The 57,056-nt window shown below is 42.9% G+C and carries 58 protein-coding genes and 1 pseudogene (1 of these 59 running past the window's edge); 16 read left to right on the top strand and 43 right to left on the bottom strand.

Going from position 1 to position 57,056, the window contains the following annotated elements:
* From hslU to ubiA, 4 genes are all read right to left on the bottom strand, one after another.
* A protein-coding gene (hslU, locus tag ACNAV8_RS06795) for an HslU--HslV peptidase ATPase subunit (RefSeq protein ID WP_103855084.1) crosses the window boundary here: on the bottom strand, window positions 1-1,324 show its 5' portion. 8 nt of this gene lie to the left of the window's left edge; 1,324 of the gene's 1,332 nt are visible here — the first part of the coding sequence; the start codon lies at window positions 1,322-1,324; its stop codon lies beyond the left edge, outside the window.
* A gap of 44 nt (window positions 1,325-1,368) precedes the next feature.
* Complete coding sequence (locus tag ACNAV8_RS06790) at window positions 1,369-1,680, bottom strand: DMT family transporter (protein ID WP_281258770.1); 312 nt, start codon at window positions 1,678-1,680, stop codon at window positions 1,369-1,371.
* A 23-nt stretch (window positions 1,681-1,703) separates the two neighbouring features.
* Window positions 1,704-2,228 (bottom strand): ATP-dependent protease subunit HslV, encoded by a 525-nt coding sequence (gene hslV, locus ACNAV8_RS06785; RefSeq protein WP_017805350.1) that lies wholly within the window; start codon window positions 2,226-2,228, stop codon window positions 1,704-1,706.
* A 165-nt stretch (window positions 2,229-2,393) separates the two neighbouring features.
* The gene (ubiA, locus tag ACNAV8_RS06780; protein WP_415777432.1) at window positions 2,394-3,260 is read right to left on the bottom strand and encodes a 4-hydroxybenzoate octaprenyltransferase; all 867 of its coding nucleotides are present in this window, start codon (window positions 3,258-3,260) and stop codon (window positions 2,394-2,396) included.
* Window positions 3,261-3,387: 127 nt separating this feature from the next.
* On the opposite strand from ubiA, the gene glpE reads away from it, so the two are divergent.
* Window positions 3,388-3,723: a thiosulfate sulfurtransferase GlpE gene (gene glpE, locus ACNAV8_RS06775; protein WP_415777431.1), complete on the top strand. Its 336-nt coding sequence runs from the start codon at window positions 3,388-3,390 to the stop codon at window positions 3,721-3,723.
* A 120-nt stretch (window positions 3,724-3,843) separates the two neighbouring features.
* Here glpE and brnQ read toward each other — a convergent pair whose 3' ends face one another.
* Both brnQ and ACNAV8_RS06765 read right to left on the bottom strand, forming a co-directional pair.
* Window positions 3,844-5,175 carry a branched-chain amino acid transport system II carrier protein gene (gene brnQ / locus ACNAV8_RS06770; RefSeq protein ID WP_415777430.1) on the bottom strand — a complete coding sequence of 444 codons (1,332 nt, stop codon included), beginning with the start codon at window positions 5,173-5,175 and terminating at the stop codon, window positions 3,844-3,846.
* A gap of 12 nt (window positions 5,176-5,187) precedes the next feature.
* On the bottom strand, window positions 5,188-7,506 hold the full coding sequence (locus ACNAV8_RS06765; RefSeq protein ID WP_415777428.1) for a Tex family protein: 2,319 nt from the start codon (window positions 7,504-7,506) through the stop codon (window positions 5,188-5,190).
* Between the two features lie 167 nt (window positions 7,507-7,673).
* Here ACNAV8_RS06765 and ACNAV8_RS06760 point away from each other — a divergent pair, with 167 nt between their 5' ends.
* From ACNAV8_RS06760 to greB, 3 genes are read left to right on the top strand one after another with little or no spacing between them, the layout of a single operon-like run.
* Window positions 7,674-7,934 carry a type II toxin-antitoxin system Phd/YefM family antitoxin gene (locus ACNAV8_RS06760; RefSeq protein ID WP_103854784.1) on the top strand — a complete coding sequence of 87 codons (261 nt, stop codon included), beginning with the start codon at window positions 7,674-7,676 and terminating at the stop codon, window positions 7,932-7,934.
* A gap of 8 nt (window positions 7,935-7,942) precedes the next feature.
* Window positions 7,943-8,362, top strand: a complete 420-nt coding sequence (locus tag ACNAV8_RS06755; RefSeq protein WP_415777427.1) for a type II toxin-antitoxin system VapC family toxin — start codon at window positions 7,943-7,945, stop codon at window positions 8,360-8,362.
* A 33-nt stretch (window positions 8,363-8,395) separates the two neighbouring features.
* On the top strand, window positions 8,396-8,872 hold the full coding sequence (gene greB, locus ACNAV8_RS06750) for a transcription elongation factor GreB (protein ID WP_103854785.1): 477 nt from the start codon (window positions 8,396-8,398) through the stop codon (window positions 8,870-8,872).
* Window positions 8,873-8,874: 2 nt separating this feature from the next.
* On the opposite strand, the gene agaF is transcribed toward greB, so the two are convergent.
* The 18 genes from agaF to rpmH form a co-directional block, all read right to left on the bottom strand.
* Window positions 8,875-9,309, bottom strand: a complete 435-nt coding sequence (agaF, locus tag ACNAV8_RS06745; protein WP_415777426.1) for a PTS galactosamine/N-acetylgalactosamine transporter subunit IIA — start codon at window positions 9,307-9,309, stop codon at window positions 8,875-8,877.
* Between the two features lie 70 nt (window positions 9,310-9,379).
* Window positions 9,380-10,222: a PTS N-acetylgalactosamine transporter subunit IID gene (agaE, locus tag ACNAV8_RS06740; RefSeq protein ID WP_103854787.1), complete on the bottom strand. Its 843-nt coding sequence runs from the start codon at window positions 10,220-10,222 to the stop codon at window positions 9,380-9,382.
* A complete protein-coding gene (gene agaW, locus ACNAV8_RS06735; protein WP_103853840.1) occupies window positions 10,212-10,988 on the bottom strand; it encodes a PTS N-acetylgalactosamine transporter subunit IIC in 777 nt (258 codons plus the stop codon). Before agaW ends, agaE begins: the two co-directional genes overlap by 11 nt.
* An 18-nt stretch (window positions 10,989-11,006) precedes the next feature.
* The gene (gene agaV / locus ACNAV8_RS06730) at window positions 11,007-11,480 is read right to left on the bottom strand and encodes a PTS N-acetylgalactosamine transporter subunit IIB (protein WP_103854788.1); all 474 of its coding nucleotides are present in this window, start codon (window positions 11,478-11,480) and stop codon (window positions 11,007-11,009) included.
* 251 nt (window positions 11,481-11,731) lie between these two features.
* A complete protein-coding gene (locus ACNAV8_RS06725; protein WP_103854789.1) occupies window positions 11,732-11,935 on the bottom strand; it encodes a hypothetical protein in 204 nt (67 codons plus the stop codon).
* A 216-nt stretch (window positions 11,936-12,151) separates the two neighbouring features.
* The gene (locus ACNAV8_RS06720; protein WP_415777424.1) at window positions 12,152-13,483 is read right to left on the bottom strand and encodes an ATP-binding protein; all 1,332 of its coding nucleotides are present in this window, start codon (window positions 13,481-13,483) and stop codon (window positions 12,152-12,154) included.
* Window positions 13,483-14,151 carry a response regulator gene (locus ACNAV8_RS06715; protein ID WP_103854790.1) on the bottom strand — a complete coding sequence of 223 codons (669 nt, stop codon included), beginning with the start codon at window positions 14,149-14,151 and terminating at the stop codon, window positions 13,483-13,485. Before ACNAV8_RS06715 ends, ACNAV8_RS06720 begins: the two co-directional genes overlap by 1 nt.
* Before the next feature lie 74 nt (window positions 14,152-14,225).
* Window positions 14,226-14,744 carry a PepSY domain-containing protein gene (locus tag ACNAV8_RS06710; RefSeq protein ID WP_103854791.1) on the bottom strand — a complete coding sequence of 173 codons (519 nt, stop codon included), beginning with the start codon at window positions 14,742-14,744 and terminating at the stop codon, window positions 14,226-14,228.
* A 143-nt stretch (window positions 14,745-14,887) separates the two neighbouring features.
* Entirely contained in the window at window positions 14,888-15,832 is a 945-nt protein-coding gene (gene ispH / locus ACNAV8_RS06705) for a 4-hydroxy-3-methylbut-2-enyl diphosphate reductase (protein WP_103854792.1), read from the bottom strand.
* Window positions 15,829-16,323 (bottom strand): signal peptidase II, encoded by a 495-nt coding sequence (lspA, locus tag ACNAV8_RS06700; protein ID WP_103854793.1) that lies wholly within the window; start codon window positions 16,321-16,323, stop codon window positions 15,829-15,831. The genes ispH and lspA overlap by 4 nt, the downstream gene beginning before the upstream one ends.
* Window positions 16,324-16,518: 195 nt before the next feature.
* On the bottom strand, window positions 16,519-19,338 hold the full coding sequence (gene ileS, locus ACNAV8_RS06695; RefSeq protein WP_415777422.1) for an isoleucine--tRNA ligase: 2,820 nt from the start codon (window positions 19,336-19,338) through the stop codon (window positions 16,519-16,521).
* A gap of 162 nt (window positions 19,339-19,500) precedes the next feature.
* The gene (ribF, locus tag ACNAV8_RS06690) at window positions 19,501-20,457 is read right to left on the bottom strand and encodes a bifunctional riboflavin kinase/FAD synthetase (protein ID WP_103854794.1); all 957 of its coding nucleotides are present in this window, start codon (window positions 20,455-20,457) and stop codon (window positions 19,501-19,503) included.
* Window positions 20,458-20,642: 185 nt separating this feature from the next.
* Window positions 20,643-22,001, bottom strand: coding sequence for a tRNA uridine-5-carboxymethylaminomethyl(34) synthesis GTPase MnmE (mnmE, locus tag ACNAV8_RS06685; RefSeq protein ID WP_415777421.1), 1,359 nt, complete (start codon window positions 21,999-22,001; stop codon window positions 20,643-20,645).
* Between the two features lie 78 nt (window positions 22,002-22,079).
* Entirely contained in the window at window positions 22,080-22,421 is a 342-nt protein-coding gene (locus ACNAV8_RS06680; protein ID WP_103854795.1) for a n-acetylglutamate synthase, read from the bottom strand.
* A gap of 105 nt (window positions 22,422-22,526) precedes the next feature.
* Window positions 22,527-24,140, bottom strand: a complete 1,614-nt coding sequence (yidC, locus tag ACNAV8_RS06675) for a membrane protein insertase YidC (protein WP_103854796.1) — start codon at window positions 24,138-24,140, stop codon at window positions 22,527-22,529.
* On the bottom strand, window positions 24,140-24,400 hold the full coding sequence (gene yidD, locus ACNAV8_RS06670) for a membrane protein insertion efficiency factor YidD (protein WP_103853847.1): 261 nt from the start codon (window positions 24,398-24,400) through the stop codon (window positions 24,140-24,142). The genes yidC and yidD overlap by 1 nt, the downstream gene beginning before the upstream one ends.
* Window positions 24,364-24,723 carry a ribonuclease P protein component gene (rnpA, locus tag ACNAV8_RS06665; RefSeq protein ID WP_103854797.1) on the bottom strand — a complete coding sequence of 120 codons (360 nt, stop codon included), beginning with the start codon at window positions 24,721-24,723 and terminating at the stop codon, window positions 24,364-24,366. The genes yidD and rnpA overlap by 37 nt, the downstream gene beginning before the upstream one ends.
* Before the next feature lie 14 nt (window positions 24,724-24,737).
* A complete protein-coding gene (gene rpmH, locus ACNAV8_RS06660) occupies window positions 24,738-24,872 on the bottom strand; it encodes a 50S ribosomal protein L34 (RefSeq protein WP_005539760.1) in 135 nt (44 codons plus the stop codon).
* 354 nt (window positions 24,873-25,226) lie between these two features.
* On the opposite strand from rpmH, the gene dnaA reads away from it, so the two are divergent.
* The 5 genes from dnaA (at window position 25,227) to ACNAV8_RS06635 (ending at window position 31,065) form a co-directional block, all read left to right on the top strand.
* Window positions 25,227-26,588 (top strand): chromosomal replication initiator protein DnaA, encoded by a 1,362-nt coding sequence (gene dnaA / locus ACNAV8_RS06655; RefSeq protein ID WP_415777420.1) that lies wholly within the window; start codon window positions 25,227-25,229, stop codon window positions 26,586-26,588.
* A gap of 10 nt (window positions 26,589-26,598) precedes the next feature.
* Window positions 26,599-27,699 carry a DNA polymerase III subunit beta gene (gene dnaN, locus ACNAV8_RS06650; RefSeq protein ID WP_103854798.1) on the top strand — a complete coding sequence of 367 codons (1,101 nt, stop codon included), beginning with the start codon at window positions 26,599-26,601 and terminating at the stop codon, window positions 27,697-27,699.
* A 3-nt stretch (window positions 27,700-27,702) separates the two neighbouring features.
* A complete protein-coding gene (gene recF, locus ACNAV8_RS06645; RefSeq protein WP_415777419.1) occupies window positions 27,703-28,779 on the top strand; it encodes a DNA replication/repair protein RecF in 1,077 nt (358 codons plus the stop codon).
* A 252-nt stretch (window positions 28,780-29,031) separates the two neighbouring features.
* Window positions 29,032-29,724, top strand: coding sequence for a 7-cyano-7-deazaguanine/7-aminomethyl-7-deazaguanine transporter (locus ACNAV8_RS06640; RefSeq protein WP_103854799.1), 693 nt, complete (start codon window positions 29,032-29,034; stop codon window positions 29,722-29,724).
* A 36-nt stretch (window positions 29,725-29,760) separates the two neighbouring features.
* Window positions 29,761-31,065 (top strand): MFS transporter, encoded by a 1,305-nt coding sequence (locus ACNAV8_RS06635; RefSeq protein ID WP_103854800.1) that lies wholly within the window; start codon window positions 29,761-29,763, stop codon window positions 31,063-31,065.
* Between the two features lie 62 nt (window positions 31,066-31,127).
* Here ACNAV8_RS06635 and ACNAV8_RS06630 read toward each other — a convergent pair whose 3' ends face one another.
* From ACNAV8_RS06630 to ACNAV8_RS06575, 12 genes are all read right to left on the bottom strand, one after another.
* Window positions 31,128-31,598, bottom strand: coding sequence for a low molecular weight protein-tyrosine-phosphatase (locus ACNAV8_RS06630; RefSeq protein WP_415777418.1), 471 nt, complete (start codon window positions 31,596-31,598; stop codon window positions 31,128-31,130).
* Window positions 31,598-32,929: a 30S ribosomal protein S12 methylthiotransferase RimO gene (gene rimO / locus ACNAV8_RS06625; protein ID WP_103854801.1), complete on the bottom strand. Its 1,332-nt coding sequence runs from the start codon at window positions 32,927-32,929 to the stop codon at window positions 31,598-31,600. The genes ACNAV8_RS06630 and rimO overlap by 1 nt, the downstream gene beginning before the upstream one ends.
* Before the next feature lie 207 nt (window positions 32,930-33,136).
* Complete coding sequence (dcuC, locus tag ACNAV8_RS06620) at window positions 33,137-34,429, bottom strand: C4-dicarboxylate transporter DcuC (RefSeq protein ID WP_103854802.1); 1,293 nt, start codon at window positions 34,427-34,429, stop codon at window positions 33,137-33,139.
* A gap of 11 nt (window positions 34,430-34,440) precedes the next feature.
* Window positions 34,441-35,160 carry a dipeptidase PepE gene (gene pepE, locus ACNAV8_RS06615; protein WP_103854803.1) on the bottom strand — a complete coding sequence of 240 codons (720 nt, stop codon included), beginning with the start codon at window positions 35,158-35,160 and terminating at the stop codon, window positions 34,441-34,443.
* A 205-nt stretch (window positions 35,161-35,365) separates the two neighbouring features.
* Window positions 35,366-35,974: a peptidylprolyl isomerase gene (gene slyD, locus ACNAV8_RS06610; protein WP_103853858.1), complete on the bottom strand. Its 609-nt coding sequence runs from the start codon at window positions 35,972-35,974 to the stop codon at window positions 35,366-35,368.
* A 60-nt stretch (window positions 35,975-36,034) separates the two neighbouring features.
* Window positions 36,035-36,733, bottom strand: a complete 699-nt coding sequence (locus tag ACNAV8_RS06605) for an SIMPL domain-containing protein (protein WP_415777417.1) — start codon at window positions 36,731-36,733, stop codon at window positions 36,035-36,037.
* A gap of 148 nt (window positions 36,734-36,881) precedes the next feature.
* A complete protein-coding gene (rraB, locus tag ACNAV8_RS06600) occupies window positions 36,882-37,292 on the bottom strand; it encodes a ribonuclease E inhibitor RraB (protein WP_103853860.1) in 411 nt (136 codons plus the stop codon).
* Window positions 37,293-37,406: 114 nt separating this feature from the next.
* Complete coding sequence (mscL, locus tag ACNAV8_RS06595; protein WP_103853861.1) at window positions 37,407-37,805, bottom strand: large-conductance mechanosensitive channel protein MscL; 399 nt, start codon at window positions 37,803-37,805, stop codon at window positions 37,407-37,409.
* A gap of 89 nt (window positions 37,806-37,894) precedes the next feature.
* Window positions 37,895-39,271, bottom strand: coding sequence for a Trk system potassium transporter TrkA (gene trkA, locus ACNAV8_RS06590; protein WP_103854805.1), 1,377 nt, complete (start codon window positions 39,269-39,271; stop codon window positions 37,895-37,897).
* Between the two features lie 838 nt (window positions 39,272-40,109).
* Complete coding sequence (rsmB, locus tag ACNAV8_RS06585; protein WP_103855382.1) at window positions 40,110-41,456, bottom strand: 16S rRNA (cytosine(967)-C(5))-methyltransferase RsmB; 1,347 nt, start codon at window positions 41,454-41,456, stop codon at window positions 40,110-40,112.
* A complete protein-coding gene (fmt, locus tag ACNAV8_RS06580; RefSeq protein WP_103855381.1) occupies window positions 41,456-42,415 on the bottom strand; it encodes a methionyl-tRNA formyltransferase in 960 nt (319 codons plus the stop codon). The genes rsmB and fmt overlap by 1 nt, the downstream gene beginning before the upstream one ends.
* Window positions 42,416-42,624: 209 nt before the next feature.
* Window positions 42,625-44,538, bottom strand: a complete 1,914-nt coding sequence (locus ACNAV8_RS06575; RefSeq protein ID WP_415777416.1) for a bifunctional 5-dehydro-2-deoxygluconokinase/5-dehydro-2-deoxyphosphogluconate aldolase — start codon at window positions 44,536-44,538, stop codon at window positions 42,625-42,627.
* Between the two features lie 250 nt (window positions 44,539-44,788).
* Here ACNAV8_RS06575 and ACNAV8_RS06570 point away from each other — a divergent pair, with 250 nt between their 5' ends.
* Window positions 44,789-45,634 (top strand): MurR/RpiR family transcriptional regulator, encoded by an 846-nt coding sequence (locus tag ACNAV8_RS06570; RefSeq protein ID WP_103853868.1) that lies wholly within the window; start codon window positions 44,789-44,791, stop codon window positions 45,632-45,634.
* A gap of 58 nt (window positions 45,635-45,692) precedes the next feature.
* On the opposite strand, the gene rplS is transcribed toward ACNAV8_RS06570, so the two are convergent.
* From rplS to rpsP, 4 genes are all read right to left on the bottom strand, one after another.
* A complete protein-coding gene (gene rplS / locus ACNAV8_RS06565; protein ID WP_103855379.1) occupies window positions 45,693-46,043 on the bottom strand; it encodes a 50S ribosomal protein L19 in 351 nt (116 codons plus the stop codon).
* Between the two features lie 65 nt (window positions 46,044-46,108).
* Complete coding sequence (gene trmD, locus ACNAV8_RS06560) at window positions 46,109-46,861, bottom strand: tRNA (guanosine(37)-N1)-methyltransferase TrmD (RefSeq protein ID WP_415777415.1); 753 nt, start codon at window positions 46,859-46,861, stop codon at window positions 46,109-46,111.
* A gap of 62 nt (window positions 46,862-46,923) precedes the next feature.
* Window positions 46,924-47,451: a ribosome maturation factor RimM gene (gene rimM / locus ACNAV8_RS06555; protein WP_103853871.1), complete on the bottom strand. Its 528-nt coding sequence runs from the start codon at window positions 47,449-47,451 to the stop codon at window positions 46,924-46,926.
* A 31-nt stretch (window positions 47,452-47,482) separates the two neighbouring features.
* Window positions 47,483-47,734: a 30S ribosomal protein S16 gene (rpsP, locus tag ACNAV8_RS06550; RefSeq protein ID WP_194751023.1), complete on the bottom strand. Its 252-nt coding sequence runs from the start codon at window positions 47,732-47,734 to the stop codon at window positions 47,483-47,485.
* A 224-nt stretch (window positions 47,735-47,958) separates the two neighbouring features.
* Here rpsP and ACNAV8_RS06545 point away from each other — a divergent pair, with 224 nt between their 5' ends.
* The gene (locus tag ACNAV8_RS06545; RefSeq protein ID WP_415777442.1) at window positions 47,959-48,978 is read left to right on the top strand and encodes a glycosyltransferase family 9 protein; all 1,020 of its coding nucleotides are present in this window, start codon (window positions 47,959-47,961) and stop codon (window positions 48,976-48,978) included.
* Window positions 48,979-49,061: 83 nt separating this feature from the next.
* On the opposite strand, the gene ACNAV8_RS06540 is transcribed toward ACNAV8_RS06545, so the two are convergent.
* Both ACNAV8_RS06540 and yczE read right to left on the bottom strand, forming a co-directional pair.
* Entirely contained in the window at window positions 49,062-49,823 is a 762-nt protein-coding gene (locus ACNAV8_RS06540) for a glycosyltransferase family 2 protein (RefSeq protein WP_103855378.1), read from the bottom strand.
* An 85-nt stretch (window positions 49,824-49,908) separates the two neighbouring features.
* Complete coding sequence (gene yczE / locus ACNAV8_RS06535; RefSeq protein ID WP_103855377.1) at window positions 49,909-50,559, bottom strand: membrane protein YczE; 651 nt, start codon at window positions 50,557-50,559, stop codon at window positions 49,909-49,911.
* 241 nt (window positions 50,560-50,800) lie between these two features.
* On the opposite strand from yczE, the gene ACNAV8_RS06530 reads away from it, so the two are divergent.
* The 5 genes from ACNAV8_RS06530 to dusA all read left to right on the top strand — a co-directional run bounded on the left by ACNAV8_RS06530 (window position 50,801) and on the right by dusA (window position 56,783).
* Window positions 50,801-52,045, top strand: a complete 1,245-nt coding sequence (locus ACNAV8_RS06530; RefSeq protein ID WP_103855376.1) for a NupC/NupG family nucleoside CNT transporter — start codon at window positions 50,801-50,803, stop codon at window positions 52,043-52,045.
* Window positions 52,046-52,251: 206 nt separating this feature from the next.
* Window positions 52,252-53,490: a phosphopentomutase gene (gene deoB / locus ACNAV8_RS06525; protein ID WP_103855375.1), complete on the top strand. Its 1,239-nt coding sequence runs from the start codon at window positions 52,252-52,254 to the stop codon at window positions 53,488-53,490.
* A 17-nt stretch (window positions 53,491-53,507) separates the two neighbouring features.
* A complete protein-coding gene (gene deoD, locus ACNAV8_RS06520) occupies window positions 53,508-54,224 on the top strand; it encodes a purine-nucleoside phosphorylase (protein ID WP_103855374.1) in 717 nt (238 codons plus the stop codon).
* Window positions 54,225-54,378: 154 nt separating this feature from the next.
* Complete coding sequence (locus tag ACNAV8_RS06515; protein ID WP_415777413.1) at window positions 54,379-55,785, top strand: chloride channel protein; 1,407 nt, start codon at window positions 54,379-54,381, stop codon at window positions 55,783-55,785.
* Window positions 55,785-56,783 (top strand): tRNA dihydrouridine(20/20a) synthase DusA, encoded by a 999-nt coding sequence (gene dusA, locus ACNAV8_RS06510; RefSeq protein ID WP_103855372.1) that lies wholly within the window; start codon window positions 55,785-55,787, stop codon window positions 56,781-56,783. Before ACNAV8_RS06515 ends, dusA begins: the two co-directional genes overlap by 1 nt.
* A gap of 52 nt (window positions 56,784-56,835) precedes the next feature.
* Here dusA and ACNAV8_RS06505 read toward each other — a convergent pair.
* A pseudogene (locus ACNAV8_RS06505) lies at window positions 56,836-57,056 on the bottom strand (transposase); the annotation flags it as partial.

Here is a 57,056-nt window from a genome sequence, read left to right as displayed (position 1 = left end):
TAAAACGACTTAAATCTTCGTTTTCTACCACTTCGCCGAGGGCATCTGCAACGTAAGCGCCATCAATGGTAACTTGTTCGCCGTTCATATCGCTGGCGTTGAAGGAAATTTTATCCATTAAACGCTCCATTACCGTATGCAAACGGCGCGCGCCGATGTTTTCAGTTTTCTCATTGACACGGAAAGCGGCTTCAGCAATTTTCTTAATTGCATCTTGGGTGAAAGTAATATTCACGCCTTCTGTTGCCATTAAGGCTTTGTACTGCTCGGTTAAAGAGGCGTTTGGCTCAGTAAGGATTCTCTCAAAATCTTCCGCGGTGAGAGCGGAAAGTTCAACGCGAATTGGCAAACGCCCTTGTAATTCAGGAATTAAATCAGAAGGACGCGCCACTTGGAATGCACCTGAGGCAATAAACAAGATATGATCGGTTTTCACCATTCCGTGTTTAGTACTAACGGTTGAACCTTCCACTAATGGCAATAAATCACGTTGCACGCCCTCGCGTGAAACATCAGCACCACTGTATTCGCCTTTTTTACAGATTTTGTCAATCTCATCAATAAAGACAATGCCGTTTTGCTCTACTGCATCAATAGCTTTTTGTTTAAGTTCTTCAGGATTAATTAATTTCGCTGCTTCATCATCAACTAAGGCTTTGAGCGCATCTTTAATTTTCATTTTGCGGGTTTTGGTTTTGCCACTAGAAAGATTTTGGAACATTGACTGCAACTGGCTCGTCATTTCTTCCATTCCCGGTGGTGCCATAATTTCCACGCCCATTGATGGGGCGGCTACATCAATATCAATTTCGCGATCATCAAGTTGTCCTTCACGCAATTTTTTGCGAAACACTTGACGAGTGCTGCTATTGGTATCGTGATTTTCCACTTCACCCCATTGATTTTTAGCTGGTGGCAATAAGGCATCTAAAATGCGATCTTCTGCGGCTTCTTCCGCACGGAAACGATTCTTTTCAATTTCCGTTTGGCGCACTAATTTCATCGCACTATCGGTTAAATCACGAATAATGGAATCCACCTCTTTACCCACATAACCCACTTCGGTAAATTTGGTGGCTTCCACTTTGATGAAAGGTGCATTGGCTAATTTCGCTAAACGGCGCGCAATTTCTGTTTTACCCACCCCAGTCGGCCCGATCATTAAGATATTTTTAGGGGTAACTTCATGGCGTAATGGCTCTTGTAATTGCATTCTACGCCAGCGGTTACGCAGGGCGATAGCCACCGCTCTTTTTGCATCGGCCTGACCGATAATATGTTGATCTAATTCAGAAACAATTTCACGAGGTGTCATTTCAGACATAATGTAATCCTTTTTTCTAAACCATTTATACAAAATAAATGGGATTAATGTGATGTTAATTTTAACACGATAACACCACCTACAATCATCATTGCCCCTAATGCTCGCCAAAATGTGAGTGCATCATCATAAAACAGCACGCCAACAATAAAAGCACCAGCAGCACCAATTCCTGTCCATACGGCATAGGCGGTTCCCATTGGTATGGTTCGCTGTGCAAGGTAAAGCAATGTGCCACTGCCGATCATAAAAATAATCGCAAGCAGTGATCCCAACAGTGCCTTGTTAGGCTGGGTGGCAATTTTCAAGCCAATTGGCCAGCCAATTTCACGCAAGCCTGCACAAACTAAATAAATCCAAGCTATTTTAAATCTACGCGTTATGGCAATTCTTCAATGGTGAAATTTGTGTTGGTATAAACGCAAATATCCCCTGCAATTTTGAGTGATTTTTCTACGATTTCACGGGCTGAAAGATCAGTATTTTGCACTAACGCGCGTGCCGCAGACATTGCATAGTTGCCGCCCGAACCAATGGCCAAAATTTGATCTTCTTCAGGCTGTACCACATCACCAATTCCGGTAATGATCAGGCTTTCTTTCTCATCTGCCACAATCAACATTGCTTCAAGTTTACGCAACGCACGATCGGTACGCCAATCTTTAGCTAATTCCACCGCACTTTTAAGCAAATGCCCTTGGTGCATTTCCAGCTTACGTTCAAATAATTCAAACAGAGTGAACGCATCTGCGGTGCCGCCAGCAAAACCAGCCAACACTTTATTGTTATATAAACGGCGCACCTTGCGCGCATTACCTTTCATTACTGTGTTGCCAAGGGAAACCTGACCGTCTCCGCCCACAACCACCTTGCCATTACGGCGTACACTTACGATCGTTGTCATAGAAGTTCCTTTTATTTTGGATAAAAATTTATCAGAGATATGGGGATAAAAAAGACAATTTCAAGTAGAAATAAGCAGATTATTTTTTGATAACCAAATTGTGCCGTTCATTTAGAGTAAAAACAGCGGAAAAAATCGCCTTTAATGGCTTAATTTTGCTCCAAATTAGGCAAGAAAAATGCCTGCAAGAAAAGCGATAAACACGCCCATTCCCACATAATTATTATTTAAAAAGGCTTTGAAACAGTCTTCACGGCGGCGATGGCGAGTGAGTTTACATTGATAAACGAAAAGCAATGCGGTAAGTGCAAGTAAAATAAAATAACTATAATGCAAATGGGATTGGTAACCGATGAGAACGAGCAATCCTAGGGCAATAAATTGCAATAAGGCGATGATTTTATTGTCATATTGCGCAAACAAAATGGCGGTGGATTTCACCCCGATGCGCAAATCATCATCACGATCCACCATCGCATACTGCGTGTCATAAGCCACTGTCCAGGCTAAATTCGCCACAAATAGCAGCCAACATTCTAAGGGCAGTTGTGCGATTAACGCTCCATAAGCCATAGGAATAGACCAACCAAAGGCCGCGCCTAAGAAAAATTGCGGAAGGTGGGTATAGCGTTTCATAAAGGGATAAATAAAGGCTAACAGCACCGCAATAAAAGACAAGCCAATGGCGTAATAATTCAGAAATAGCACCAGAATAAAGGCGCAGAATATCAGCCCTGCAAAAAGTAATTTGGCTTCTTTTTCGCTGACTTTTCCCGTTGCTAAAGGACGCTGTGAAGTGCGTTTTACTTTGCCGTCAATGTGGCGATCCGCATAATCATTAATCACGCAACCTGCTGCACGCATAATGATTACGCCGAGTACAAATACTATTAGCACCGAAATAGGCGGAAAATTTTTCTCTGCCAAAAACAATGCCCAAAGCGTTGGCCACAATAACAATAATGTGCCAATGGGTTTGTCAAAACGCATTAATTGCGCGTAAGCAGTGAGTTTTTCCGAAAGTTGAGGCATAGTCCTAAATCAGCTAAATCAAAAGTGCGGTTATTTTACTTGAAAAAATCGCAAAGGTCTTGAACAAATTGATCTATGTCAATAAGATAGCGCATTATTTCACGCATAAATAAAAATAAGGAAAAAAATGACCGCACTTAAAGAAATCACGCCACAGCAGGCTTGGCAAATGATGAACGAAGAAAATGCCACGCTGGTGGACATTCGCGATTTCCCCCGTTTTACTCATAGCCACCCAAAGGGCGCGTTTCACTTAACCAACCAAAGCTATGGCGAATTTCAGCAAAAAGTGGATTATGATGATCCCATTATCGTGAGCTGTTATCACGGTATCAGCAGCCGCAACGTAGGCGCATTTCTTATCGAGCAAGGCTACGATAATGTGTATAGTATGCAAGGCGGTTTTATGGGCTGGGAACAAGCAGACTTACCGCTCGAAGGCGAAGAGGTGAAAGAGAGCTAGACAAAAAGTGCGGGTGAAAATTCACCCGCTTTTTTATGGTTAAAAATACGGAAAAAAGCACCGCACTTTAAAAACAAAAAAGGATTGAACATCAGGTTCAATCCTTTTCTTTGGGATAAATTATTTTACTTTGCTTTCTTGAATAATCGATAAAATCCCTTGTCGCCTACGCCAGTGCAGTAAATAGCCTGCCACCAAGCCCACCAAGGCGAAAGGCAACCATTCGATAGAATAAGGCTTAAGCGGAAGCTGTTCGAGAAAATCCATTTTGCCTGAACCCAACACGGATAAAATCGACACAAAAGTTACCAAACCAATGGCTAAACGGTGAGCCAAGATCGGCATTGGCAAAAATAAATTAATTAACAGCAGCAAAATGACCGTAATGGTAATGGGATATAAAATCATCAACACTGGCAAAGAAAGCCCGATCACTTCTTTTAGCCCTAAATTGGCGATTACAAAGCTAATCAAACAAAATAGGATCGCATAAGTGCGGTAAGAAAATCGCGGAAATTGCTGATGAAAATAACTGCTAATCGAGGCACACAGCCCCACCGCCGTAGTTAAACAAGCCAGCGACACAATGATATTCAGCACCAATCGCCCTAGCTCACCAAAGGCCATTGCGGTAACGTGGTTTAAAATATAAGTGCCAAGATCCTGTTTATTTTGATGTAACTGCGCTAACACATCAGGGGAAATCATTAAATGATTGCCCACCCAACCGAGTGAAATGTAAATAAAGGCAAGGGCAATGCCAGCGATCATTGCGGCAAAAATGGTTTGCTTTTGTAGCGAAACCGCTTTTACTGCGCTGGATTTGATCGCCCCTAGCACCATTGTGGAAAAGGCGATGGAGGCCAATGCGTCCATTGTTAAATAGCCGTTAATCGCACCATTAAAAAAATACTGATGGCTATCTGCTGGCATTGGCAAAGGCGTTTTTCCCACCAACATTAGCCCTGCTTTGACCACCAACGCAATAATCGCCAGCAATAGCACAGGGGTAAGAATAGAGCCTATGCGCTCCACCATTTTGGAGGGATTTAGGCTTAGCCATAAAGTGAGTGCGAAATAAGCCAGCGTGAACAACAATTGGGAAAGGCTATCTGCTTCTTTAAGAAAAGGGATCATCACCATTTCATAAGACATCGCCCCCGTTCTTGGCCCAGCGAAAAAAGGCCCGACCGCAAGGGAAATCGACACCAAAAACAGCACGGAAAACCCAGGGTGGATTTGCTTCAACGCGGCGATATAACCGCCACGATAAAAGGCACTCACAATAATGCCAAGCAGTGGCAGCCCCACGCCAGTTAGCACAAAGCCTGAGATAGACGGCAAAAATTCTGTGCCTGTTTCAAAGCCTAATTTAGGCGGAAAAATCAAATTCCCCGCCCCAAAAAAAATAGCAAACAGCATAAAGCCAATAATAAAGGTATTTTTTGTCATTCAATTTTTCCTTTATTTTTTCCAATTTTTCAACGCATCGGCAAAGGCATTGCCCATTGCGCTGTTATTTTGTGGCTTACGCTGCGCTTGTGCGTTACGCTGATTTTTCGCCGCCAAAGTGCGGTGATTTTTTTCGCCATTTTGCGATTTATCCACAGGCTGTTCGTCTAAACGCATCGTCAATGCGATCCGCTTGCGCGCTACGTCCACTTCCAACACTTTGACTTTCACAATATCCCCTGTTTTCACCACCTCGTGCGGATCTTCCACAAATTTATTGGAAAGGGAAGAAATATGCACTAGCCCGTCTTGATGCACGCCAATATCCACAAACGCGCCAAAATTGGTTACGTTGGTAACTGTGCCTTCAAGGATCATTCCCGCTTTCAAATCGCTAATTTCTTCCACGCCGTCCATAAAGGTGGCAGTTTTAAATTCACCACGCGGATCGCGCCCCGGTTTTTCTAGCTCTTTGAAAATATCCTGCACCGTTGGCAAACCAAACTGTTCATCAATAAATTGTTTTGCATCGAGCTGACGAATGGCACTGGCGTTGCCCATTAAATCTTGGATAGATTGCTGCGTGGCTTGCAAGATTTTTTCCACCACAGGGTAGGTTTCAGGGTGAACGCCTGACGCATCAAGAGGATTTTTACCTTGCGGGATACGCATAAAGCCCGCACATTGCTCAAAAGCTTTCGGCCCTAAGCGAGCCACTTTTTTCAACTGTTCGCGGTTTTCAAAACGCCCGTTTTCATCACGGAACTGCACGATATTTTGTGCCAACGTCTTTGTCATTCCTGCCACACGAGCCAATAATGGCACGGAGGCGGTGTTTAAATCCACGCCCACGGCGTTTACACAATCTTCCACCACCGCGTCCAATTTGCGTGCTAATTGGCTTTGATTAACATCGTGCTGATACTGCCCTACACCAATAGCTTTCGGCTCAATTTTCACTAATTCCGCGAGCGGGTCTTGTAAACGCCGTGCGATCGACACCGCACCACGCAAAGACACATCAAGCTGTGGAAATTCTTGTGCGGCTAATTCGGAAGCAGAATAAACAGAAGCCCCCGCTTCGCTCACCACCACGGTTTGTGGTTTTTGTCCTGAGATTTGCTTTAATACATCTTTGGCAAAGCGTTCTGTTTCTCTTGATGCTGTGCCATTTCCAATAGCGATCAGTTCCACATTATGGCGTTCGATTAATTGATAAAGGCTCGCCATCGCCGCTGCTGCTTGTCCTGTATGTGGATAAATCGTATCCGTAGCCAATAATTTTCCTGTATTATCCACAACGGCAACTTTCACGCCTGTTCGCAAACCGGGGTCTAACCCCATTGTGTTTTTTGCGCCAGCTGGGGCAGCCATTAAAAGTGCGGTAAGATTTCGCGCAAAAACATTGATGGCTTCTTCTTCCGCTTTTTCACGCAACTGACTCATTAATTCAGTTTCCAAATGAAGCGAAACCTTAATCCGCCACGTCCAGCTGATCACCTGCTCACGCCATTTGTCCGCGGGCTGTTGGTTGAAATGCACACCCAAATGTTGGCGAATAATTTCTTCACAATAACTCTGACGCGCCCCTTCTTCCTGTTCTGGGTCGGCATTTAAGCTCAACTGCAAAATGCCCTCATTACGTCCACGGAACATTGCTAAAGCACGGTGCGAAGGCACATTATGCCAAAGCTCTTGGTGATCAAAATAATCTTGGAATTTTTCCCCTTCCTGCTCTTTACCGTCTAAAACTTTAGAAATTAACACCGCACTTTGTTGTAGATACTGACGCACTTTCGCCAATAATTGTGCATCTTCCGCGAAGCGTTCCATTAAAATATAACGCGCGCCGTCTAACACTGCTTTGCTATCGGCAAAGCCTTTTTCTGCGTCAATATAAGCGTTTGCTGCGCTTTCAGGATCTTGGTTTGGATCATTCCAAAGGCTTTCCGCCAACGGCTCAAGCCCTGCTTCAATGGCGATTTGCCCTTTGGTACGGCGTTTCGGTTTGTACGGCAAATACAAATCTTCCAGCTCAGTTTTGCTTTGGGTTTGTTGGATTTGGTTGCGTAATTCCTCCGTCAATTTGCCCTGTTCTTCAATGGATTTCAAAATGGTTTGACGGCGATCTTCTAACTCACGCAAATAGATCAGGCGGGTTTCAAAATGGCGTAATTGGGTGTCATCTAAACCGCCCGTGACTTCTTTACGATAACGTGCAATAAAAGGAATGGTGTTGCCTTCGTCTAATAATTGAATGGCAGCTAAAATCTGCTGCGGGCGTACCGCAAGCTCTGCGGCAATAATCTGTGAAATTTGTTGATTTAGCATTGGCTTTTATTTTGATTAGTAAAACAATTAGTAAAAATTGCCATAGGATACTGGTTTTGTGGGCATTGCTCAAATGTTTCTTTGCCACAAATTTAACCTACAATTTTTTCTTGTTATTTTTTTCTTTTTACACTACATTGTAGAAACATCACTACAAGGAGTTCAAAATGACGATTATGACCAGCCGAGAATTTAATCAACATCTCAATCAGGCACAAAAAGCGGCACAAATCGCACCTGTTATTGTAACTAATCGAGGTGAACCAACTTATGTGTTAATGAGCTATACCGATTATCAGAAAACGTTACGATCGCTTTCACCTCGTAATGCGTTAGAGGCATTAATGCCACAAGATGAAGCTGATATTGAATTAGAAATTCCACCTCGTTCAACAAAGCAACGTGCTCCCATTGAACTTGATGATTAGAGGACAAAATGTATTTTATTGATACTAATGTATTAAGTGAAATTCGTAAAATTAAAAGTGGGAAAGCAAACCAAGGAGTCATTCGTTGGTTATCTGAAATTAATGAACAGCAAATTTATACGAATATTGTCGTAATGATGGAATTAGAACGTGGCATTTTAGCTAAAGAACGTAAAGATCCTTGGCAAGGAAAAATACTCCGTCAATGGTTTGAAAACACCATAAAAATAGGCTTTGCAAATCGTATTCTTCATCTTGATGCTAAAACAGCACAGATCTGTGCAACATTACATATTCCCAATCACTGCCCCAAAAATGATGCTTGGATTGCTGCTAGTGCTATTCAATATGGTCTTACTCTTGTTACAAGAAACACCGCAGATTTCTCACGTATGGGGATAAAATTATTCAATCCGTTTGATGAATAGTTTTTATAAATTTAAAAGTAAAGGTATAGCACAATGTCAAAATCAAATTACATTACGCGTAGCGGTTGGAATGCGTTGGATCAAGAATTGAAATTTTTGTGGAAGGAAGAACGTCCTAAGGTTACGCAAGCGGTATCTGATGCGGCGGCATTAGGGGATCGCAGTGAAAATGCGGAATATATTTATGGTAAACGCCGTTTGCGTGAAATTGATCGCCGTGTCCGCTTTTTGACAAAACGTTTAGAAGTGTTGCAGATTGTGGATTATCACCCTAGACAGGAAGGGAAGATCTTTTTTGGTGCTTGGGTAAGCCTTGAAAATGAAAATGGCGAGGAAAATCAATACCGCATCGTGGGCTGTGATGAGTTTGATCCCGCTAAAAATTGGATCTCCATTGACAGCCCTGTGGCGCGCGCCTTAATAGGGAAAGAAGTAGATGATGAAGTGAAAGTCCATACACCATCTGGCTTAGTGACGTTATTTGTGAATAAAATTTGGTACGAGAAATAGCCTCAAATACCATCATCTTCTGAGCGCGCTGTTCTTTTTGTTTTTTGTTGTGCTGAAAGTGTGGTGATACCTTGATTGGCGCTGGCTAGAGCTTGTGCGACTAACTCAAAAAACTCAAGCTCATCTTTCGCCATAATGGTTTCAATCAGCATTTGTAAATTCGTGCCAGCAACCACCTCTGCACGCTCAAACTGTTGTGCAATCATCGCACATTGGCGAAATGGCGTGCCACCTAAAATATCGCAACAAAAAAGCACCGCACTTTCCTGTTCCGCCTTGAGATATTGTTCGATATTTTGGCGTAATTGTTCTGGTGTGATTTGTTTGTCATCAAAATCAAAAAAAGCCACCTTTGGATATTGCCCAATAATTTGCTCCAGCGCACTTTGTAGCCCTGTGGCGAAATGTCCGTGTCCGCTCACGATCAAGGTTGTCATCTTTTTCTCCTTATTGATCCAAAATAGATAAAAATGCCGAGCAAACACTCGGCATTCATCCCAATAATATTTATAGGATACCCGCAAAACGTCCGCCGATACCAATCACTACGGTGAGAATGATTAAGCGTAACGGCGACCAGTTGCGTTTCACTAAATAGTACATCAATAAGGTGTACACCAATGGTAAAAAGGCTGGCATTAGCTTGTCTAACACATCAGCTTGCACTTTCACCACGGCATCACCGGCAGTGATTTCTGCGGTGGTTTGGAAACGAATGTAAGTGGCAACTAATGCACCAATCACGGTCATACCGATCATTGATGCGGCGTGTGATACTTTTTTCGTGTTAGCCTTAATGGTTGGGATAGCTGCTACCCCCATTTTGTAAGCATAGTGTGCTAAACCAAAACGTAAACCAAAATGTACAATATTAAATACCACAAAGAAGAAAATCGCCCCCAAGATTGAGCCTTGTAAGGCTAAACTTGCCCCAATACCACCACAAATTGGCAATAAGGTGAACCAGAATAAGGCATCACCAATGCCGCCTAATGGCGCACCCACGGCGATTTTTGTGCTTTGAATGGCGTTCACTTCCTGTTTGGAACGTTCCATTGCCAGCACAATGCCCATTACGAATGTAACAAGGAATGGGTGGGTATTGAAGAAGCCCAAATGCCCTTTCATTGCCTTGCTTAAATCCGCTTTGTTGGTGTGAATTTTTCTCAATGCGGGGCTAATTCCATATAGCCAACCTGCCGCTTGCATACGCTCATAGTTAAAAGAAGCTTGTAGTAATAAAGAACGCCACGCCATCGTATTAATATCAGATTTAGTGAGTTCTGTCCCCATTGTTTGATCTTCGTACACATTGTCATTTTGTACGCTTTGACGTGCTTTAGATTCCATCTTGAAACTCCTCTTTTTGCGTTGCTTTTGTTTCAGTATTGCCTTTACGCATATAATCAATCAATGCCATTGCCACTGCTGCGGCAGCAATTGCTAACACTGGCAGATTAAGCCAAGCAGCACCCACAAAACCTAGGATAAAATAAGGGATATAGGCATTTTTCATCATAATTTTCATTAATACCGCAAACCCGATAGCAGGCATAATGCCCCCTGCCACGCCTAAGCCATCAATTACTTCTTTTGGCAACATTGCAATGATTTTACCGGCATATTCCGCACCAAAGTAAGTTGGCAAGAACGCACAGAAGAAATAGAACGTACCCAGCACTAACAAACCAAGATAGTTCACATAATCAATGCCTTTGAGATTGGCTTCTTCCGCCATTTGATCACAACGGGACATAACCGCTGACATTACGGAGAATAAGAAGGTGATCCCCATTTGCACTGCAATGGCAAATGGCACAGCAACCCCAACGGCCACTTTTGGATCGGTTTTGGTGGTGATAGCAAATGCTGTTCCCACGATTGTGCCGATAATCACATTTGGTGGTTGCGCCCCTGCTAATGGCGCAAGCCCCATCCAGACTAATTCAAGGGTACCGCCAACTAAAATCCCTGTTTGTAAATCCCCTAAAATCGCTCCCACAATAGGCCCTAATACAACTGGTCTATGAAAATGCGTTAAACCATTATAGAGGTCAAGACCTGCAAAGAATGCAAGTACACCCAATAAGAGTGCCTGTAAAAGTCCAATTTCCATAGTTTCCTCGCTTCTTTCTTACAATAATTTAAACAAATCTATTGCATCTTCGGTTGGCACACCTTGAATAAAGCACTGCACACCAAGCTGGCGTAGCTGTTCAAATGCCGCTCTGTCTTTATCATTTACGGATACGGTTTTATGGATCTGTGTTTTACCCTCCTCATAATGCATATTGCCTACGTTAATTTTGTCAATTGGCACGCCTCCTTGCACCAAGGTTAAAAAATCACTCGGTGTTTTGCACACAAGCAAGATTTTTTGTCGATCCGCCGCACGATGGATATTGTCAATCACCTTTTGCAAAGGCCAAAAACGCACATCAATGCCCTCAGCAAGCACCATTTCCATCAAATTTTGTTGCATTGGATCTTCTGCCACTTCATCATTGGCAACTAGCACTAAATTTGCCCCAGCAAAACCAACCCACTGCACACCAACTTGACCGTGGATCAAGCGTTCATCAATGCGATTTAATACAATATTTGGCATACCTATCTCCCTTTAGTCAATTATTTGATTCTTTTTTACGCCTAAATCAGAGAGAAAGCAAAATACAAAGTCAGGAAGTGTGATGTAGATCTAAAAATATCTTTAGTATGCTACAAAAAGGAGATTTGTTAGAACGATATCTAGCAACCGCACTAACAGAATTAAGACGGTAGATTTTTGATTTAAAACTCAGCAGTAAAGGACTATTTTTGAAAAAAACCTCACGATATTAGTGAGGTTTTTATACGTATTTATTTCTCTTCAAACCAAACTCGCTCGGCGGTTACATCAATAATATTGTCGTCTTTTCCGCGTGCAAGTAGGGTGGCGAATACGAAGCCTAAGGAGCTGATACAAAAGGCGAATAGGGTGAATAAGACGAGGCTGCCCATTACGGCAAAGTCAATAGCGGCTAATAAAAAGTTTTGTAAAAAGGTGATGAAATTGTGCAACATAAATTTGTCCTCTTTAAAATGTTAGGGGTTAAAAGCTCGCGGGCTGGTTTTCATTTCATACGCAGTTCGCCTTGCCGTACTTTTTGTACGTTTTCGGCTTAATGCGGTTGAACGTGAAATGCCTTTCGCGATACGTTTTTCATTGCCCTCATCATACAAAAGAAAAATTAGCACAGAATTAGTATATCGCTAAACTTCTTTCACTTTTTTACAGTGTTACTTCGCTAAGCTCACTCGCACCCATAGCCCCGTTGGGAAGTGGCGGCTGTCGCGTAGCTCAATTTTTCCGCCGTAGTTTTGGACGATTTGCTGGGCGATGGCAAGCCCTAATCCTGATCCCATTTGGTCTGAGCCAAGTATGCGATAGAACGGGTCGAACACGCGTTGGCGTTCCGCTGTAGGAATGCCGTTGCCGTTATCTTCCACATTCAAAATTAAATGCTCTGCCGTATCTTCCGCCCAAAGGTCAATGCGGCTGCCCGTTGGCGTGTAGCGAATGGCGTTATCTACAAGGGTTTTGATTAAAAGATAAAGTTCCGTTTCGTTGCCTTGAAAGAAAATTGGTTGAGGCGATTCCACGCCTAAATCTTGTTGTTTTTGTTCGGCGAGGGGGTATAAATCGGCGATCACTTGGCTAAATACTGATTGAATGGCACATAAAGTGCGGCTCGTTTTTTCGCCGTTTTGCATTCGTGCTAAGGAAAGTAATTGCTCCAAAAGATGGCGGCTGCGTTGAATGCTTTGATTGAGCTGTGCCACTTGCTGAGCGGTTTCCGTCGGTAACGGGTGCTGGGCGAGGCGTTCCGCCTGTAAGGAAATCACGGTCATTGGGCTACGCAATTCGTGCGAGGCATCGGCGATAAAGCGTTTTTGCTGTTGAATGAAACGATCCGTGCGTGCTAAAAATTGGTTGATCGCCAACACGAAGCCCGTAATTTCATTGGGCAAATGGTTTGTCGGCAAGGGGGTGAGATCTTGCTGAGAACGTTGTAGCACTTTTTGCGAAAGCCGTTCGATGGGTTGCATTGTTTGGCGGGTGATCACATAAATCAGCACGGCGATAAGGGGCAAAATCAGCATAAAGGGGAGAAAATTCGCCAGTGCGGCGTGAATGGCTAAATCTTCGCGGTATTCATTTTCTTGTAGCACCACGATAACGCCTTGAGGCACGGTGCGAAGATAGCCGCGATACAATTCGCCCGCGTTTTTTAGGTCATAATGAAAGGAATTTTTTTTGTTATTCAATACCGCATAATGCCCTTTTTTTCGTGCGAAGGTGTAAAAATCATTTTGTGGATTTTCAGGCAATTTGAGCTGATCCGTAGGTTTATCCTTTGCAATAAAGTAAACCGCGATGCCGTTTTCATTGTATTTTTCTTCGTGTGCAAAGTGCGGTGAAATATAGCTCGAAATTTGTTTGAGCATTTCATCTTGCAGTTTGTGGGTTTGGTAATAGGTGTCGTAAAATGCCCAGCCACTGCCTAAAATCGCAACAATGACAACGGTCAAAATCAAGCTGAAACTGAGCCTTGCTTTTATGGAACGCATTATACCGCCTCCGTTTTCGCCATTAGCCAGCCCACGCCTCGTACATTTTTTATTCGCTCTTTACCGAGTTTTTTCCGCAAGCTGTGAATAAGAAAATCAATGGCATTGCTCTCCACTTCTTCGCCCCACGCATAAATTTTGTCTTCTAGCTCCGCTCTGGAATGGATAATCCCCGCCCGCGTCATTAGCACTTGGAGCAAGGCAAATTCTTTGTTGGTCAGCGGAATGGCTTCGCCGTTCACTTCCACTTGGTGGGTGGTGGGGTCAAGGCTCATATCACCATTGATTACTTTCGGCGAGCTTTGTCCGTAATGGCGGCGTAAAATGGCACGAATGCGGGCTTGTAACTCGTTCATATCAAAGGGTTTGATTAAATAATCATCTGCCCCACCGTCCAGCCCCGCTAAACGGCTGTCTATGTCATCGCGGGCGGTAACGATTAACACGGGCGTGGTGTTTTTCTGTTGGCGTAAGCGTTGCAATAACTGCAAGCCATCTTGCCCCGGTAACCCGAGATCTAACAAGACGAGATCATAGGTTTGCGTGATTAATGCCTGCTCGGCAGTGTTTCCGTTGTTCACCCAATCCACCGCATAATGGCTTTCTTTGAGGCTGTCCGCCATTGCCTGTGCGATCATTTTGTCATCTTCCACTAATAAAATTCGCATTTTGCCTCCAAAAAACTAATAAAAAACAACCGCACTTTATCAATGCGGTTGCTGAAGTCAAATCTCATTCGGTGTTAGAAACGCTCGCCCGTGTTGGCATCGAGGCGAAGTTTTTCGATTTTGCCATTCACGATCATTTTAACTTGATACTGCGGGCGATCTTTTTTCACCTTAAATTCAATCTCTTTGATTTTTCCGCCCGTTTGCTGTTGGGCGATGTCCATTGCTTGGGTGAGTGAAATTTTCACCTCTTGCTGCAAACGCTGGCGTTTTTCAGCGTGTTCCGCTTTTTGCTCAGATTTTGATCCCAACACGTCCCCCGTTTTGGCATCAATTTTAAATTCCTGCGTTTCGCTGTCTTTCAGCAATTTCACTTCATAGTAGAGATTGTCTTTCTTGTGCTTGAGTTCCACCTCGATCACTTTGCCGTCGAATTTGGATTTTGCCTGATCCATCGCTTGTTGTGCGGTGATGCTGGCTTGCTCAAAAATCGCGGTGTCTTTCAAGCTGTCCGCATAAGCCGTTCCCAATGCCCCGAAGGTTACTGCACCGATTAAGGCGGTGGCTAAAAGTGTTTTGCGTAAGTTTTTCATTGTTATACTCCTTTGTTAATCATTAAAATTCATCGTAGGTTGCTGTTCGCTTCCTTAGCGACGGGAGCATTATAAAAAGCTAAAATTAGCACAAAATTAGCAAACACATTTTTTTGAAAAAATTGCACCGCTCGCAGAAGCCTTTAATTCACTTCCTTAATACGTAGCTCTCGCGGCACTTCAAACACGGTGTTTTCTTCACAGCCTTGTAGCTCTTCCACTTGGGTTACGCCTAGTTCTTTGAGGCGGTTCACCACCGATTGCACCAGCACTTCAGGGGCAGAAGCGCCTGCAGTAATGCCAATCGTAGAAACATTGTTCAGCCAAGCTTCTTCAATGTCATTAGCATCATCGATCAATTTCGCGGTAACGCCCATTCGGGTGGCAAGCTCTGCCAAGCGGTTTGAGTTTGAGGAATTTTTCGATCCCACAACGATCACCAAATCCGCTTGCTCTGCCAGCTCCCGCACCGCTTGCTGGCGGTTGGTGGTGGCATAGCAAATATCATTTTTACGCGGCCCCTGAATGGCTGGATATTTCGCTTTTAACGCTGCGATCACCTCGCTAGTGTCATCAATAGACAGGGTGGTTTGCGTCATAAAGGTGATGTCGTCCTCTTTGCTCAAAGCCAGTTTGGCGATGTCTTCCACATCTTCCACCAAATAGATCCCGCCCTCCGCGTTATCATATTGCCCCATTGTGCCTTCCACTTCGGGGTGTCCTTCGTGTCCGATTAACACGGCTTTTGTGCCTTTGCGACTGGCTCGAGCCACTTGCATATGCACTTTGGTAACCAGCGGGCAGGTGGCATCAAACACTTTTAACTCGCGTTTTTTCGCTTCTTGACGCACCGCTTGGGAAACGCCGTGAGCGGAAAAGATCACAATCGCCCCATCTGGCACTTCGTCTAATTCTTCTACGAACACCGCACCACGCTCACGCAAACCATTGACCACAAAGCGATTATGCACCACTTCGTGGCGAACATAGATCGGTGAACCGTGAATTTCTAAGGCTAATTCCACAATGCTAATGGCACGATCTACGCCCGCACAGAAACCACGGGGGTTGGCTAAAATAATTTTCACTTGGCTTTCTCCGTTTTCTTCTCGCCATTTTTTATTGCGTCAATGGCAAGCAATGCCGCCCCAATACAAATGGCAATATCTGCCACGTTAAACACGGGATAATGCCATTGTTGCCAATAAAAATCGAAAAAATCCACTACAAAGCCGTGGTAAGCCCGATCTGCCATATTGGCTAACGCACCACCAATAATTAGAGCATAGGCACTATTTTGTAAGCGTTGGCTTGCTTTATTTTGGGCTAAAAATACGCAAAGCATTGCGGAAATGCCGATAGCAAGCAAAATAAAAAACATTTTTTGCCAGCCTGAATGATCCGCTAAAAAGCTAAAGGCTGCCCCATAGTTGCGGACATAGGTGAGGTTAAAAATAGGCAAAATTTGCACGCTGTCATACAGGGCAAAATGGCTCACAACGGCATATTTACTCAATAAATCGATGCCAAAAACCACCGCACTTAGCCAAAGGAACGCAAGTCCTGATTTTTTTAACATTGGGTATCCTGTTTTTATCAAGCGAATGTTTTTATCGCTACAATTCGCTATTTATTAATACGGGCGAACACATAGGTTCGCCCCTACACAACACATAGGTTCGTCCCGACAAATAGCTATAACAAAAAGCGTGCGAAAAAAGCACCGCACTTTGTTATTTTGCAGACAAAGTGCGGTCGGATTTTTTGACGTTTTTTACGCGAAATGTCTGACTTCGCCCTCGCCGTCCACGTTTTCCACACAACGAGAACAAAGCGTTGGGTGGGCGGCGTTTTGTCCGATGGTGTCGGAATAATGCCAGCAACGCGGACATTTTTCGTTGGCAGAACGCACCACTTTCACTTTAAAGCCGTCCACTTCACCATCCTCAACATCAGCTTCGGCAAGTGGTTTCACTTCGGCTTTTGAGGTAATCAGCACAAAGCGTAATTCATCGCCTAATTGAGATAAAATCTTCGCGTATTCTTCGTTTGCGTAAAGGGTAACTTCCGCTTCCAATGCCGCACCAATGACTTTATCCGCACGGGCTTGCTCTAATACGCGATTAACTTCATCTCGCAGTTTTAACACTTGTTGCCAGTAAGCGTCACTCATTGTTTCATCAGCGTTCAATGGGAATAATCCCTTGTAGAACTCTTCGGTAAACACAAATTCCGCACGCTCACCAGGGATATATTGCCAAATTTCATCAGCGGTAAAGGATAAAATTGGGGCAATCCAACGCACGAGGGCTTCGGCAATATGCCACAACGCGGTTTGACAGCTACGGCGTGCGAGGCTGTCCGCTTTGGTGGTGTATTGGCGATCTTTGATAATATCTAAATAGAACGATCCCATTTCGATCGAGCAGAATTTCATCAAACGCTGAACCACCGCGTGGAATTGATAATTATCATAAGCTTCTTGGATCTCTTTTTGTGCATTCAAGGCACAGTCCACCGCCCAACGATCGAGTACGATCATCTCTTCTGGTTTAACTAAATCGCGTTTTGGATCAAAGCCATTTAGGTTCGCCAAAAGGAAACGCGCCGTGTTACGAATACGGCGATAGCTGTCTGCCGCACGTTTGAGGATTTCATCAGAAACCGACATTTCCCCTGTGTAATCGGTGGAAGCCACCCATAAACGTAAAATATCGCCGCCGAATTTGTCCATTACCTCTTGCGGTGTAACAATGTTGCCGATGGATTTTGACATTTTACGCCCTTGTCCGTCTACCGTAAAACCGTGCGTAAGTACTTGTTTATACGGGGCTTTATTGTCTGTTGCGGTGGAAAGCATTAAGGACGACATAAACCAACCGCGATGTTGATCTGAGCCTTCCAAATACATATCTGGCTCTTTGCCGTTAAACTCTGGGCGAACTTTTACGACAGAATTATAGGTTGATCCTGAATCGAACCACACATCAAGGGTGTCTGGTACTTTTTTGTAATCTTTCGCTTCTTCGCCAAGCAATTCCGCAGGATCGAGATCCCACCACGCTTGAATGCCCGCTTGCTCTACGCGTTTTGCCACTTCTTCGATTAACTCCAACGAACGCGGGTGTAGCTCTTCCGTGTCTTTATGAATAAACAGGGCGATCGGCACATTCCAAGTACGCTGACGGGAAATACACCAGTCTGGACGGTTTTCTACCATTTTTTCAATGCGTGCTTGACCCCAATCTGGGATCCAACGCACTTTTTTGATTTCCTCTAACGCCTGTTTGCGTAAACCGTTGGTTTCCATTCCGATAAACCATTGTGGTGTGGCACGGAAAATAATTGGTGTTTTGTGTCGCCAGCAATGCGGGTAGCTGTGGCGAATTTTTTGTACTTTTAACAGATTGCCTTTTTCAATGAGTTTTTCAATCACTAAGTCGTTACTTTCAAAGACTTTTTTGCCCGCGAAGAATGGTGTGTTGTCATTAAAGACACCTGCGTCAGTAATTAAATTCGCCATTTCTAAGCCGTATTTTTGTCCGACAATATAGTCGTCCTGACCGTGATCGGGAGCGGTATGCACTAAGCCCGTACCGCCGTCAGTGGTAACGTGATCACCCAAAATTACAGGCACGCTATACTCATAGAATGGGTGGTTAAAGCGGAGCAATTCTAAATCCGCCCCTTTGGCTGAACCTAGCACTTTCACATTTTCTTCACCAAGGGCTTTTTGCACGCTTTCCACCAATTCTTTAGCTAAGATCAAGCGTTTATCGCCAAATTGCAGCAGTTGGTAATCTAAATCCGCATTCACCGCAATCGCACGGTTTGATGGCAACGTCCAAGGGGTGGTTGTCCAAATTACAGCGAAAATTTCACCACTACCCGTTTCTGTTAAATTGAATTGATTTAACACCGCACTTTCATCAACGGCAGGGAATGCCACATAGATTGACGGCGAGGTTTTGTCTTCGTATTCCACTTCCGCTTCAGACAGCGAAGAAGCACAATCCAAGCACCAATGCACGGGCTTATAGCCTTTGTATAAATGGTTGTTTTCCACCACTTTGGCAAGGGTGCGAATGATATTCGCTTCGGTGTCATAATTCATTGTTAAATAAGGATTATCCCAATCCCCTAACACGCCCAAGCGGATAAAATCTTTCTTTTGCCCTTCCACTTGCTCGCGTGCATAGTTACGACATTCTTCGCGGAATTGTGCCGCAGAAATTTTGTCCCCTGGTTTTCCCACTAAGCCTTCTACTTTCAATTCAATCGGCAAACCGTGGCAGTCCCAGCCCGGGATATAAGGGCTGTCAAAGCCCGCTGCGGTTTTAGATTTAATAATAATGTCTTTTAAAATTTTATTTACAGCGTGTCCAATGTGAATTGAGCCGTTGGCGTAAGGAGGGCCATCGTGCAGAATAAAGGATTTTTTCCCCTGTGCTGCTTGTCTGATTTTGTCGTAAAGTTTTTTCTCATACCAATTTTTAAGCATTACTGGCTCGCGTTTCGCCAGATCGCCACGCATTGGAAACCCTGTCGCAGGCAGGTTAAGCGTGTTTTTGTAATCTACATTTTCATTCGACATTTGTTTTTTCCACGTTGTATAAAAATAAAATCTTGCATTGAATGCACAATAACCTTGGCATTATACGCATAAATAGCCAAATGTTAAAGAATGGGGGCTGGGAATTGTTATTCAATCCCTGATTAAAGTGCGGTGCTTTTTTGGAAACTTTTTTACCGCACTTTAAGCCATTGAGCTCGTTCTTTTGGCTTGGCTAAAATAATCCTTTGCCACTTCCACATCTTTGGCAATTTGCTCTTTTAACGCATCAAAAGAAGGGAATTTCACCTCATCACGGATTTTATCACAGAGTTCCACTTGCAAGGGTTGCCCATAAATATCTTGTTTAAAATCAAACAGATGAACTTCAAGTAATTGCTTCACACCATTAATGGTCGGGCGGCGACCAATATTTGCTACACCCTCATATTCCGTGCCATCAGGCAATTTGGCTCGCACGGCATACACGCCTTTCACAGGGTTCACTTGGCGTTGCAGACGAATATTTGCCGTTGGAAAACCGATGGTTCGCCCTAATTTATTGCCTTGCACCACGCGCCCATAAATGCAATAAGGCTTGCCTAAAAGCTGCTCGGCAAGGGCTAAATTATCATCAGCTAAGGCTTGACGGATCGCTGTGCTGCTAATGCGTTGTTCATTTAAACGAAAACTACAATTATCTTCCACCGCAAAACCGTATTTCTTCCCCGCTTGTTGTAATAGCGCAAAATCCCCTGTACGCCCTGCGCCAAAACGGAAATCATCGCCAATGCTTAAGAATTTCACATTGAGTTTCTGCACCAAGCATTGTTCAATAAATTGTTGCGCAGAAAGCTGAGCAAAAGTGCGGTCAAATTTGATGCGAATAACATAATCCACGCCCAAATCTGCCAACGCACTTAATTTATCGCGCAGCCGCATTAAGCGCGGCGGTGCGTTGTCGCCCATAAAATATTCGCTCGGCTGGGGTTCAAAAAGCATCACAACCATGGGCAAAGAAAGCGCACTTGCTTTTTCACGCAAATGACGCAACACCGCTTGATGCCCTAAATGCACGCCATCAAAATTCCCAATGGTTAAGGCACAGCCTTGTTGCTGAAAAATAGCGGGCAGTTGTTTTAACCCTTGAATTAATTGCATTAATCTATTCCGTTACGACCTTTTTTAATCATCACACCATACACACCGTATGGCGTTTGTTTATCTCAGCCACGCGGTGGCTAGTAAGAATAAATGCGAGCTTGTCGCGTTAATGTTTATTTTGCAATGTCAATCTCATCATAAAAAATCAATAAAATGACACCGCACTTTTATTTTCTACTGATTTATTTCCCAATACAAAACGAACTAAAAATATTGCCGAGCAGATCATCAGAGGTAAATTGTCCGGTAATTTCGCTCAGGTGATTTTGCACCATTCGCAATTCTTCGGCGAGCAGTTCACCTGCGTAAAATTCTGTGAGCTGAATAAGTCCTGCTTGTAAGTGGGTATCCGCTTGTTCTAAGGCTTCCAAATGGCGGCGGCGTGCAAGGAATCCCCCTTCTGCACTGGTGTTATAACCCATTGATTGTTTCAGATGCTCACGCAGTAAGTCCACACCAACTTGTGTTTTGGCAGAAAGACTGATGGTGGTTTGTCCATTCTGTTCGCTAATGGTTTCCGCTTCACCACTTAAATCCGCTTTATTACGCACAATGGTTAAAGGGATATTGTTCGGCAATTTTGCCAAAAATTCTGACCGCACTTGTGCGAGATTTTCTTCGCTATCGGTGCTGTCTAACATCAGAATAATGCGATCTGCTTGCTCAATTTCGTCCCACGCACGGCGAATCCCAATACGCTCTACTTCATCGGTGGCATCACGCAAACCTGCGGTATCAATAATATGCAACGGCATTCCGTCAATGTGGATATGCTCACGCAGCACATCTCGAGTTGTGCCTGCAATATCAGTTACAATCGCCGCTTCGCGTCCTGCGAGAGCATTGAGTAGGCTAGATTTTCCTGCATTTGGTCGCCCTGCGATCACCACTTTCATTCCTTCACGCAAAATCGCCCCTTGCTTGGCTTCTGCTCGTACGGCAGCAAGTTGAGCAATAATTTCACGCAATTTGGCTTCAATTTTTCCGTCCGCCAAGAAATCAATTTCTTCATCAGGGAAATCAATCGCCGCTTCTACATAGGTGCGTAGATAAATGACATCATCGACAAGCTGATTGATTTTATTAGAAAATTCCCCTTGTAAGGATTTCAATGCAGAACGTGCCGCTTGCTCAGAGGTCGCGTCAATGAGATCGGCGATCGCCTCTGCTTGTGCAAGATCGAGTTTGTCGTTCAAAAATGCCTGCTCGGAAAATTCCCCTGGACGTGCTAAGCGAACGCCTTTCACTTGCAAAATGCGTTTGAGTAAGAGATCTAAAATAATCTGTCCGCCGTGGCCTTGTAGCTCTAATACATCTTCACCAGTGAAAGAATTTGGGGCTTTGAAGAATAAGGCGATCCCCTGATCTAACACCGTGCCATCGCTATCTTTGAAAGGCAAATAATTTGCCAAACGCGGTTTGAGAGGCTTGCCTAGCACCTCTTCAGCCACTTGATTGGCTAAAGGCCCTGACACCCTTAAAATCCCCACGCCCCCACGTCCGATCGGCGTGGCTTGGGCGACAATGGTTTCTTTTGTCATAAAAATGTTTCCTAAAAACACCGCACTTTAAAATGCTTAGATTTTGTTAAGTTGATTTTAAACCTTTCGCAAGAGGTTTTAAATTTCTTCAATGACTGATTCGCCCGTTTCTTGCTCGCCGTCTAGCCATTGCCACTGTTCATTTAAACGCAATTTGCCTGAAGGTAGCGAGGAAATTTTACTGACACATTTTCCTAGACGATTTTCTAATTGCTGATTAAGGTGTTGATAAGTAAAGCTAATTTCATCATCAGAAATAAATTTGCCAATTAGAAAACCTTTTTTAATTTCACCGCTTGCGTACTCAGCCCAAATCATCGTGCCTTGTTGAAAATAATGAAAACGCGTTTGGTTACTCACTTCCCCACTTTCGCTATTTACAACGGCGGCGAAGATTTTTTGGTTAAGGTTGTATGTCATCATCGCTCCTTGAGGGTAGGTTATGGCGAGTTTGCTCCGCGGTAGGTATAGCCAAAAAGCATAAAATAAAAGGTATCCTGAGATACCTTTTATTCTTTTATCTCGTTATTTTTTACGAGAGTGTAATCCTTTTTTCTCTAACCCACGGTAAATCCATTGTTGTTGAGCAATGGTGATAAGGTTGGAAACTAACCAGTAGAGTACCAAACCTGCTGGGAAGAATAGGAAGAATACCATAAAGATCAACGGCATAAATGTCATAATTTTTTGTTGCATTGGATCAGCAACAGGTGTTGGTGACATTTTTTGTAATAAGAACATTGATCCGCCCATTAAAATTGGCAAGATGAAATACGGATCTTGTGCCGATAAATCTTGAATCCAACCGAAGAATGGCGCGTGGCGTAGTTCAACGGCTTCCATAAATGTCCAGTATAAGGCGATGAAAATTGGCATTTGTAAAAGAATTGGTAAACAGCCCCCCAGTGGGTTCACTTTTTCTTCTTTGTACAATTTCATCATTTCTTGGCTCATACGCTGACGATCTTCACCATAACGCTCACGCATTTCTTGGATTTTCGGTTGTAGCATACGCATTTTCGCCATTGAGGTATATTGTGCTTTGGTTAATGGGTATAAACAACCTTTCACCACTAAGGTTACACCAATAATCGCAAGACCCCAGTTTTTCACTAAATCGTGAATGTGGGTAAGTAGCCAGAATAACGGTTTCGCAATAAACCACGCCCAACCGTAATCCACGGTTAAATCTAAGTGGTTTGCCACTTCTGCCATTTGATTTTGTAATTTCGGCCCGGTCCATAATTTGCTGGTGATGCTTTGTGTTGCACCTGCTGGAATATCCACCACTGGCCCACGATAACCAATTGCCCCTAAATTACGTGCTTTGTCCGTAGAAGTATATAAAAGATGTGTGCTGTCTTGATTTGGAATCCACGCAGACACGAAATAATGTTGCAATACTGCTACCCAACCTGCTTTGGTTTGGATAGAAAGATCTTTTTCTTCCATATCTTGGAAGCTGTATTTTTTATAATTCGTTTCAGAAGAAGAATACGCGCCACCAGTATAAGTTGGCATCGCCATACTGCCTGAGCTTTCTACCAAAGTATGGGTTAATTTTGCATAAGGCTCAACTTCAATAGCTTGACCACTTTGGTTGGCAATTTCAAAGTTCACTGCCACATCATATTCGCCGCGTTTTAAGACGAAAATTTTGCGGTACGTTACGCCATCTTTTTCAAAAACAAATGGTACAACAAGTTCATTTTGCCCGTCAGCTAATTTGAAATGATCGCCATCAACTTGATAATTGGCACGCCCTGCTTTGGTGTCAATCCCGTTTTTGCCAACTAAACCACTTTGTGCAATATAAATATGCTCTGGTGTATCGTTCAATAAAACAAATGGTGTATGGGAATCTAATTCTGCATCATATTTTAATAATTCAGAACGCACTACGTCCCCACCTAATGTATTTACTTTTAAACGGAATACATCATTTTCTAAGGTAATGACTTTACCTTGAGCAAGGTTAGCAAGGTCTGAATTTGCTGTTAATTCGCCTTGAGAATTAGAAGTTTGCGCTTGTTCAGTGGCAACAGGCTTTGGTGAATGGTAATCCACTTGCCATTGCTGATAAACAAGAAAAGAAATAAAGAGTAGTGCTAGCACTAACAGGCTACGTCTTGAATCCATTATTTGTTCTCTTTGTTGTTATTGATCTTCGGCGGAACAGGATCGTATCCACCAGCGTGTAAAGGATGACATTTTAATATACGTTTTAACGTAAGCCAACCACCTTTTAACGCACCGTGCGTTTTTAATGCTTCAATGCCGTAGCAAGAACAAGTTGGCGTGAATCGGCAACGTGGGCCAATTAAAGGACTAATAACGAGCTGATAAAAGCGAATAAGCGCAATTAAGACTTTCGAGCCAAGCGAATGTGGCGCTGCCATAATTTATCCAATGAATTGAATATTTGCTGATTGTCTAAACGCCCAATCCCTCGTTTTACTACAATAACAAAATCATAATGCGGCAATTGATGTTGCAACAAACGAAAACGTTCACGACATAAACGCTTAATGCGATTACGATCGTGGGCGCGTTTTAAATGCTTTTTTGCTACCGCTAAACCTAAACGTGGAACAGATTCCTGATTAGGACGGGCTAGAATGGTAATTTCGGGGGAACTCGCACGTTGCGGATCTTGGAAAACGTATTTGAATTGAGCGGGAGTTAGCAGACGTAACTCCCTAGAAAAGTTTAGCTTAATCACAGCGAGGGGCTGGATTATGCGGATAAACTTTTACGACCTTTAGCACGACGACGAGCTAAAACTTGACGGCCGTTTTTAGTTGCCATACGAGCACGGAAACCGTGAGTACGGCTACGTTTTAATACAGATGGTTGAAATGTACGTTTCATAACTATAATCTACCTAAATCAACATTGTTTAACCATTGCCTTTGACATTTAGATAGCCAAAAACGAATTGAAACAAGGGTTACTAAAATAAGGAACGGAATTGTAATCACAAATGAGCCGTTCGTCAAATAAGAATAAGAAAAATCGCAACATAATCTGCATTTTTCTTATTTGAAAGCATAAAAGCGGGGTGAATTATACTTTTTTTGGCAGAAATCTCAAGCAGCCTTTTTCGATTTTTTTGATCCTTTTATAAAGATCTTTTCTCAACTTTATTGTAAAATTAGCCGAATTCTCACCGCACTTTTCTGCGGACGATTCAAACGTTTAACTAATAAACTAGACATAATAACAATGAAAACCACGCTCGCATCACTTTGGCAGGATTGCCTTTCACAACTGCAAGATCAAGTTTCACCAACGGATTTCAGCACTTGGTTACGCCCATTGCAAGCTGATATTGTGGGTGAAAACAATATGGTGTTATATGCCTCCAACGTTTTTGTTAAAAACTGGGTGGAAACTCATTATCTTGAATTAATCAGCCGTTTAGCCCAGCAATTTTCTGGCAATGCGGATTTTAGTGTGAAAGTGCAAGAAGGTTCAAAACCTGCAATGCGTAAAACCACACCGCCACCTGCTGTCGCTCAGAATAATGCACCAGCGCAGCCAAGCGAGCAAAAAACCAGCTATCGTTCTAACTTAAATACCAAGCACATTTTTGAAAACTTTGTAGAGGGGAAATCCAACCAACTGGCCCGAGCCGTGGCGCAAAAAGTGGCGATTAACCCTGGGGAACAAAGCGCCAATCCGCTATTTCTTTATGGTGGCACAGGGCTTGGTAAAACCCACTTATTACACGCTGTAGGCAATGGGATTTTAACTACCAAGCCTGAAGCGCGCGTGATCTATATTCACGCCGAACGCTTTATGCAAGAGTATGTCCGCGCCTTGCAAGAAGACAAAATGGAAAACTTCAAAAAATTCTACCGCACTTTAGATGCTTTGCTGATCGATGATATTCAATTCTTCGCCGGTAAAGATGGTACACAAGAAGAATTTTTCCATATTTTCAATTCCTTATTTGAAAGCAGTCGGCAAATTATCTTAACCTCAGACCGCTATCCAAAAGAGATCGAAAAGATCGAAGATCGCTTAAAATCCCGTTTTGGCTGGGGATTAAGTGTTGCCATTGAGCCGCCAGAGCTTGAAACTCGTGTCGCCATTTTATTGAAGAAAGCGGAAGAAAAAAATATGCGTTTACCAGAAGAAGTGGCGCTATTTATCGGTGAGAAATTACGCACCAACGTGCGTGAATTAGAAGGTGCGCTCAACCGTGTTCACGCGAATGCAGAATTTACCGGCAAGCCGATTACTATTGACTTTGTACGCGAAACCCTCAAAGATATGCTAGCGTTGCAAGAAAAATTAGTAACGGTGGAAAATATCCAAAAAGTGGTGGCGGAATATTACCGAATCAAAGTGGCGGATCTTAAATCGAAAAGCCGCGCCCGATCCGTGGCTCGCCCACGCCAAATTGCTATGGCATTGTCGCGCGAACTCACCAACCGCAGCTTCCCTGAAATTGGCAGCAGCTTTGGCGATCGCGATCATACTACCGTATTGCACGCTTGTCGCAGTGTGGATAAACTCAAACAACAAGACCCAAGCATTCAAGAAGACTGGTCTAATTTAATCCGAACCTTATCAGTTTAAGGACGAAAACATGCAATTTACTGTATCAAGAGAAAATCTGTTAAAACCCTTACAACAAGTGTGTGGCGTGTTGAGCAGTCGCCCTAATATCCCTGTGTTAAACAATGTGTTACTACACATTGAAGGGCAATCTTTAACCATTACAGGGACTGATTTAGAAGTAGAACTTTCCACTCAAGCACAACTAAACAGCGCAGAGCAAAATGGTAATTTCACAATCCCTGCCAAAAAATTTCTTGATATTTGTCGCAGTTTTCCTGATGGTTCGGATATTACCGTGAGTTTTGAAGAAGAGCGTGCGCTGGTGCTTTGTGGACGCAGTAAATTTAACCTTGCCACCTTGCCTGCGGACGAATATCCAAACTTGGCGGATTGGCAAGCAGAAGTCGATTTCACTACCACACAAGCCACCTTACGCCGCTTAATTGATGCCACGCAATTTTCTATGGCAAATCAAGATGCACGCTATTTCTTAAATGGAATGAAATTTGAAACAGAAGGCAATTTGCTCCGAACTGTTGCAACGGACGGACATCGCCTTGCCGTTTGCACCATTCCGTTAGAGCAAGATCTACAGCTTCATTCTGTCATTGTGCCACGCAAAGGCGTTTTAGAACTCGCTCGCTTATTAGAAAGTAATGATCAACCTGCTCGCGTGCAGATCGGCACAAATAATTTACGTATTGATTTAGGACACATTATTTTCACCTCGAAACTCATTGATGGACGCTTCCCTGATTATCGCCGTGTGTTGCCACGCAACGCCCAGCGTATTATGACTGGTGAATGGGAAAGCCTAAAACAAGCTTTTGCCCGTGCAGCTATTTTATCTAACGACAAAGTCCGAACCGTGCGCTTACAGCTTGCTGAAAACCAGCTCACGATCACCGCCACCAATACTGAACAAGAGCAAGCGGAAGAAATCATTGACATCAATTACAGCGGTGAAGAAATGGAAGTCGGCTTTAACGTGAGCTATTTGCTCGATGTGCTCAATGCACTCAAATGTAAGCAAGTGCGTATGCGCTTAACAGATGCCTCATCAAGCTGTTTAATTGAAGATGTGGACGACAACAGCGCAGAATATGTGATTATGCCGATGCGTTTATAATTTATGGCAATTTCACGCTTAACTGTTGAAAACTTTCGCAATTTAACCGCCGTGGATCTGGAATTTGACCACGGCTTTAACTTTTTAGTGGGCAATAATGGCAGTGGCAAAACCAGCTTGCTTGAAGCAATTTTCTATCTTGCTCACGGCCGCTCTTTTAAAAGTGCGGTGGCAAATCGCATCATTTCTTACGAGCAGCCCCACTTCACCCTGTACGGCAAAATTCAAGAACAACAGCATCAATGGTCAGTGGGTTTGCAAAAACATCGTCAAGGTAATACACAGGTTAAAATTAACGGTGAAGAAGCGAAAAAAATCGCTGATCTTGCCCATTTATTGCCAATGCAAATCATCACCCCAGAAGGACTCACCTTGCTTAACGGCGGCCCAAGCTACCGCCGCGCTTTTCTAGATTGGGGATTGTTTCACCATCACAGTCAATTCCACCCTGTGTGGAGCCAGCTTAACCGCTTATTAAAGCAACGCAACGCCGCTTTGCAACAAGCCTTTCGCTACGAACATATTCATATTTGGGATAAAGAGCTAGTCAATCTTGCTAACCAAGTGAGCCAATGGCGTGCTGATTATGCCGAAGCCCTCCGCCCTGAAATTGAGCGCACTTGCCAACTGTTTCTGCCTGAATTAGAAATTAGCGTGAGCTTCCACCAAGGTTGGGACAAAAATAGCGATTACGCCGAGTTATTACAGCAAAATTTTGAGCGTGATCGTGCCATTGGCTACACCGTATCTGGCCCACAAAAAGCCGATTTTCGCTTTAAAGCCAACGGTTTGCCCGTAGAAGATGTGCTTTCGCGCGGACAACTAAAACTACTAATGTGCGCCTTGCGCTTGGCTCAGGGGGAACACTTAACCCAACAAAAAGATCGCCATTGCATTTTCTTAATTGACGATTTCGCCTCTGAATTAGATAAAACGAAACGCGCCTTACTTGCCGAACGCTTACAACAAAGTGGCTCGCAAGTCTTTGTCAGTGCCATCACCCACAATCAACTCAAAGAAATGCAACCAGAAAAACACCGCACTTTTAGCGTGAATAACGGCAAACTCAGTGAAAGCTAGTTTTGTTTTCACCCTTTCCTCTATCCAATAAAAAATTTATAAAAAACCACCGCACTTTATATTAGATAACTTTTTCTACTTATTTCCGTGAAATAAACAGATATATTCCTTGAAATATCAACAAAAATACGTATTATCTGCTTTCCTCTGTACAGCTCTTATATCAAGTAAGTGGCTGTTCGCAGATATATTAAATTTTTCCATTAATTTGGGTTCCCTCACCCCAATGTTTTCAACAAAAAGGTATAAAAGATGAAAGTAACTTCTCCGATCTTTAATCATCAACAAAAACGCAACGCATTAATTCTTTTAAGTTTTTTCCACATTTTTATTATTACCGCTAGTAACTATTTAGTCCAAATTCCCTTTGAAATCCGATTGCCGCTCCATCTGTTCGGGCTAGAAGATTTCTCATTCCACAGCACCTGGGGAACACTCACTTTCCCGTTTATTTTTCTTGCCACGGATTTAACCGTGCGAATTTTTGGTGCGAAAGAAGCGAGGTGGATTATCTTCGTTGTGATGTTCCCTGCATTGATCATCAGTTATGTGATTTCCACACTTTTTTTAGATACGCAATATCAAGGCATTGAAGCCTTATTTGACTTCAACTTATTTGTCTTCCGCATTGCGATTGCCAGTTTTGTTGCCTACGTTTTTGGGCAACTGTTAGATGTATTAGTCTTTAACCGCTTACGCCAACTCAAAACTTGGTGGATTGCACCGAGTAGCTCAATGATTTTTGGCTCAATGGCCGATACCTTCTTATTCTTCTCCGTTGCATTTTACGCAAGCAGTGATCCTTTTATGGCAGAACATTGGTTTGAACTTGGCTTTGTGGATTACCTTTTCAAACTTTTTGTTGGCATCGTGCTGTTCGTTCCTGCCTATGGCGTGGCGCTGAATGTCATTTTGCGTAAGCTTCAGCAACTCACAAAGCAATAAAAGGATTTATTCATCAACACATAATAAGGAAACACAATGAATATACGACAAATCATCGACCAACAGCCAATGAGCCCTTACCAATGGGCGGTTGTCGTTATGGCAACCATAATGAACCTGTTAGACGGTTTTGATGTACTTGCACTCGCCTTTACTGCCACAGGTATCCGTAACGAATTTGATTTAAGTGGCGCGGAGTTAGGCTCGTTGCTTAGTGCGGGATTATTCGGAATGACCGCCGGTTCACTCTTTCTTGCGCCCCTTGCGGACAAAATTGGGCGTCGTCCATTATTATTAATCAGCGTATCGCTTTCTGCTGCGGGAATGTTAGGTTCATTTTTCGCTGCAGACTCCTATTCTCTCGGCATTTGGCGTGTTGTAACTGGTTTAGGCGTTGGCGGTATTTTAGTTGGTACAAATGTGCTAACCAGTGAATATTCCTCAAAAAAATGGCGTAGCCTTGCTATCAGTATTTATGCTGCAGGATTTGGTATTGGCGCGATTTTAGGGGGGCTTTTTGCTGTTGCCTTACAAGCTGAATATGGTTGGCGCTCCGTTTTCCTTGCAGGCGCAATTTTAACGGGATTATGCTTAATTTGCTTAGTATTATGGCTACCTGAATCCATTGATTATTTAATCAATAAACAACCAAAGAATGCTCAAGCTCGATTAAACAAAATTCTGCAAAAAATCGGCATTTCCTCATTTTCTTTGCCAGAAATCAAGCAACACAAAGCGAAAGCTGCCCCTATTACCCAACTATTTAATCAACAATATCGTCGCTCGACTTTAGCCATTTGGTTGGCCTTCTTCGCGATAATGTTTAGTTTCTATTTCATTAGCTCTTGGACGCCAGCCTTATTAAAAGAAGCTGGAATGACCACAGAACAAAGTGTCACCATTGGTATGATGATTTCTTTAGGGGGCACTTGTGGGGCATTGTTCTATGGTTTATTAGCAAGCTACTGGTCTGCGCGTAACGTCTTAATTTTATTTACGATCATTGCAGCAATTTCCGTCATTGCTTTTATTCTTTCTTCGACTGTTTTATGGCTTGCAATGGTACTAGGTGTCATCGTAGGCGCATTAATTAACGGCTGTATCAGCGGGCTTTACACCCTAAACCCAAGCATCTACGCTAGTGATATACGAGGTACAGGAGTTGGCTGGTCAATCGGCATTGGACGCATCGGCGCAATCCTCGCCCCAATGATCGCAGGCGTTTTATTAGACAAAGGGTGGGAAAAACAGAACCTTTATATTGGCGCCGCATTTGTGCTATTAATCGCAACCTTTGCTTTAATATTGTTGAAGAGAAATAGTACGATAAGGGAGTTATAGTAAAAATAAAAGCTGATAGCCATAAACTATCAGCTTTTTTATAAACGAAAGTGCGGTGGTTTTTAGCAATGTTTTTCTTTACGGATATGTTCTAACAGCGCATCGCAACATTGATCCAATAATTCATAGGTTTGCGTGAAGTTTTTGGTGTACCAAGGATCAGGGATATGATCGATACCAAGATTTGGACAAAGCTGGGTGATTTGAAATAATTTGTCTGGGTGATGCCCAAATAATTTTTCCAAATCCGCTAAATTTTGGTTGTCCATTGCAATCAGATAATCAAAATCTTGCCAATCTTTTGACCGCACTTTTCGGCTAGTAAAGCCTTTATTATCAATATGATGTAATTCAAGGGTTTCTGCTGTACCGCAGTGCATATCCTCGCCATCGTGCCAGCCTGATGTGCCAGCGCTGTCGCTGATAATTTTATTCGATAAGCCTGCTTGTTTCACTTTTTCGCGGAAAAGATATTCTGCCATTGGGGAACGGCAGATGTTCCCCAAGCAGACAAAAAGCACCTTCACTGTCATTAGCACGTTCCCCATAAATCATATTCATCCGCTTGCGTGATGGTAACGTTAATCACTTGTCCCACGCTGACCGCTTGGTTTGACAGGTTATCCACATAAACCACACCATCAATTTCTGGTGCGTCTGCCATTGAGCGTCCGATAATGACCTCTTCGTCAATTTCGTCCACAATCACAGGTAGCGTTTTGCCGATTTTTTGCTGTAAACGCTGTGCTGAAATGGCCTGTTGCACTTGCATAAAGCGGTGGAAGCGTTCTTCTTTTACCTCTTCTGGCACTTGATCTGGCATATCTGTAGCGACTGCACCTTCTACCGGGCTAAATTTAAAACAGCCAACGCGATCTAATTGTGCTTCTTGCAAGAAATCTAATAGTTGTTGGAAATCTTCTTCCGTTTCCCCCGGAAAACCTACGATAAAAGTCGAACGCAAGGTTAATTCAGGGCAAATTTCACGCCATTTTTTAATTCGTTCAAGGGTGCGATCGATTGAACCAGGGCGTTTCATCGCTTTGAGAATTTTCGGGCTGGCGTGTTGTAATGGAATATCCAAGTACGGCAAAATTTTGCCCTCCGCCATTAATGGAATCAAATTATCCACGTGCGGATAAGGATAAACATAATGCAAACGCACCCAAATGCCTAAGGTGGCCAACTGTTCGCACAAGCTGATGAGCGTGTTTTTAATCGGCTTACCATTCCAGAAAACCGTCTTGTTTTGGTTTTCTTTGCTTTGATCTAAAGAATAAGCAGAGGTATCTTGCGACACGATAAGCAACTCTTTCACACCAGCATCGGCAAGGCGTTTGGCTTCATCTAACACTTGCGTAATTGGACGGCTATCTAAATCCCCACGCATTGAAGGAATAATGCAGAACGTACAACGATGATCGCAGCCTTCAGAAATTTTCAAATAAGCATAATGTTTTGGCGTGAGCTTCACCCCTTGCGCTGGCACAAGGCTGATATAAGGATTATGGGCAGGCTTTGGCACATATTTATGCACCTGTTCCATCACCGCTTCATAGCTATGAGGGCCAGTCACTTCCAACACTTTTGGGTGAACTTCACGAATGCGATCTTCTTTCGCTCCCAGACAGCCCGTTACAATCACCTTGCCGTTTTCTTCCAATGCTTCGCCGATCGCTTCTAGCGACTCTTGCACTGCGCTGTCAATAAATCCGCAGGTATTAACGATCACTAAATCGGCATTTTCATAACTCGGAATAATGTTATATCCGTCAGAACGCAACTCCGTTAAAATACGCTCTGAATCCACTAAATTCTTAGGACAACCTAAGCTAATAAAACCAATATTTGGCGCTGAACTCATACAATAATCTCAATAATCACTCAAAACGGTGCATTGTACAAAATTCGTATGCAAAAGGCGATAAGTGCGGGGAAATTTCGCGGAAAAAAGCACCGCACTTTATAACGAAAAAGCCATTAGTTTTTCAACAAAAACGGGAAAACAAGCAAGTGCGGTAAAAATTTGTTGAATTTTTTCACCGCACTTTTATTTGTTATGCCTGCTTAGTTAAAGCATAAATAATGCTAAGAATAACACCGCAAGCACCATTCCTAAGCCAGTACGTTTGACAATTTCCACTGGGCTAACCATTGCTAGACCAGCGCATACAATGGTTACGCCAGCAATAGGAGAAGCGGTGCGTCCGATAGCACCTGCGATAGCCGCTGCCATACCAAGATTTAAGTGGGTATAGCCTAATTCTACCGCGTGTGGTGTTACCGCCGTGTTGAAAGCAATGGCTGCCGCATCGCCAGAACCAGTGAGCAAGCCCATTAAGAATGGCCCAATGGTTGCACCCCAGCGGACGAATTCGTTGGAATGTTTAAGGAACTCAATGGCGCTGTCAATGGCACCGGTGGATTTTAATCCTGCCACAAAAACGCTGGCGGAAATAATGATACCTAGCACGTTTGCATAAGCACTGCCCATTCCGTTAAAGAATTCTTCGGTAATTTTCGCTGGAGAAACACGGGTTACAATGATGGCGTAAATTGCACCAATTAACATTGCTTGTGGTACGCCCATTTTTGTCCACGCCAGCGCTGGGATTTCTTGTAAAGACGTACCGCCGATCACCAAAATCACCAACGGCAATAAAGGCGCAATGGCAAAAAGGAGGTTCGATTTTTGGAAAGATTGTTCTGCTTCTTTCGCTTCAGCTAAATAGGCTTGGCGGTGTTCTTCACCGTAATCTTTCAACATTAATGCAACCAAGGTTAGTGAAACTGCCGCAATCGCCCCTGCGATCATTGTGTAAGGCGCGTGAGATAGGTTCACTTGCGTGATGGTTAAGTTGGACATTTCCGCGATCATTGCAGAATGAGAAGAACCTGGACTCATCATTGAGCCGAACGTTCCTGCCAAAATCGCAGCCCCCGCAGTGGCAGGGCGTACGCCAGCACTTTTTAGCACGGGGATTAAGGTTGCGCCAACTGCAGCGGCACAACCAGCAGCAGAAGGGATCGCAATATTAATAAAGAAGGTGATGATCGTGGCAAAAGGGATTAAGAAAAATCTGAGTCCTGAAAGCGGTTTCGTCATTAAATGCACCAGATGAGAGTCGCATTTTGTGTATTTCATTACATAAGCAAAACCCATACTAGAACAGATCGCCATAATCAAGCCGCCGCTGGTCATTGATTTTGCAAAAGCGTCCAGCGCGCCCATTGGGTTTAGGGTGAGTAAGGACATCATCAACCCGAAGCCAATTAATACGGTGCGCGTTTCATATTTTTTTACCAGTAAATAAACCGCAGCGATAACGCCCAAAATCGCTACAAAAGATTTAAGTTCAAGCATTTTTCTTCTCCTTAGTAATCAAAGGTAACACCGCTTGCATAGCGTTCACATTGGCCATTTTTGCTGAATTTTAGCACCGCACTTTGCTGTGCTTCGCTAATGTCCAGCACTTTGGCTTGATTGCCTTGAATCTGTAATGCCGTGCCTTCAGGCAAGGCGTAAACGTGGGATTCAGGATTGACAATCAAAAATTCCGCCAAGCGTTCTTCACGGCTTTCACCGTTATGCCCTGCAATTTTGCCAGAAATAAAGTGTGGATTAAGTTGATGTGGGAAAAGATTTAAAGCATCAAAAGAAGGCGGATAAAGAATTGGCATATCATTGGTGGTCATAATGGTTTTGCCTGCCACATTTGCTCCTGCGCTCCAACCGAAATAAGGTGTGCCTTGTTGTATTTTTTGGCGAATGGCATCTAATAAATGGTGTTCATACAGCCCATTGAGCAGGCAGAACGTGTTGCCGCCGCCAATGGCGATCACATCAGCTTGCTCAATAATATCTAAATGACGCTTGCCACGATGGACAGAAACCACGTCCATTTCTAGCTCTGTCAAGGCTTGTTGCACCAGCGTTTCATACTCATCATAACTACGGCTCACACCTGCATAAGGCACAAATCCAATAGTTTTTCCTTTGTATGCAGAAAGAAAGCTTTTCAGCCACGGCATACAATGCACGAGATAACCCGTATTTTGGTATTTGGAACCGCTCATTAAAAGCATATTTTTCATTCTTGCCTCCTTGTGAATGCGAAAAATAACCTGTTAGGGTTAAGTGATTACAAGGAACATTATGCGTAGGAATAACAAAAAAGGCACGAGATTTACAATAAAAAGGTGAATTTCTTGATGTGTATCACAAAAAATCCACACCCATTTAATCTTCGACTAAATGCGGTGTGGATTGAAGTGCGGTTGTTTTTTGACGAGAATTTAATTAGTGTTTACAACCACCGTTTCCGCAGCAGCCTTCGCCGTCGTGATGGTGGTGATCGTGGTCATGATGATGGTGATGATGACCGCCGCAACCACAGCCGTGTCCTTCTTCATCGCTATCACCGTGTCCGCCACAGCAACCGCCCTCTTGGTGGATATGACCGTGTGCGATTTCTTCTAAAGTTGCTTCGCGAGTTGCCACCACTTCCACATCAAAAAGTAATTCTTGACCTGCAAGCATATGGTTGCCGTCCACTACCACATCATTTTCACCCACTTCCGTGATCACCACAGGTAATGGGCCAACATCTGTATCTGCGATAAAACGCATTCCAGCTACAAGCTCGTCAACGCCAACAAACACATCTTTTGGCACACGTTGCACTAAATTTTCATTGTATTCGCCATAACCTTCTTCTGGTTTTACACGAACTTCAAATTTATCACCAACGGATTTTCCCTCTAAGGCTTTTTCTAAGCCAATCACTAAATTATTATGCCCTTGTAAATATTCTAACGGCTGATTTACTGGGGCTTCATCAACTAATACACCGTCTTCGGTGCGAACTTGGTAAGCAATGCTCACCACAACATTTTTTGCAACTTTCATTTATAACCTCGTTGGCTTGTTAAAATTGCCCCATTGTATAGGAAATGGGGCAGGCTGTCATTATTCCTGAACAAGCTGAATTTTCGCCTCAATGCTTGCTCTTACGTTAGCTTTGCCATTGCCTAATTGCACTTCATCATTTGACATTGAACTTGCCATTTTCGCCATTGCATAAGGGCGAGCCACAAAGCGTCCGCTTTCCATTGGCGTGCGGATATTCAATTCCACAATTTTATAGCCTTTCGCCCCAAGCGATTGTTGAATTAATGTGGCTTTGCGGTTTAATTGTGTCAGCGCTTGTTGCATCATTTCATCTTCAATGCGATTAATTGCGTCAGAAGACACTTGAGAGTTCACATATTCAATCGCTAAAAGACCATTCAGCTCACTGATGGCTTTTGATAACGCCTCATTATTTTTACTTTGTAGCATTAACTGCCCACGAGCGATCCAGCCATTTTGTTTTCCCTCGCCATTATAACGCACGCGTGTGCTGCGGGAATTATCACGCAATTCCACGTCATCAGGATAGGCTTTTAAAATCTCAAAAGCACGATTTATTTTGCCGTTAATTTCCTTATTAGCTAACGCAAGATCTTTATTTTCTGCTTGGATAAATAATGTTGCTTGCAATAGATCGTGGGCAATTTCTTTTTCAACCTCCACATCAAAATTAATCACATTATTGTTGCTCACAGGGGTTGCCAAGGCAGAAAGTGGTAATGCCATTAAGGCAAAAGTCAGTTGTTTTAAGCGCATAAAAATCCTTATAAATTAATTGATTTGTTGCCATATCGACAGGTAAAAAGGCGAATAGTTCCGAAAATAAAAAATCCATAAAAAAGCACCGCACTGATATTTTGGTAAAAATAAAGTGCGGTGGGATTTTTACAAATTTTGCTGAGTTTTATTCTTCGTCATCAAAAAACTCGCCGTCTTCTCCATATTCATCTTCTTGTGCATTAGGATCTTCAAAATAGGTTCCCCAGCCATCATAAATGCCGTTAAATTTAGCAATCAATGGGAATAATTCTTTCTGTTGAGCATCAATTAATTCTGCCTTTAATTCAATTTCGCTAATGGCATCAAAAGAAAATAAGGTTTTGCCATCTTCATCTTGCCATTCTTCTGCGTCAGACACTTCATAACCTGCCTTAAACACATCAACGGCAATTTTTTCCAATTTATCAAAATCATAATGCGAAATATGATGCTCAATAATATAAAGCGCAGCAGGATCACTGCCATCATTAAGCAGGTCACGAATAATTTCACGCGTTGTAGCTTGAGATTCTTCTACTGTTGGAATAGCGTCCATTGTTGTTCTCCTTTTAGAAATAAGTGAATATTGAGCATTATTTTACTACGTTATTCAAATTTAGGATAAAAAAAATCTTCCTACTTATGAGGAAGATTTTTTCTAATCAGCGAATTATTTTTTTAATAAATCACGGATTTCAGTTAATAATTTTTCTTCATTTGAAGGCTCAGCAGGTGCTGCTTCTGGCTCTTCTGCTGGTTTCTTCATTTTATTCATACCTTTAACGACTAAGAAAATTGCGAACGCAATAATCACGAAGTCAACGATATTTTGTACGAATACACCGTAGTTTAAAGTCACTGCTGGCACATCACCTACCGCTTCTTTCAATACAACGTGTAAATCTTTGAAATCTACGCCGCCTGTGAGTAAACCTAAAACAGGCATAATCACATCAGCAACAAATGAACTTACGATTTTACCAAATGCACCGCCGATAACCACACCGACAGCCATATCCACGACATTACCGCGCATTGCAAATTCGCGGAACTCTTTCATAAAACTCATAAAATACTCCTAAATAAAAGGCTGAAAGGATTAATCAGCGGCGGCTATTATATGTACTAAAAAGGATAAGTACAGCATTTTTTTCATTTTTAGATAAAAAATGCACTCGGCTGGAATAATTTTTCTACATCTGGAATATATTTTTTATCACTCACATACACCACAATGCGATCATCTTCTTCAATCACTAAACTTTTTCGTGCAATCATCACATCATCGCCACGCAACACTGCGCCAATAATTGCCCCCGCAGGTAACTTGATGTCAGACACTTGTCGCCCAATCACATTAGAAGATTCCGCTTCACCGTGTACCACAATTTCTAAAGCTTCGGCGATACCGTGACGTAAAGACACCACGCTCCCCACATCACCTTTACGAATATGCCCAAGCAAGGCAGAAATGGTCGCCTGCTGTGGTGAAACCACAATATCCAGCGTTCCCCCTTGCAATAAATTGATATATGCCATTCGCTGGATCAGCACCATCGCCTTTTTCGCCCCTAAGCGTTTAGCGAGCAAGGCAGACATAATGTTCGCTTCATCATCACTGGTAAGCGAAAGAAAAACATCAATATTTTCAATATGTTCTTCAAATAACAAGGATTGATCAGAAGCATCACCGCAAAAAACTAACGTCTTTGATAAACGCTCTGCCAACGCAGTGGCACGTTCAGGATTACGTTCAATCAATTTTACTGAACATTGCTCTTCCAAACGTTTTGCCACGCCGCTACCAATATTTCCGCCACCAATAATCATTATGCGTTTATAAGGTTTTTCCAAGCGCTGTAATTCGCTCATAATGGCTTTAATATGAATCGTATCGCAAATGAACGTTACTTCATCGCCTGCTTCAATAATGGTTGAACCTTGCGGACGAATCACCTTATCCTGACGCAAAATTGACACCACACGGCAATCAATATGGGGCAGATGCTCTTTAAGCGCCGATAACGCATAGCCCACCAAAGGGCCACCATAATAAGCTTTCACCACCACAATACTAATTCGCCCATTGGCAAAATGCGAAACCTGCAACGCCCCAGGGTAATCAATCAAGCGAACGATTTCATCGGTAACCAATTTTTCTGGCGAAATAATATGATCAATGGGGATCACATCAGGCTGAAAAAGTTTATTTTTCTCACGCAAATAATCCGCACTACGAATACGCGCGATCTTAGTTGGCGTGTTAAATAAGGTATAAGCCACTTGGCAAGCGATCATATTGGTTTCGTCTGAATTGGTTACCGCCACCACTAAATCCGCATCCGCTGCACCAGCCTCACGCAACACTTTCGGTGAAGATGCCACGCCATTCACCACCCGCAAATCGTGCTTATCTTGCAAAGCAAGCAGGCGATCCGCTTGGTTATCCACAAGGGTGATGTCGTTATCCTCACTCACTAAATTTTCCGCAAGGGTCGTGCCAACTTGGCCAGCGCCTAGAATGATGATTTTCATTGTTGTGATCTCTTTGTTTGTGGCATTTAATTTTTATTTGGGTTTTAGCCATTTGGCTAATTGACTTTTTCTTTGTTGCTATAACGGGTTTCGCTCGTTGAGCGACTTACTTTCTTTTGTTTCCGCAAAAGAAAGTAAGCAAAGAAAAGCGTCCCCGATCAAATTGCTTTTCCTCATTTCGACAGAATTTTCTTAACGAAAAGTAAGCCCATACTCGCTACGCTGCGTTCAGGCGTTACTTTTCTAAAAATTCTCTCTTCATTCGGGCAATTTGGACGGGAAAATTTATCCTATTGCCCTTTATAGATATTTCAAAAACAGAAAGTGTGGTGGGATTAAAAAAACTTTTTAAAAAATTACCGCACTTTGTTATTACTTATTTTTGCTCTTGGCTGATTGCGTTTTTCTTTGTAGTTGTTATAACGTGTTTCGCACGTTATGCGACTTACTTTCTTTTGGTTATCCAAAAGGAATGTAAGCAAAGAAAACGTCCCCTACCATCGCTAAATTTCTTTTACCTCCATACGGCGTTGTTTTGCCTTGCCGTACTAGCGTACTGTCTGCGGCAAAACGCCTTGTCTGGAAGTAAGAAATTTTGCGAGCATTGCTTTTCCTCATTCCAATAAAATTCTCTTTACGAAAAATCAGCCTGATGTTCGCTTCGCTCTCGCTCGGCGTGATTTTTCTAAAAATTTTATTTCCATTCGGGCAATTTACAAGGGGATTGTCCGATATTTCACGTTCAATTTTAAATTTAAAGTGCGGTGAGATTTTTTTAAAGTTTTTTGAAAATATGACCGCACTTTTATTTTTCTATCATAAACACAATTTGTGAATTTTACGCTTTTTTCCGCAATTTTGCGTAATAAAATCCATCACCGCGATTTTCTTGTGGGAAGAATTGATGGCCGACCTGCCCTTGTTCGGGGAATGGCAGGGGCATTAATTCTGCCTCGGGGTGTTGTTGTAAAAATTCGCTGATTTGTTGGCAGTTTTCTTCTGGCAATAACGAGCAAGTGGCGTAGAGCAAGACGCCATTTGGTTTTAAGCATTGCCATAATGCGTTCAAAATCGATTTTTGTAAGGCCACCAACTGGGCTATGTCACTTTCTTTGCGTAGCCATTTTATATCTGGATGACGGCGGATAACGCCTGTAGCAGAGCAAGGAGCATCAAGCAAAATTCGGTCAAATTGCACCGCACTTTGTTCGAACTGTGGTTGAATTTGGGAGAGCCATTGTTCTGGCTGGCTAGCATCACCGCAAATCACCTGTGCGTGTTGCCTCATTCGTGATAAATTTTCTTCTACTCGTTTTAAGCGATGTTGTTCCACATCTAATGCCACCACTTTCGCTTGCGGAGCAAGTTCTAAAATATGGGTGGTTTTACCGCCCGGTGCGGCACAAGCATCCAAAATCAATTCACCATTTTGCGCTGCAAGTAATAACCCCGCCCATTGGGCGTGTAGATCCTGCACTGTGAGCCAGCCTTGCGCAAAATGTGGTAACTGAACCACGCTTTTCGCCTGAGCTAAGCGAATTGCTTGTGGATGATCATCCGCAACAGCTTCAATCTCCGCGTTTTGTAACAAGGTTAAATAATTACTAACCTGAGTATGCTGGCGATTGACTCGCAACCACATCGGTGGTTTTTGATTATTCGCATCAATAATTTCACGCCAATGGGGATAGGCTTTTTTCAGTTTATTCACGAGCCATTCAGGGTGCAAGGTTTGCCAATGCTTATCCACTTTCGCCAAAATCTGTTCCCGCTCCCGCAAAAAGCGACGTAATACGCCATTCACCACCCCCTTGAAGCGCTCTAATTTAAGGCTTTTTGCCGCTTTCACCATTTCATCAACCACAGCGTGATCAGGGGTACGCAAATATAACAATTGATACAGCCCCACCAATAATAAACAATGCACAAGGCGTGTTTTACCTTTCAATGGCTTATCCACTAAGTGCAAAATGATTTGTTCCAGACGGGGCAATACGCGACAAACACCAAAGCAAATTTCTTGTAACAATGGCAAATCTTGTTCTTTCAGTGAAGGTGTTTTTTCCGCCAATAATGTAGAAAGTGATTGTCCCTTATCTAAGACTTGCAAAAGATATTGTGCAGCCACCGCTCTCACAGAAAGTGCGGTGCTTTTGGGGAGAATTTTTGTTTTTGTCCGATTCATTATGCCAACACCTTACCCACTGTAAACCACTCAGCTCGGCCATTGAGTAAATCCTGTGCCGACATCATTTTTTTTCCTGATGGTTGCAATTGGGTGAGATTTAACACCCCCTCGACAGTGGCGATTTGAATACCTGTTTTATCTGCCCTTAAAATCGTACCTGCGGGCTGATTTTGATGAGGTAGCACATTGGCTTGATACACTTTCAAGGTCTGCTCGTTACCCTCTTTATCCGTGGTCACAAAATAGCTAATCGGCCAAGGATTAAACGCGCGAATACAACGCTCAAGCTGTGTCGCTGAAAGCTGCCAATCCAATTTTGCTTCTTGTTTAGAAAGTTTATCGGCATAGTTGGCAAGGGCCTCATCTTGTGCCTCGGGCGGAAACTGCCCAGCTTCCAAGCCATTTAACACATCAAGCAACGCATTTGGCGCAATCTGTTCCAACTTATGATAAAGGCTTAGAGAGGTGTCTTCTGGGCTGATGTCGCAATACACTTTATGCAGCATATCGCCCGTATCTAAGCCTTCATTCATTTGCATAATGGTAACGCCTGTTTGTTTATCACCTGCCCAAATCGCGCGCTGAATCGGCGCTGCCCCACGCCAACGAGGCAAAATCGAACCGTGTACATTCAAGCAGCCTAATCTTGGCGCGTCCAATACTGCTTTCGGCAAAATTAAGCCATAAGCCACCACCACCATCACATCAGCATTCAGCGCTGCCAGCTCCTGCTGCGCTTCCGCTTTGCGTAGGGATTTATGCTGATAAACAGGGATCTGATGCTGCTCCGCCAATTGTTTCACCGCGCTGGCTTGCAGTTTCTTGCCCCGTCCAGCTGGCTTGTCTGGCTGCGTGTAAACCGCAATCACATTATGCTCTGAATTCAACAGCGCCGCTAAGTGCTGTGCAGCAAATTCTGGCGTCCCCGCAAAAATAATATTTAAAGGTTTTGTCATCGCATTTCTCTTGATTATGCAAGGTTGGAATTGGCGTTAAGTATAATGTATTTTTGACTTGGGGTGAAAAGAATACTGAAAGAAAGGCTGATTAAAAATAAAGTGCAGTGGGAAATTTGCCAAAAAACAACCGCACTTAGTTAATCGCTAAAATGAAAAAGCGAGCCATTTGGCTCGCTGACAACATTTATCAAAACAAACTTAAGCGGTTAATTTTTACGATTTTTCCATAATCGGATCAATCGTCTATAACGCTCAGATACCGCTTGAATCAACTGCTCATCGGAAAGCTCGCCGGCAAGCCATTGAGAAGAGGGTTGTCCGAAGATTGTGCGACCAACAGCAAAACCTTTGACTAACGGCGCATTTGCAGAGGCTTTAAAGACTTGTTCAAAGGTTTCTTCTGGGGCATCTAACCCTAAAATAAGAATACCGCGGCAATAAGGATCACTTTGTTCGATGACGTGGCTAATCTCTTGCCAAGCCTGCGCAGAAACACCGGGTAATTTCCACCAATCTGGCTTAATGCCAATAGCATAGAAATGTTTAATCATTTCTGCATAATAAGCCTCGTTTTGTTCCATATCTGCAGGCAAAATAATTTCTAATAGCAATTCGTGTCCTGTTCGGCAACAAGTTTGGTAAACCTGTTTGAGCATTTCATCTTGTTCTGCACGCAAATCTGCATTATCGGCAGGGTGATAGAAAGCAAGACATTTAACAACCTGTTCGGCAGGCCAATTGATGAGTTGGCTACCAAGATCACCATGTTCTAAACGTAACGGACGAGAAGAAGGCAACTCAATTGGTCGCCCAATCCACCAGCCTTTACCGGTGATTTCATTGAGCGCTGCTTGTCCGAAGGTTGTATCAGCCAGAACACCGGCGTGTCCGTTGGCAATACTTTCTTGTTGTGCCGTTTGTTCGGCCGCTTGGACAAGAAGTTTTTTCAGAACAGGGATTCTATCTAAATTCGCACCGCACTTTTGCGCCATATCAACAAGTTGTTTACGATGATCAAAAGCAAAAATACAAAGATCGTCCCATTGGGTTTTACGCGTGGTAACACGATGTAAATGATTTAGTTGTAGATCAAGGTCAGGACGTGGCACACTTTCTGCTCGAGCCAAATAATCATCTAGCTCAACCTTGGTTGGCATTGCTGGCGCACAGCCGTGACGAGAAACTACTAGCGCACCGCAAGCATTGGCATAACGGCAACATTGCTCCCAGCTTTCACCATTGATATAGCCGCGCAATAAGCCTGACATAAAGGCATCACCTGCGCCTAAAACATTCAATACTTCAACTCGTACACCATAGACATTAATACCGCCGTCCAAATCATCAGGAATATCCCCCTCAAACACAGAGCAACCTAATGCCCCACGTTTACACACGAGTGTAGCATTGCTCACGTTACGTACATTTTTTAGTGCCGTTAATGTATCTGTCGAGCCACCTGCAATATGGAACTCTTCTTCTGTGCCAACTAATACATCAAAATGATGCAACACTTCTTGCAGTGATTTGGTTACCGCTTCGGAATCAATAAAACGTGTTTCACCATCACCAAGAGACGTTAAGCCCCACAAAACAGGACGATAATCAATATCAAGCAAACGTTTTGTGCCATTACGTCCTGCATATTCTAAGGCAGTTAATACTGCGTGGCGTGTTTTAGGATGAGATAAATGCGTGCCCGTAATCGCAAGTGCTTTAGCTGAAGCGATATAAGCCTCATCAAAATCTTCTGCGCTAATCGCCATATCAGCACAATTCTCACGATAAAAAATAAGGGGGAAAGTATCTTGATCTTTAATACCCAAAATCACTAACCCAGTAAGCCGTTCTTTGTCTGTAATTAAATGGCTGGTATCCACCCCAACACGTTGTAGTTCCTCCCGTAGAAAACGCCCCATATGCTCATCTCCGACACGAGCAAGCATAGAAGACTTCACGCCTTGCACTGCTGTGCCATAAGCCACATTTCCAGAGGATCCGCCTAAATATTTTGCAAAAGAGGTGACATCTTCCAAGCGGCAACCAATTTGTTGAGCATACAAGTCCACTGCCACACGTCCAAGACAGATAAGATCTAAGGTTTTTTCAGTCGTTTTCATTGTGCTTTTCCTTAGTGATGATGAAATCACAAAATACTTAACTCATAAAATCATAGTTAAATTAAAACATATATTTCAAAAATGTCATTTTATGAAATTAATATTTGAGAAGTAGATCACAAAGATTTTCACCTATCCCAAGAAAACTACGACTTCATCTTAAAATTTAGCAAAGAACATTTTCTGTTCAGATGAAATTTTTGCTATTATGAACCAAGTTATAAAATACTTATTTCGTTAGGAAGGTAGAATGCAAAATAACTCTCAGTTAGTCCAATTACAAAATGAAATCCGTGCGCGTTACGACAGTTTAAGTAAACGTTTAAAGCAAGTGGCACAGTATGTGCTAGATAACAGTAATAGTGTGGTGTTTGATACTGTTGCTACCATTTCTGAACGAGCCGATGTGCCGCCTTCCACCTTAATTCGTTTCGCTAATGCTTTTGGCTTCAGTGGATTTAATGAAATGAAGCAGATCTTCCGTGAAAACCTAATGGAAGAAACGGCAAATTATACTGAACGTTTACAACTTTTTCGTCAGCTTGAACCCGAACAAGCCAATCAAGAAAGTGCGGTGGATATTTTGAATATTTTTGCTCAAGCGAATTATCAAGCGTTACAGCAATTAGCTAGCCAAACCTCTGAGCAGGAAATACAGCAAGCAGTGGAAATTTTAAACAATGCAAACAATATTTTCATTATTGGCTTAAAACGTTCCTTTAGCATTGCGAGCTATTTAGACTATGCCCTGCACCACTTAGACTGCCGTTCATTTTTAATCAATGGATTAGGGGGAATGTTTGATGAACAACTTAATTTAGTTAAAGAGGGTGATGTCGTCATTGCGATTAGCTTTTCACCTTATGCAAAAGAAACAGTAGATATTATGCACACTACGGCAAATAAAGGCGTAAAACAAATTGCGATCACGGATAGCCAAATTAGCCCTTTAATCGCCTTCAGCGATGTTTCTTTTGTCATTAAAGAAGCCCAAGTACGCGGTTTTCGCTCACAATGTGCAACAATGACTTTAGTACAAACTTTGGCAATTGCACTTGCGTTAAAGAAAGAATTGCCTCCTTTAGAAAATAAATAATAGATAAACAAAAAGGCTTGAGATTGCTCTCAAGCCCTTGTCATTTTCGCTTGGAAAATTAATCACCAAGACGCTCTTTAATACGTGCAGATTTACCTGAACGTTCGCGTAAGTAGTAAAGTTTCGCTTTACGCACTGCACCTTTACGTTTCACGGCGATGCTGTCGATAACTGGTGAGTGAGTTTGGAATACACGCTCAACGCCTACACCGTTAGATACTTTGCGTAAAGTGAATGCACTGTGCAAGCCGCGGTTACGAATTGCAATAACCACGCCTTCGAATGCTTGCAGACGACGTTTACTTCCTTCAACAACCCATACTTTAACTTCTAAAGTATCACCTGGGCGGAAGCTAGGTACATTTTGTTTTAATTGTTCTTGTTCAATTTGTTTAATGATGTTACTCATTGTGTAATCCTTCTAAGATCCTAGTATTAACTGATGATTTTGCGAATGGTTAAACTCGCAATCAACTAATCAACTTTATTTGCTTGCTGTTCAAGTTTGACTTGCACCAGCAGTTTCCGTTGTTCGTCAGTCAGAGCTAGGCTTTCCAATAGCTCAGGGCGTCTTAACCAGGTTCGCAATAACGATTGTTTTAATCGCCATTTACGAATTTCTGCGTGGTTACCCGACATCAACACCGCAGGCACTGACATTCCGTCTAGCACCTCTGGCCGAGTATAGTGCGGGCAATCTAATAAACCGTCAGCAAAAGAATCTTCTTCTGCAGAGGCTTGCTTGCCTAGCACTCCTGGAATAAACCTTGCAACGGCATCAATTAATGTCATTGCTGGCAGCTCTCCCCCCGTAAGAACGTAATCACCCACTGACCATTCTTCATCAATTTCAGTTTGGATTACTCGCTCATCAATGCCTTCATAACGCCCGCAGACGAAAATCAATTTCTGATTTTTTGCCAGCTCTGTTACGCCATTTTGATCGAGTTTACGTCCTTGTGGCGAAAGATAAATCACCTTTGCCCCTTCTCCTGCTGCCGTTTTAGCCGCTTGGATTGCATCACGCAATGGTTGCACCATCATCAACATTCCAGGCCCACCGCCATAAGGACGGTCATCAACGGTTTTATGTTTATCCGTGGTGAAATCACGCGGATTCCAACACTGTACTTGCAAGAGATTTTGTTTTACGGCTCTGCCCGTTACCCCATACTCAGTAATCGCTTTAAACATTTCGGGGAACAATGAAACAAGACCAATCCACATTGTTATTTTCCTAATTTGTAGGCTCGAAATGCTACAACCTAAAGCTCACTGTATGCCTGAGTTTAGAAACCAGCGTCCCAATCCACTTCAATAGTCTTGGTGGTGAGATCTACTCTTTTAACTACTTGTTCATACAAAAACGGAATTAACCGTTCTTGTTTTCCAAAAGCATCTTTCTGACTTGCTCGCACAACTAATACATCATTTGAGCCAGTTTCCATCATTTCAGCCACCGTTCCCATATTGTAACCTTGTAGATTCACCACTTGGCAGCCAATTAAATCGTGCCAATAATAATCCCCCTCTTCAAGTTCAGGGAATACAGATAGATCTACGCCAATTTCAACATTAGTGAGGGTTTGTGCGATTTCACGATCATTAATGCCTTTTAATTTAACAATAAGTTCGTGATTATGATGTTTCCAACTTTCTAATTCTGTTGGCTGCCATTGGCCTTTAATTTTTAAAAACCAAGGTTGATAATCAAAAATGCTTTCGGCTTGTTCTGTTGATGAATAAATGCGTAACCAACCACGAATTCCGTATGTTGAGCCTAATTTGCCAACGACTTCAATTCTTTGTTGCGTCATTTTATTCACCTATAAACCTTAAAAACTGCAATTAAGCTGCAGCTTTTTGAGCTTCTTTTACCAAAGAGCTAACGCGATCTGATAAGCTTGCTCCTTTCTCAACCCAAGCATTTACACGCTCAAGATTGATACGAAGACGCTCAGCATTACCTGCCGCTAAAGGGTTGAAAAAGCCAACACGCTCAATAAAACGACCATCGCGTGGGCAACGGCTGTCAGCAACTACAATTTGGTAAAATGGGCGTTTTTTAGAACCGCCACGAGATAAACGAATGGTTACCATAACCTTCCTCTAATTAATTAATACTAAAAGAAAACCCACATCGAAGGCGTGGGAATGCTTACTTTTTTCTCTGTATATATAGACAAAAAGCCTGTGGATTGTACTCTTTTTTATGAAAAAAGCAAGGTAAATAGTGCGCTGAAGTGAATTATTCTTTAATAAAAACGTCTTCCTTTGCTACAATGTCGCAATCTATTTAAAAATAACCTGTGAACGTTAGAATGATGCAAAAACTTTTGGTAATCCGCAACGACAAACTGGGCGATTTTATGCTGATATTTCCCGCCTTAGCGTTGATAAAAAAGGCAAATCCTCAGTTAAAAATCACCGCACTTGTGCCTAAATATACCGCGCCAATGGCTGAGCTTTGTCCTTACATTGATGACATTATTATTGATGTGCAAGATAAAAAAGATAAAACCCAATTTAAGCAAGTCTTACAGGCCATTAAAGCAGCGCATTTTGACGGTGTGATCAGCTTTTTCTCTAATTGGCATAATGCAAAATTGGTGTGGCTAAGTGGCATTAAATATCGTCTTGCACCTGCGACAAAATTGGCGCAACTGGCTTATAACCATCGTTTAACTCAACGCCGTTCACGTTCCCTTAAGCCAGAATTTGAATACAATTTGGATCTGGCAAGGGCGTTTTTACAGGCGCAGCATTTGCCGATTACTGAACCGCACGCGCCTTATCTAGTCGTTCCACAAGAGATTTTACAAGCGCAAAAAAGTAAGTTCCAACAGCAGTTAGGGATTGTACAAAATAAAAAATGGATTTTCCTACATAGTGGCACGGGCGGTTCGGCAAATAGCCTTTCTTTAGCGCAATACGCCGAATTAATTCAAGATATTTTGCAACAATTTGATGCCTATATTGTTCTTACTGCAGGGCCAAATGAAAGCGAACAGGCGCATCAATTAGCCCAATTAGTGAATAATCCCAATGTGGTGATTTATGATAAGAATGAAGGGTTAGTGGATTTCACTTATTCTTTGGCTTGCGCAGATTTGTTTATCGCAGGTTCAACAGGGCCATTACACATTTGCGGTGCATTAAATGTGCCAACCATTGGTTTTTTTCCAAGCCATCGTTCCGCAACCCCATTGCGCTGGCAGCCAATTAATGATCCTTCACGCCATTTGGCTTTTTGTCCGCCAAATGAAGAGAAAGAACTGGCGAATATTCAAATAAATAAAATACTGCCACAAATTCAATCGTTTATTGTAAAACAATGGGCATAAATTGATAACGAGAAATAAAAAAGTGCGGTGAAAAAATTGCTAATTTTTCACCGCACTTTTTCTTCTGTATTTATGATTTATTACTATTTTTTACGCGTTCTAATCCACAAATCGGCATATTTAACAAAGGTAGAATGCCCTGAAAGCACGGCTAATAAAAAGCCTTCTTTGCCATCTAAAAATCCTGCTTTTAATAGATACATTTTGGCGAAAGTCGCAATGCCGTGCGTAATCCCTTGAAACAGCGTGGCTTTTTTGCCTTGTCTATGGCGCTGTTCCGCCCAAGCTTGCGCATAGTTAGCCGATTTCACCAAGTAATGATGCAAATTTTTATAAGGATAATGCAACAAGTTACCCGCCAATTTTTCCACTTTTGTATTGACAGGATACACCACTTTTTCGTGAACTAAGGCATCGTTATAGCCTGCATACTGGGTTTGATACAAACGCACTACATAATCAGGATACCAACCCGAATGGCGAATTAAGCGCCCGAACACTTCGCTAATGCGTGGAATATCGTACACCACATTCGGCAAATTGTTTGCCACCGCTTGCTGAATATTTTCCCGTAACTCATCGGTTACCCGTTCATCAGCGTCTAGCCATAGCACATAATCGGACGTAACATATTGCTGGGCAAGTTGGCGTTGTTTGCCAAAGCCTTGCCAATCGGTATTTTCATAGAATTTCGCGCCATATTGTAGGGCGATTTCTTTGGTATTATCGGTACTGCCCGAATCTAAAATCACAATCTCGTCCACCCAATCTTTCACACTGGCTAAGCATTGTGCAAGATCTTGCTGTTCATTTTTTACAATCATTGCAACGCTAATGGTTGGCATAATTTATCCCTTTTTTAAAATCACTTTTGCGCTAGTGTAACGGATCTTTGCTGAAAAGAAAAAAGAATGAAAAAATCACCGCACTTTATTTTTCAGGGGATAAGCAATTAACCATTATGCTTAATGTTGCTTGCACCACCCAGCCAATAGAAAAAGCAAACAATAATGTGCCAATGCCCACTGTGCCGCCGAGCATAAAGCCTAATACACAAACGGTAACTTCCATAATGGTTCTGACAATACCAACCTTGCAGTGAAAGCGGTGGCAAAGCCCAACCATTAGTCCATCTCTTGGTCCGCCACCTTGATGGCAGGTGAGATAAAACGCGGAGGCGATCCCAAAGAGCAAAATCCCGATGATGGCATAGCCAATACGCAATAGAATTCCACTTGGAGCTGGCAGAAAAGCAACACTAATGCCTAAAGCCAAGGCAACCAAAAGCATATTTAAGATTGTCCCTAAGCCGACACGGAGTTTGAGTGGCAGCCACATTAGCATCACCAATGCGCTAATCAATAATGATGCCCAGCCTACGCTAAATCCTGCCTGTAACGCAATGCCTTGTGAAAGTACTGTCCAAGGGGCTGAGCCGAGGTTAGAAAGCAAAAGCAATCCTTCGCCAAGCCCTAAAATCAATAAAGAAAGGATAAGTACGCATAAGGGCTGAAGCTCCACAGACCAGAAGTTTTTTGCTGTCCAAGGCGTTTTAGGGAGAACTTTAAATTGATTTTTCATAAATAAATTTGTCGTAAATTTGCACCGCACTTTTAGTTGTGATGATAAAGGAAATTTGCCTAAATCCCAACTTCTTAATCTCTATAACATATAGCTAAAACGTTTAAGAAATTGTTGCTTTTTACAGCAAAGCAATCGCTTGCCTTCACATTTTTGTACATTTTTGCAAGCATTTCATTACAAAAAACAGTAGAATTAGCTCGCTTTTTTATATCAATTTTACATTTAAGGAAATTCTAATATGAGTAGCTTAATAAGTGTGCTAGGCATTGTTGTACTTCTTGCTATTGCCGTTCTATTATCTAGCAATCGCCGTGCGATTAGTTTGCGTACTGTGGGCGGTGCGTTATTAATTCAAATCCTAATCGGTGCGTTTATTTTGTATGTGCCCGTGGGGCGTGAAATCTTACTTGCCTTGTCAAACGGAGTCAGCACCGTAATTAGCTATGGTAACGAAGGAACAAATTTCTTATTTGGTGGCTTAGCTGACGTTGAAAAATCGGGTTTTATTTTTGCTGTTAAAGTATTATCCATCATCGTATTCTTCTCAGCGCTCATTTCTCTACTTTACTATATTGGTATTATGCAATTTATTATCCGTATCATTGGCGGTGGCTTACAAAAAATATTAGGTACGTCTAAAGCGGAATCAATGTCCGCTGCGGCAAATATTTTCGTGGGACAAACAGAAGCGCCATTGGTGGTGAAACCTTATATCAGCAAAATGACTGAATCCGAACTCTTTGCTGTGATGTGTGGTGGCTTAGCCTCTATTGCGGGTTCAGTGTTAGCAGGTTACGCAGGCTTAGGTGTGCCATTGCCATACTTAATCGCAGCATCATTTATGGCAGCACCTGCGGGCTTGTTGTTTGCTAAATTGATGGTGCCACAAACAGAAAAATTCAATGATGACATTGAAAAAGTAGATTTGGAACAGCCTTCTAATATTTTAGATGCAGCAGCAGCAGGGGCTTCATCTGGTATGCAGTTGGCAATGAATGTGGGCGCAATGTTGATTGCCTTCGTAGCATTAATTGCCTTAGTCAATGGTTTATTAGGTGGTATCGGCAACTGGTTCGGTATGCCTGAACTTTCTCTTGGCTTAATTTTAGGTTGGATTTTCCGCCCTCTGGCTTGGGTAATTGGTGTACCTTGGGACGACGCTGCGGTTGCAGGTCAAATGATCGGGATTAAATTAGCGGTGAACGAATTTGTTGGCTACTTAGAATTTGCCCCTTACCTTGCTGCGGACGCTGCGGTACAATTAAGCGATAAAACCAAAGCGATTATTACTTTCGCCCTTTGTGGTTTCGCCAACTTCAGCTCTATCGCCATCTTAATCGGTGGATTAGGTGGAATGGCACCAAGCCGCCGTGGTGATATTGCACGTCTTGGTATCAAAGCGGTGATCGCAGGATCATTAGCAAATCTGATGAGTGCAACCATTGCAGGTTTATTTATCGGTTTAAGTGGTGCTGCACTATAAAATGTAAGAAAAGTGCGGTAAAATTTCACCGAATTTTTCGATAACACCACGACATTGTTCGTGGTGTTGTCATATTAAGACAAAGAAAACGTTTGCTATTGTAGATTATTGAACACAGGTAATAAATCTTCTTGAAACATAACGTTCAAAAATAAAGCAAATATTCTGTTATTCTAAAACAGCGTTCAATAATAAAGGAGCTTAAAATGAAACGCGTATTTATAATGATGTTAGATTCTTTCGGTATTGGTTCAAGTGAAGATGCAGAAAAATTTGGCGATAAAGGAGCGAACACCTTAGGCCATATTGCACAACGTTGTGCGGAAGGGCTAGAAGACAAAAATGGCCGCAAAGGCCCACTTCATCTGCCTAACTTTGAAAAACTCGGCTTAGGCTTGGCTGCGAAAGAATCTTGCGGTGAATTGCCAGCGGGTTTTAACCCTACGCCAAATTTAATCGGCGGTTATGCTTATGCAAAAGAAATTTCTTCAGGTAAAGACACTCCATCAGGACACTGGGAGATCGCAGGCGTTCCCGTGTTATTTGATTGGGGCTACTTCCCAGAACACGAAAACAGCTTCCCACAAGCGCTTTTAGATCGTATTGTTGAACGTGCGGGGCTTGATGGCTATCTCGGCAACTGTCATTCTTCTGGCACGGTGATCTTAGATCAGCTTGGTGAAGAACATATGAAAACGGGCAAACCGATTTTCTACACCTCGGCAGATTCCGTTTTCCAAATTGCTTGCCACGAAGAAACCTACGGCTTGGAAAAACTTTACGAATTATGTGAAATCGTGCGTGAAGAACTGGCTGATTACAACATTGGCCGCGTAATCGCTCGCCCATTTGTGGGCAACAAAGCGGGCGAATTTTCTCGCACAGGTAACCGTAAAGACTACGCCATTGAGCCACCTGCCAAAACCGTATTACAAAAACTAGTGGAAGAAAAACAAGGCGATGTGATTTCTATCGGCAAAATTGCGGATATTTACGCACACACGGGAATCACCGAAAAAGTGAAAGCCACGGGCTTGGAAGAATTATTCGACAAAACCCTTGTGGAAGTGAAAAGAGCGGGTGAAAATTCCATTGTTTTCACCAACTTTGTAAACTTTGACTCTGATTTCGGCCATCGCCGTGATGTAGCAGGTTATGCTGCTGCATTAGAATACTTCGACAGCCGTATTCCAGAATTATTAGCCTTAATGAACGAAGATGATTTACTCATTTTCACAGCTGACCACGGTTGCGACCCAACTTGGCACGGCACGGATCACACTCGCGAGCATATCCCTGTGCTATTATACGGTTCGCAAGTGCCAAAACAATTCTTAGGCAAACGCGACACTTTCGCTGACGTAGGGCAAACTGTCGCTGATTATTTTGATCTGCCGCCAATGGATTACGGCAAATCAATCATTGATTTTCACCATCAAGATTAACTTTAAGAGGATAGATTATGACTCCACATATTAACGCACCCGCTGGGGCTTTTGCTGACGTAGTATTAATGCCTGGCGACCCGTTGCGTGCTAAATATATTGCTGAAACCTTTTTAGACGATGCCAAAGAAGTAACCAACGTGCGTAATATGCTTGGCTACACAGGCACATACAAAGGTCGTAAAATCTCTGTAATGGGACACGGAATGGGTATTCCGTCTTGCTCTATTTATGCCAAAGAGCTGATCACTGAATACGGCGTAAAAAAAATTATCCGCGTCGGTTCGTGCGGTGCCGTGCGTCCAGATGTGAAATTGCGTGAAGTGATCATCGGGCTTGGCGCTTGTACGGATTCCAAAGTGAACCGCATTCGCTTTAAAGATAACGATTTTGCTGCTATTGCCGATTTTGATATGACCCAAGCTGCCGTGCAAGCGGCAAAAAACAAAGGCATCAATGTGCGTGTGGGAAACCTTTATTCTGCTGATCTGTTCTATACGCCAGATGTGGAAATGTTTGACGTAATGGAAAAATACGGCATTTTGGGCGTAGAAATGGAAGCCGCGGGCATTTATGGTGTTGCTGCAGAATTTGGTGCAAAAGCCTTAACTATCTGTACCGTATCAGACCACATTCGCACACACGAGCAAACCACCGCAGAAGAACGCCAACTTACGTTCAATGAGATGATTGAAATTGCGTTAGAAAGCGTATTGCTTGGTGATCAAGCTTAATTTTTAACAAAATCTCACCGCACTTTACTTTATTTGCGAAATAAGTGCGGTGATTTTTTTTGCCTATTTTTCATCTTCTTGATCCTTGCCATATCTCACGCACGAAAATATTGCTATAATTTTCCGCAATTTATTTTCATCTCAATCATCTAAAATGTTAAAGCGATTCACCCAAAAAATTCGTCATTTTATTCACCGAAAATTACGCCAAAGCTATCGTATTTCGCGTAAAACCATTGAGTTTTCCTGCTTATTGATCGGCGCGGCGTTGGTGTCCTTATTTTCTCTTGGCTTTGCGAAATTTGCCGATCTTGCCTTACACTGGAATGCCTTATGGACGGCGAAACACCCTTATGCTGTTTGGGTTGTGTTGCCCTTAGGCTTGGCATTTTTAGCTTGGTTTACCGCAAAATATACCCCCTATGTTTCGGGCAGTGGGATTCCGCAAGTGATTGCCTCTATTGATATGCCGTACAGCGCCAATAAAAGCAAGCTCATTGCTTTTGGGCAAACCCTGTGGAAAATTCCACTCACGTTTTTGGCGATGTTATTTGGTGCTTCCGTGGGGCGTGAAGGGCCGTCCGTGCAAGTGGGCGCAGCGGTAATGTATGCGTGGGGCAATGTGTGCCGCCGCCACGGCTTGGCATTCAAGGGCTTAAATGCCAATGAATTAATGGCAACAGGGGCGGCGGGAGGATTGGCTGCGGCGTTCAATGCCCCATTAGGCGGTGTAATTTTTGCCATTGAAGAACTCGGGCGGGGCATTTTATTACGCTGGGAACGTCGTGTATTGCTCGGCGTATTGGCTGCTGGATTTATTTTAGTTGCTATTGAAGGCAATAATCCTTATTTCCCCAATTATCACGGGCAAACTTCCGTACCTCATATGTTTTTATGGGTGATCCTCTGTGGCGTAGTGAGCGGGGTGTTAGGTGGCGTTTTTGCGTGGTTACTCGCCAAAGGCGTTGCAGGCACAGTCCCCGCAAAAATGCGTGGTTGGATCCGCCGCCACCCTATTTACATGGCGTTTATTTTAGGCTTGATTCTTGCAGGACTTGGTACATTCACTCACGGACAAACTTACGGCACGGGTTACGAAGTCGTAACCAAAGCCCTTGATGGTCAAACCGTTGCCTCAGAAGTTGGGATAAGTAAATTATTTGCTACGGTTGCCACTTATTGGACTGGCACGGCAGGCGGCATTTTCACTCCGGCACTCACTACTGGGGCGGGGATTGGTGTTCAAGTTTGGTCGCTTACGGGAGAAATTGTTGATCAACGCCTTTTAGTTTTGCTCTGTATGGCAGCATTTTTGGCGGGAGCAACCCAATCCCCTGTTACGGCAAGTGTGATCGTGATGGAAATGACTGCGAGTGAGCCTGTATTATTTTGGCTCTTGATTTGTAGCCTTATCGCTTCTATTATTTCACGCCAATTTAACGCAAAACCGTTCTATCATTTTGCTGCAGGGCGTTTCCGTCAGCGTATTCAAGAACAGGCAAAGCAAGATGAGCTGAAACAGCAAGAACAGCAAAAAGCCGTACAAGAAGAAAACAAATAATGAATCAACAAAAATCAACAAAAAAAACACCGCACTTTTATCGTGGGCGATTTTCTGTCGCCCCAATGCTCGATTGGACAACCCGCCATTGCCGCTATTTTCATCGCCAATTTAGCCAGCACGCCTTACTTTATACGGAAATGGTCACCACAGGGGCGATCATTCACGCCAAATACGATCATTTAGAATTTGATCTGGTGGAAAATCCTGTGGCACTTCAGCTTGGCGGTAGCGATCCCGATCAGTTGCAACATTGTGCTAGGTTGGCAGAACAACGGGGCTATCAAGAAATTAATCTCAATGTAGGTTGCCCCTCTGATCGCGTACAAAATGGAATGTTTGGTGCGTGCCTAATGGCAAAAGCGGATTTAGTTGTTCAGTGTGTTGAACAAATGCAATCCGCCGTGAACATTCCCGTTACGGTGAAAACGCGTATTGGTATTGATGATTTAGACAGCTATGAATTTCTTTGTGATTTCGTGCAGAAAGTAAGTCAAGCAGGCTGCCAAGAATTGATCGTTCACGCGCGCAAAGCGTGGCTCAGCGGTTTAAGCCCAAAAGAAAATCGCGAAATCCCGCCACTTGATTATGAGCGGGTTTACCAACTGAAACGGGATTTTCCACAATTGTGGATTAGTATTAACGGTGGGATTAAAACCATTGAAGAAATTCAAGCTCATTTGAATTATGTAGATGGCGTAATGGTGGGGCGTGAAGCCTATCAGAACCCAAGTTTATTAGGTTACATTGACCAAGCTTTGTTTGATCCGCAAAGCTCCATTGTGCGCCCAAGAGAAGCGGTGGAAAAAATGTTCCCTTATATTGAGCAACAGCTCACGCAAGGCGTTCACCTCAACCACATCACACGCCATATGCTTGGTGCATTCCAAAACTGTAAAGGCGCACGCCAATGGCGCAGACACCTCAGCGAAAACGCCCATAAAACCGGTGCAGGCATTGAAGTGGTGAAACAAGCTCTAGCCTTTGTGGAAGCCTAATTGTGCTGGATATTGAAGTAAAAAAATGATCTGCACCCCAAATCCTAGAGACCTAGGAAGTTAAATATTGAGCTCTGTATTGCACAGGGCTCAAATTGTTTAACGCGGGTTTAATCCGCACTTCATTATAATAGCGAATATATTCGTGCAGCGCCTCCTCCAGCTCCACGACATTGGTAAAAGATTCGGGTAAAAACATTCCGACTTCACAATGCTAAAAAAGCGCTCTATCACCGCATTATCATCGCAATTCCCCTTGCGACTCATGCTTTG

This window comes from Avibacterium endocarditidis (assembly GCF_965138825.1).
Classification (GTDB): domain Bacteria; phylum Pseudomonadota; class Gammaproteobacteria; order Enterobacterales; family Pasteurellaceae; genus Avibacterium; species Avibacterium endocarditidis.
This window is presented reverse-complemented; position numbering and strand designations above follow the sequence as displayed.

Bases quoted from the DNA above. Each gene is read 5' to 3' on its own strand.
- hslV (WP_017805350.1), bottom strand. From the start codon at position 2,228: ATGACAACGATCGTAAGTGTACGCCGTAATGGCAAGGTGGTTGTGGGC.
- ubiA (WP_415777432.1), bottom strand. From the start codon at position 3,260: ATGCCTCAACTTTCGGAAAAACTCACTGCTTACGCGCAATTAATGCGT.
- glpE (WP_415777431.1), top strand. From the start codon at position 3,388: ATGACCGCACTTAAAGAAATCACGCCACAGCAGGCTTGGCAAATGATG.
- brnQ (WP_415777430.1), bottom strand. From the start codon at position 5,175: ATGACAAAAAATACCTTTATTATTGGCTTTATGCTGTTTGCTATTTTT.
- ACNAV8_RS06765 (WP_415777428.1), bottom strand. From the start codon at position 7,506: ATGCTAAATCAACAAATTTCACAGATTATTGCCGCAGAGCTTGCGGTA.
- ACNAV8_RS06760 (WP_103854784.1), top strand. From the start codon at position 7,674: ATGACGATTATGACCAGCCGAGAATTTAATCAACATCTCAATCAGGCA.
- ACNAV8_RS06755 (WP_415777427.1), top strand. From the start codon at position 7,943: ATGTATTTTATTGATACTAATGTATTAAGTGAAATTCGTAAAATTAAA.
- greB (WP_103854785.1), top strand. From the start codon at position 8,396: ATGTCAAAATCAAATTACATTACGCGTAGCGGTTGGAATGCGTTGGAT.
- agaF (WP_415777426.1), bottom strand. From the start codon at position 9,309: ATGACAACCTTGATCGTGAGCGGACACGGACATTTCGCCACAGGGCTA.
- agaE (WP_103854787.1), bottom strand. From the start codon at position 10,222: ATGGAATCTAAAGCACGTCAAAGCGTACAAAATGACAATGTGTACGAA.
- agaW (WP_103853840.1), bottom strand. From the start codon at position 10,988: ATGGAAATTGGACTTTTACAGGCACTCTTATTGGGTGTACTTGCATTC.
- agaV (WP_103854788.1), bottom strand. From the start codon at position 11,480: ATGCCAAATATTGTATTAAATCGCATTGATGAACGCTTGATCCACGGT.
- ACNAV8_RS06725 (WP_103854789.1), bottom strand. From the start codon at position 11,935: ATGTTGCACAATTTCATCACCTTTTTACAAAACTTTTTATTAGCCGCT.
- ACNAV8_RS06720 (WP_415777424.1), bottom strand. From the start codon at position 13,483: ATGCGTTCCATAAAAGCAAGGCTCAGTTTCAGCTTGATTTTGACCGTT.
- ACNAV8_RS06715 (WP_103854790.1), bottom strand. From the start codon at position 14,151: ATGCGAATTTTATTAGTGGAAGATGACAAAATGATCGCACAGGCAATG.
- ACNAV8_RS06710 (WP_103854791.1), bottom strand. From the start codon at position 14,744: ATGAAAAACTTACGCAAAACACTTTTAGCCACCGCCTTAATCGGTGCA.
- lspA (WP_103854793.1), bottom strand. From the start codon at position 16,323: ATGTTAAAAAAATCAGGACTTGCGTTCCTTTGGCTAAGTGCGGTGGTT.
- ileS (WP_415777422.1), bottom strand. From the start codon at position 19,338: ATGTCGAATGAAAATGTAGATTACAAAAACACGCTTAACCTGCCTGCG.
- ribF (WP_103854794.1), bottom strand. From the start codon at position 20,457: ATGCAATTAATTCAAGGGTTAAAACAACTGCCCGCTATTTTTCAGCAA.
- mnmE (WP_415777421.1), bottom strand. From the start codon at position 22,001: ATGACAAAAGAAACCATTGTCGCCCAAGCCACGCCGATCGGACGTGGG.
- ACNAV8_RS06680 (WP_103854795.1), bottom strand. From the start codon at position 22,421: ATGACATACAACCTTAACCAAAAAATCTTCGCCGCCGTTGTAAATAGC.
- yidC (WP_103854796.1), bottom strand. From the start codon at position 24,140: ATGGATTCAAGACGTAGCCTGTTAGTGCTAGCACTACTCTTTATTTCT.
- yidD (WP_103853847.1), bottom strand. From the start codon at position 24,400: ATGGCAGCGCCACATTCGCTTGGCTCGAAAGTCTTAATTGCGCTTATT.
- rpmH (WP_005539760.1), bottom strand. From the start codon at position 24,872: ATGAAACGTACATTTCAACCATCTGTATTAAAACGTAGCCGTACTCAC.
- dnaA (WP_415777420.1), top strand. From the start codon at position 25,227: ATGAAAACCACGCTCGCATCACTTTGGCAGGATTGCCTTTCACAACTG.
- dnaN (WP_103854798.1), top strand. From the start codon at position 26,599: ATGCAATTTACTGTATCAAGAGAAAATCTGTTAAAACCCTTACAACAA.
- recF (WP_415777419.1), top strand. From the start codon at position 27,703: ATGGCAATTTCACGCTTAACTGTTGAAAACTTTCGCAATTTAACCGCC.
- ACNAV8_RS06640 (WP_103854799.1), top strand. From the start codon at position 29,032: ATGAAAGTAACTTCTCCGATCTTTAATCATCAACAAAAACGCAACGCA.
- ACNAV8_RS06635 (WP_103854800.1), top strand. From the start codon at position 29,761: ATGAATATACGACAAATCATCGACCAACAGCCAATGAGCCCTTACCAA.
- ACNAV8_RS06630 (WP_415777418.1), bottom strand. From the start codon at position 31,598: ATGACAGTGAAGGTGCTTTTTGTCTGCTTGGGGAACATCTGCCGTTCC.
- rimO (WP_103854801.1), bottom strand. From the start codon at position 32,929: ATGAGTTCAGCGCCAAATATTGGTTTTATTAGCTTAGGTTGTCCTAAG.
- dcuC (WP_103854802.1), bottom strand. From the start codon at position 34,429: ATGCTTGAACTTAAATCTTTTGTAGCGATTTTGGGCGTTATCGCTGCG.
- pepE (WP_103854803.1), bottom strand. From the start codon at position 35,160: ATGAAAAATATGCTTTTAATGAGCGGTTCCAAATACCAAAATACGGGT.
- slyD (WP_103853858.1), bottom strand. From the start codon at position 35,974: ATGAAAGTTGCAAAAAATGTTGTGGTGAGCATTGCTTACCAAGTTCGC.
- ACNAV8_RS06605 (WP_415777417.1), bottom strand. From the start codon at position 36,733: ATGCGCTTAAAACAACTGACTTTTGCCTTAATGGCATTACCACTTTCT.
- rraB (WP_103853860.1), bottom strand. From the start codon at position 37,292: ATGGACGCTATTCCAACAGTAGAAGAATCTCAAGCTACAACGCGTGAA.
- mscL (WP_103853861.1), bottom strand. From the start codon at position 37,805: ATGAGTTTTATGAAAGAGTTCCGCGAATTTGCAATGCGCGGTAATGTC.
- trkA (WP_103854805.1), bottom strand. From the start codon at position 39,271: ATGAAAATCATCATTCTAGGCGCTGGCCAAGTTGGCACGACCCTTGCG.
- rsmB (WP_103855382.1), bottom strand. From the start codon at position 41,456: ATGAATCGGACAAAAACAAAAATTCTCCCCAAAAGCACCGCACTTTCT.
- fmt (WP_103855381.1), bottom strand. From the start codon at position 42,415: ATGACAAAACCTTTAAATATTATTTTTGCGGGGACGCCAGAATTTGCT.
- ACNAV8_RS06575 (WP_415777416.1), bottom strand. From the start codon at position 44,538: ATGAAAACGACTGAAAAAACCTTAGATCTTATCTGTCTTGGACGTGTG.
- ACNAV8_RS06570 (WP_103853868.1), top strand. From the start codon at position 44,789: ATGCAAAATAACTCTCAGTTAGTCCAATTACAAAATGAAATCCGTGCG.
- rplS (WP_103855379.1), bottom strand. From the start codon at position 46,043: ATGAGTAACATCATTAAACAAATTGAACAAGAACAATTAAAACAAAAT.
- trmD (WP_415777415.1), bottom strand. From the start codon at position 46,861: ATGTGGATTGGTCTTGTTTCATTGTTCCCCGAAATGTTTAAAGCGATT.
- rimM (WP_103853871.1), bottom strand. From the start codon at position 47,451: ATGACGCAACAAAGAATTGAAGTCGTTGGCAAATTAGGCTCAACATAC.
- rpsP (WP_194751023.1), bottom strand. From the start codon at position 47,734: ATGGTAACCATTCGTTTATCTCGTGGCGGTTCTAAAAAACGCCCATTT.
- ACNAV8_RS06545 (WP_415777442.1), top strand. From the start codon at position 47,959: ATGCAAAAACTTTTGGTAATCCGCAACGACAAACTGGGCGATTTTATG.
- ACNAV8_RS06540 (WP_103855378.1), bottom strand. From the start codon at position 49,823: ATGCCAACCATTAGCGTTGCAATGATTGTAAAAAATGAACAGCAAGAT.
- yczE (WP_103855377.1), bottom strand. From the start codon at position 50,559: ATGAAAAATCAATTTAAAGTTCTCCCTAAAACGCCTTGGACAGCAAAA.
- ACNAV8_RS06530 (WP_103855376.1), top strand. From the start codon at position 50,801: ATGAGTAGCTTAATAAGTGTGCTAGGCATTGTTGTACTTCTTGCTATT.
- deoB (WP_103855375.1), top strand. From the start codon at position 52,252: ATGAAACGCGTATTTATAATGATGTTAGATTCTTTCGGTATTGGTTCA.
- deoD (WP_103855374.1), top strand. From the start codon at position 53,508: ATGACTCCACATATTAACGCACCCGCTGGGGCTTTTGCTGACGTAGTA.
- ACNAV8_RS06515 (WP_415777413.1), top strand. From the start codon at position 54,379: ATGTTAAAGCGATTCACCCAAAAAATTCGTCATTTTATTCACCGAAAA.
- dusA (WP_103855372.1), top strand. From the start codon at position 55,785: ATGAATCAACAAAAATCAACAAAAAAAACACCGCACTTTTATCGTGGG.